At 69.7% G+C, this 57092-nt stretch carries 58 protein-coding genes (2 of these 58 cut by a window edge); 52 read left to right on the top strand and 6 right to left on the bottom strand.

Annotated elements, in window-relative coordinates; translation table 11 throughout:
• Together pdxY and ACT53O_RS07460 are read right to left on the bottom strand one after the other, a co-directional pair.
• A protein-coding gene (gene pdxY / locus ACT53O_RS07455; protein WP_112931531.1) for a pyridoxal kinase PdxY crosses the window boundary here: on the bottom strand, window positions 1-335 show its start. Its footprint begins 517 nt before the window's first position; 335 of the gene's 852 nt are visible here — the first part of the coding sequence; it begins with the start codon at window positions 333-335; its stop codon lies off the left edge, out of view.
• Between the two features lie 7 nt (window positions 336-342).
• A complete protein-coding gene (locus ACT53O_RS07460; RefSeq protein ID WP_112932876.1) occupies window positions 343-1701 on the bottom strand; it encodes an aminotransferase class I/II-fold pyridoxal phosphate-dependent enzyme in 1359 nt (452 codons plus the stop codon).
• A gap of 71 nt (window positions 1702-1772) precedes the next feature.
• On the opposite strand from ACT53O_RS07460, the gene pdxS reads away from it, so the two are divergent.
• The 11 genes from pdxS (at window position 1773) to ACT53O_RS07515 (ending at window position 12585) form a co-directional block, all read left to right on the top strand.
• The gene (pdxS, locus tag ACT53O_RS07465; RefSeq protein ID WP_204359881.1) at window positions 1773-2696 is read left to right on the top strand and encodes a pyridoxal 5'-phosphate synthase lyase subunit PdxS; all 924 of its coding nucleotides are present in this window, start codon (window positions 1773-1775) and stop codon (window positions 2694-2696) included.
• Window positions 2690-3292 carry a pyridoxal 5'-phosphate synthase glutaminase subunit PdxT gene (pdxT, locus tag ACT53O_RS07470; RefSeq protein ID WP_112931533.1) on the top strand — a complete coding sequence of 201 codons (603 nt, stop codon included), beginning with the start codon at window positions 2690-2692 and terminating at the stop codon, window positions 3290-3292. Before pdxS ends, pdxT begins: the two co-directional genes overlap by 7 nt.
• Before the next feature lie 41 nt (window positions 3293-3333).
• On the top strand, window positions 3334-3867 hold the full coding sequence (locus ACT53O_RS07475; protein ID WP_294982091.1) for a DUF1697 domain-containing protein: 534 nt from the start codon (window positions 3334-3336) through the stop codon (window positions 3865-3867).
• A 34-nt stretch (window positions 3868-3901) separates the two neighbouring features.
• Entirely contained in the window at window positions 3902-4660 is a 759-nt protein-coding gene (locus tag ACT53O_RS07480; protein ID WP_036315793.1) for a YebC/PmpR family DNA-binding transcriptional regulator, read from the top strand.
• Window positions 4661-4709: 49 nt separating this feature from the next.
• Window positions 4710-5279, top strand: a complete 570-nt coding sequence (ruvC, locus tag ACT53O_RS07485; protein WP_295820093.1) for a crossover junction endodeoxyribonuclease RuvC — start codon at window positions 4710-4712, stop codon at window positions 5277-5279.
• 64 nt (window positions 5280-5343) lie between these two features.
• Window positions 5344-5967 carry a Holliday junction branch migration protein RuvA gene (gene ruvA, locus ACT53O_RS07490; protein WP_295820096.1) on the top strand — a complete coding sequence of 208 codons (624 nt, stop codon included), beginning with the start codon at window positions 5344-5346 and terminating at the stop codon, window positions 5965-5967.
• On the top strand, window positions 5960-6991 hold the full coding sequence (gene ruvB, locus ACT53O_RS07495) for a Holliday junction branch migration DNA helicase RuvB (protein WP_039415983.1): 1032 nt from the start codon (window positions 5960-5962) through the stop codon (window positions 6989-6991). The genes ruvA and ruvB overlap by 8 nt, the downstream gene beginning before the upstream one ends.
• A 65-nt stretch (window positions 6992-7056) precedes the next feature.
• Entirely contained in the window at window positions 7057-7488 is a 432-nt protein-coding gene (locus ACT53O_RS07500) for a preprotein translocase subunit YajC (RefSeq protein WP_036314691.1), read from the top strand.
• A gap of 35 nt (window positions 7489-7523) precedes the next feature.
• The gene (secD, locus tag ACT53O_RS07505) at window positions 7524-9263 is read left to right on the top strand and encodes a protein translocase subunit SecD (RefSeq protein ID WP_112931538.1); all 1740 of its coding nucleotides are present in this window, start codon (window positions 7524-7526) and stop codon (window positions 9261-9263) included.
• Window positions 9263-10252: a protein translocase subunit SecF gene (gene secF / locus ACT53O_RS07510; RefSeq protein WP_039415986.1), complete on the top strand. Its 990-nt coding sequence runs from the start codon at window positions 9263-9265 to the stop codon at window positions 10250-10252. The genes secD and secF overlap by 1 nt, the downstream gene beginning before the upstream one ends.
• A gap of 59 nt (window positions 10253-10311) precedes the next feature.
• Window positions 10312-12585, top strand: a complete 2274-nt coding sequence (locus ACT53O_RS07515; RefSeq protein WP_476151676.1) for a RelA/SpoT family protein — start codon at window positions 10312-10314, stop codon at window positions 12583-12585.
• Here the strand turns inward: ACT53O_RS07515 and ACT53O_RS07520 are convergent.
• The 3 genes from ACT53O_RS07520 to ACT53O_RS07530 all read right to left on the bottom strand — a co-directional run bounded on the left by ACT53O_RS07520 (window position 12564) and on the right by ACT53O_RS07530 (window position 15088).
• Window positions 12564-13121 (bottom strand): SAM-dependent methyltransferase, encoded by a 558-nt coding sequence (locus ACT53O_RS07520; protein ID WP_036315114.1) that lies wholly within the window; start codon window positions 13119-13121, stop codon window positions 12564-12566. The two genes, ACT53O_RS07515 and ACT53O_RS07520, sit on opposite strands and share 22 nt — an antisense overlap.
• Before the next feature lie 93 nt (window positions 13122-13214).
• Window positions 13215-14669, bottom strand: coding sequence for a DUF349 domain-containing protein (locus ACT53O_RS07525; RefSeq protein WP_476151677.1), 1455 nt, complete (start codon window positions 14667-14669; stop codon window positions 13215-13217).
• Between the two features lie 116 nt (window positions 14670-14785).
• Window positions 14786-15088 carry a hypothetical protein gene (locus tag ACT53O_RS07530; RefSeq protein WP_036315111.1) on the bottom strand — a complete coding sequence of 101 codons (303 nt, stop codon included), beginning with the start codon at window positions 15086-15088 and terminating at the stop codon, window positions 14786-14788.
• A gap of 188 nt (window positions 15089-15276) precedes the next feature.
• Between ACT53O_RS07530 and ACT53O_RS07535 the strand changes: the two genes are divergently transcribed.
• The 32 genes from ACT53O_RS07535 to ACT53O_RS07690 all read left to right on the top strand — a co-directional run bounded on the left by ACT53O_RS07535 (window position 15277) and on the right by ACT53O_RS07690 (window position 49926).
• Window positions 15277-16557, top strand: a complete 1281-nt coding sequence (locus ACT53O_RS07535) for a replication-associated recombination protein A (protein WP_112932878.1) — start codon at window positions 15277-15279, stop codon at window positions 16555-16557.
• Window positions 16558-16612: 55 nt separating this feature from the next.
• Window positions 16613-18121 (top strand): tetratricopeptide repeat protein, encoded by a 1509-nt coding sequence (locus ACT53O_RS07540; protein WP_476151678.1) that lies wholly within the window; start codon window positions 16613-16615, stop codon window positions 18119-18121.
• Between the two features lie 25 nt (window positions 18122-18146).
• Window positions 18147-18881, top strand: a complete 735-nt coding sequence (locus ACT53O_RS07545) for a DUF1361 domain-containing protein (RefSeq protein ID WP_112931546.1) — start codon at window positions 18147-18149, stop codon at window positions 18879-18881.
• A 153-nt stretch (window positions 18882-19034) separates the two neighbouring features.
• Window positions 19035-19664 (top strand): 30S ribosomal protein S4, encoded by a 630-nt coding sequence (gene rpsD / locus ACT53O_RS07550; RefSeq protein WP_039415992.1) that lies wholly within the window; start codon window positions 19035-19037, stop codon window positions 19662-19664.
• Between the two features lie 154 nt (window positions 19665-19818).
• Entirely contained in the window at window positions 19819-20100 is a 282-nt protein-coding gene (locus ACT53O_RS07555; protein ID WP_039415993.1) for a hypothetical protein, read from the top strand.
• Between the two features lie 70 nt (window positions 20101-20170).
• Window positions 20171-22834 (top strand): alanine--tRNA ligase, encoded by a 2664-nt coding sequence (gene alaS, locus ACT53O_RS07560; protein ID WP_347417054.1) that lies wholly within the window; start codon window positions 20171-20173, stop codon window positions 22832-22834.
• Entirely contained in the window at window positions 22831-23304 is a 474-nt protein-coding gene (ruvX, locus tag ACT53O_RS07565; protein WP_112931551.1) for a Holliday junction resolvase RuvX, read from the top strand. The genes alaS and ruvX overlap by 4 nt, the downstream gene beginning before the upstream one ends.
• A complete protein-coding gene (gene mltG / locus ACT53O_RS07570) occupies window positions 23304-24752 on the top strand; it encodes an endolytic transglycosylase MltG (RefSeq protein ID WP_476151679.1) in 1449 nt (482 codons plus the stop codon). The genes ruvX and mltG overlap by 1 nt, the downstream gene beginning before the upstream one ends.
• Window positions 24733-25590, top strand: coding sequence for a shikimate dehydrogenase family protein (locus ACT53O_RS07575; protein WP_476151680.1), 858 nt, complete (start codon window positions 24733-24735; stop codon window positions 25588-25590). The genes mltG and ACT53O_RS07575 overlap by 20 nt, the downstream gene beginning before the upstream one ends.
• Window positions 25591-25594: 4 nt before the next feature.
• Window positions 25595-26806, top strand: coding sequence for a chorismate synthase (gene aroC / locus ACT53O_RS07580; RefSeq protein ID WP_039415998.1), 1212 nt, complete (start codon window positions 25595-25597; stop codon window positions 26804-26806).
• On the top strand, window positions 26803-27342 hold the full coding sequence (locus tag ACT53O_RS07585) for a shikimate kinase (protein ID WP_135949223.1): 540 nt from the start codon (window positions 26803-26805) through the stop codon (window positions 27340-27342). The genes aroC and ACT53O_RS07585 overlap by 4 nt, the downstream gene beginning before the upstream one ends.
• Entirely contained in the window at window positions 27339-28421 is a 1083-nt protein-coding gene (gene aroB, locus ACT53O_RS07590) for a 3-dehydroquinate synthase (protein WP_039416000.1), read from the top strand. The genes ACT53O_RS07585 and aroB overlap by 4 nt, the downstream gene beginning before the upstream one ends.
• The gene (locus ACT53O_RS07595) at window positions 28418-28960 is read left to right on the top strand and encodes a GNAT family N-acetyltransferase (RefSeq protein WP_476151681.1); all 543 of its coding nucleotides are present in this window, start codon (window positions 28418-28420) and stop codon (window positions 28958-28960) included. Before aroB ends, ACT53O_RS07595 begins: the two co-directional genes overlap by 4 nt.
• Window positions 28957-29415 (top strand): type II 3-dehydroquinate dehydratase, encoded by a 459-nt coding sequence (gene aroQ, locus ACT53O_RS07600; protein WP_036318126.1) that lies wholly within the window; start codon window positions 28957-28959, stop codon window positions 29413-29415. The genes ACT53O_RS07595 and aroQ overlap by 4 nt, the downstream gene beginning before the upstream one ends.
• A gap of 96 nt (window positions 29416-29511) precedes the next feature.
• The gene (gene efp, locus ACT53O_RS07605) at window positions 29512-30072 is read left to right on the top strand and encodes an elongation factor P (protein WP_036283795.1); all 561 of its coding nucleotides are present in this window, start codon (window positions 29512-29514) and stop codon (window positions 30070-30072) included.
• 18 nt (window positions 30073-30090) lie between these two features.
• Window positions 30091-30501 (top strand): transcription antitermination factor NusB, encoded by a 411-nt coding sequence (gene nusB, locus ACT53O_RS07610; protein WP_036291068.1) that lies wholly within the window; start codon window positions 30091-30093, stop codon window positions 30499-30501.
• Between the two features lie 40 nt (window positions 30502-30541).
• On the top strand, window positions 30542-31828 hold the full coding sequence (locus ACT53O_RS07615) for an alpha/beta hydrolase (RefSeq protein WP_476151682.1): 1287 nt from the start codon (window positions 30542-30544) through the stop codon (window positions 31826-31828).
• Between the two features lie 70 nt (window positions 31829-31898).
• Complete coding sequence (locus ACT53O_RS07620) at window positions 31899-33464, top strand: Rieske 2Fe-2S domain-containing protein (RefSeq protein WP_476151683.1); 1566 nt, start codon at window positions 31899-31901, stop codon at window positions 33462-33464.
• 131 nt (window positions 33465-33595) lie between these two features.
• The gene (locus tag ACT53O_RS07625) at window positions 33596-33997 is read left to right on the top strand and encodes a hypothetical protein (RefSeq protein ID WP_476151684.1); all 402 of its coding nucleotides are present in this window, start codon (window positions 33596-33598) and stop codon (window positions 33995-33997) included.
• A gap of 82 nt (window positions 33998-34079) precedes the next feature.
• On the top strand, window positions 34080-34619 hold the full coding sequence (gene pyrR, locus ACT53O_RS07630) for a bifunctional pyr operon transcriptional regulator/uracil phosphoribosyltransferase PyrR (protein WP_294943561.1): 540 nt from the start codon (window positions 34080-34082) through the stop codon (window positions 34617-34619).
• Window positions 34616-35596 carry an aspartate carbamoyltransferase catalytic subunit gene (locus ACT53O_RS07635; protein ID WP_294943559.1) on the top strand — a complete coding sequence of 327 codons (981 nt, stop codon included), beginning with the start codon at window positions 34616-34618 and terminating at the stop codon, window positions 35594-35596. The genes pyrR and ACT53O_RS07635 overlap by 4 nt, the downstream gene beginning before the upstream one ends.
• Window positions 35593-36924 carry a dihydroorotase gene (locus ACT53O_RS07640; RefSeq protein WP_476151685.1) on the top strand — a complete coding sequence of 444 codons (1332 nt, stop codon included), beginning with the start codon at window positions 35593-35595 and terminating at the stop codon, window positions 36922-36924. The genes ACT53O_RS07635 and ACT53O_RS07640 overlap by 4 nt, the downstream gene beginning before the upstream one ends.
• A complete protein-coding gene (locus ACT53O_RS07645) occupies window positions 36921-37469 on the top strand; it encodes a PH-like domain-containing protein (RefSeq protein WP_476151686.1) in 549 nt (182 codons plus the stop codon). The genes ACT53O_RS07640 and ACT53O_RS07645 overlap by 4 nt, the downstream gene beginning before the upstream one ends.
• On the top strand, window positions 37466-38734 hold the full coding sequence (gene carA, locus ACT53O_RS07650; RefSeq protein WP_476151687.1) for a glutamine-hydrolyzing carbamoyl-phosphate synthase small subunit: 1269 nt from the start codon (window positions 37466-37468) through the stop codon (window positions 38732-38734). The genes ACT53O_RS07645 and carA overlap by 4 nt, the downstream gene beginning before the upstream one ends.
• Entirely contained in the window at window positions 38734-42048 is a 3315-nt protein-coding gene (carB, locus tag ACT53O_RS07655) for a carbamoyl-phosphate synthase large subunit (RefSeq protein ID WP_476151688.1), read from the top strand. The genes carA and carB overlap by 1 nt, the downstream gene beginning before the upstream one ends.
• A complete protein-coding gene (pyrF, locus tag ACT53O_RS07660; protein WP_476151689.1) occupies window positions 42045-42896 on the top strand; it encodes an orotidine-5'-phosphate decarboxylase in 852 nt (283 codons plus the stop codon). The genes carB and pyrF overlap by 4 nt, the downstream gene beginning before the upstream one ends.
• Window positions 42889-43785 carry a guanylate kinase gene (gene gmk, locus ACT53O_RS07665; protein WP_347417066.1) on the top strand — a complete coding sequence of 299 codons (897 nt, stop codon included), beginning with the start codon at window positions 42889-42891 and terminating at the stop codon, window positions 43783-43785. The genes pyrF and gmk overlap by 8 nt, the downstream gene beginning before the upstream one ends.
• Window positions 43786-44005: 220 nt before the next feature.
• The gene (gene rpoZ, locus ACT53O_RS07670) at window positions 44006-44260 is read left to right on the top strand and encodes a DNA-directed RNA polymerase subunit omega (protein WP_005055218.1); all 255 of its coding nucleotides are present in this window, start codon (window positions 44006-44008) and stop codon (window positions 44258-44260) included.
• A 118-nt stretch (window positions 44261-44378) separates the two neighbouring features.
• Window positions 44379-45572 (top strand): methionine adenosyltransferase, encoded by a 1194-nt coding sequence (metK, locus tag ACT53O_RS07675; RefSeq protein WP_433721011.1) that lies wholly within the window; start codon window positions 44379-44381, stop codon window positions 45570-45572.
• 9 nt (window positions 45573-45581) lie between these two features.
• Window positions 45582-47588, top strand: a complete 2007-nt coding sequence (locus tag ACT53O_RS07680) for a primosomal protein N' family DNA-binding protein (RefSeq protein ID WP_476151690.1) — start codon at window positions 45582-45584, stop codon at window positions 47586-47588.
• 41 nt (window positions 47589-47629) lie between these two features.
• Window positions 47630-48571, top strand: coding sequence for a methionyl-tRNA formyltransferase (locus ACT53O_RS07685; protein WP_476151691.1), 942 nt, complete (start codon window positions 47630-47632; stop codon window positions 48569-48571).
• Complete coding sequence (locus ACT53O_RS07690) at window positions 48568-49926, top strand: RsmB/NOP family class I SAM-dependent RNA methyltransferase (RefSeq protein WP_476151692.1); 1359 nt, start codon at window positions 48568-48570, stop codon at window positions 49924-49926. The genes ACT53O_RS07685 and ACT53O_RS07690 overlap by 4 nt, the downstream gene beginning before the upstream one ends.
• 15 nt (window positions 49927-49941) lie before the next feature.
• On the opposite strand, the gene ACT53O_RS07695 is transcribed toward ACT53O_RS07690, so the two are convergent.
• Entirely contained in the window at window positions 49942-51231 is a 1290-nt protein-coding gene (locus ACT53O_RS07695; protein ID WP_476151693.1) for a hypothetical protein, read from the bottom strand.
• A gap of 120 nt (window positions 51232-51351) precedes the next feature.
• On the opposite strand from ACT53O_RS07695, the gene rpe reads away from it, so the two are divergent.
• The 9 genes in view from rpe to trpB are tightly spaced (at most 58 nt apart) and all read left to right on the top strand, a layout consistent with a single transcriptional unit that may run on beyond the window.
• Window positions 51352-52014, top strand: coding sequence for a ribulose-phosphate 3-epimerase (gene rpe, locus ACT53O_RS07700; protein WP_279631863.1), 663 nt, complete (start codon window positions 51352-51354; stop codon window positions 52012-52014).
• Between the two features lie 58 nt (window positions 52015-52072).
• Window positions 52073-52336 (top strand): phosphoribosyl-ATP diphosphatase, encoded by a 264-nt coding sequence (locus ACT53O_RS07705; RefSeq protein WP_005055234.1) that lies wholly within the window; start codon window positions 52073-52075, stop codon window positions 52334-52336.
• A gap of 46 nt (window positions 52337-52382) precedes the next feature.
• Window positions 52383-53225, top strand: a complete 843-nt coding sequence (gene hisG, locus ACT53O_RS07710) for an ATP phosphoribosyltransferase (protein ID WP_476151694.1) — start codon at window positions 52383-52385, stop codon at window positions 53223-53225.
• 1 nt (window position 53226) lies between these two features.
• Window positions 53227-53991 carry an imidazole glycerol phosphate synthase subunit HisF gene (hisF, locus tag ACT53O_RS07715; RefSeq protein ID WP_036314928.1) on the top strand — a complete coding sequence of 255 codons (765 nt, stop codon included), beginning with the start codon at window positions 53227-53229 and terminating at the stop codon, window positions 53989-53991.
• Window positions 53988-54371 carry a phosphoribosyl-AMP cyclohydrolase gene (gene hisI / locus ACT53O_RS07720; protein WP_112931571.1) on the top strand — a complete coding sequence of 128 codons (384 nt, stop codon included), beginning with the start codon at window positions 53988-53990 and terminating at the stop codon, window positions 54369-54371. The genes hisF and hisI overlap by 4 nt, the downstream gene beginning before the upstream one ends.
• Window positions 54368-54982: a Trp biosynthesis-associated membrane protein gene (locus ACT53O_RS07725; RefSeq protein ID WP_112931572.1), complete on the top strand. Its 615-nt coding sequence runs from the start codon at window positions 54368-54370 to the stop codon at window positions 54980-54982. Before hisI ends, ACT53O_RS07725 begins: the two co-directional genes overlap by 4 nt.
• A 37-nt stretch (window positions 54983-55019) precedes the next feature.
• Window positions 55020-55250 (top strand): DUF6704 family protein, encoded by a 231-nt coding sequence (locus ACT53O_RS07730; RefSeq protein ID WP_036289479.1) that lies wholly within the window; start codon window positions 55020-55022, stop codon window positions 55248-55250.
• 1 nt (window position 55251) lies between these two features.
• Entirely contained in the window at window positions 55252-56028 is a 777-nt protein-coding gene (gene trpC / locus ACT53O_RS07735) for an indole-3-glycerol phosphate synthase TrpC (protein WP_135949239.1), read from the top strand.
• Window positions 56025-57092, top strand: partial view of a tryptophan synthase subunit beta gene (trpB, locus tag ACT53O_RS07740; RefSeq protein ID WP_476151695.1) — the 5' portion only. The gene runs 141 nt beyond the window's last position; 1068 of the gene's 1209 nt are visible here — the first part of the coding sequence; its start codon is at window positions 56025-56027; its stop codon lies off the right edge, out of view. The genes trpC and trpB overlap by 4 nt, the downstream gene beginning before the upstream one ends.

A 57092-nucleotide genomic window follows, 5' to 3' on the forward strand; every position in this document is an offset into this window, starting at 1 on the left:
ACCGGGTCACAGGCATAGATCGCCGCGGGGTTGGCCGCTTTGACGCGGGCGACGGCATCGAGGATCACATCGGCGATTCCTTCCCCGCCCTGGTAGCCGCTGAGGACGACGTCGATCTCACCGAAGACACCGCGCTCCTCGATACCCGTGATGACGTCGCGCACATCGACGGGCGCGATGAGCGGACCGCGCCACGCGCCGTAGCCGGTGTGGTTGGAGAAGTTGACCGTGTACACGGGCAGCACCTCGACACCGATGCGCTGCAGCGGAAACACCGCGGCGGAGTTGCCGACGTGACCGTACGCGACGGCGGACTGGATGGAGAGGATCTTCATCGGGCGATCATCCTGCTTTCGAGGTCGCGGCCGCCGCGGGGATCGCCGCGGCCAGGTCAGAGGCCAGACGCTCGAGCTCGGCGTCGGACAGGTCGTGGACGGTGACTCGCAGGTGGCGCGCAGCGCGCTCGTTGTCGAGCACGAACTCGTCGCCGGGACGTGCGAGCCAGCCGCGACGCATGAGCTGCTCGGATGCCGCGCGCGCCGGCACCGGCAGCGGAACCCACAGGCTCAGGCCGTCGCCGGCGACCACCGGAACGCCTGCCGCGGTGAACGCCGCGGCGGCCGTCCGGTTGCGCGCAGCGTAGTGCGCGGCCGCCGCAGCCACCGCCGCGACGGCGTCCGGATCGGTGAGCTGTTCGAGCGCGACGCGCTGGAGCAGGTGGCTGACCCACGTCGCCCCGGGGTTGAGGCGCTCCGCCAGCCGCTCGGCCGTGTCGGGATCGGAGGCGACCACGGCGAGACACATGTCGGGCCCCAGGAACTTCGACACCGACCGGATGAGCGCCCAGCGCCGATGCGATGCGGGGATCACGGAGTGAAAGGGCTGCGCCGACAAGAGCGAGAAGTGATCGTCTTCGATGACGAGGACGTACGGATGATCGGCCAGAAGTGCTCGCAGGGCCGCGGCCCGTTCGGCGCTCAGACTCGCCCCTGTGGGATTCTGGGCGCGAGGGGTGAGCAGCACGGCGCGCACTCCGGCATCCAGCGCCGCCTGCAGCCCGGCGACGGTCATGCCCTCATCGTCGACGGGCACGGCGATGGGCCGGTACCCGCCGAGGCGGACCGTGTTCAGGCTCGCGAGGAAGCACGGATCTTCGAGGGCCACGGCGTCGTCGCGCGTGAGCGTCAGCGCGAGCAGGCGCTCGATCGCGTCGGACGCACCTCCGGTGATCGTCAGCCGCAGCGCACGGTCGTCTCCGACGGCGGTGCGCATCCACTCCTCGGCCCAGGCGGCCAGGTCGCGGTCGATGACGGGCTCCCCGTACAGCACCGGGCGACCCGCGATGCGGCTGAGCGCCGGCCGCAGATCGGGGATGAGTGCCGGGTCAGGGTTCCCTGCCGCGAGGTCGCGCAGCACCGTGCCGTGAGCGAAACCCTCCTGGGCCAGGGGAGCGCGTTCGACGACACGCGTACCGGCGCGACCGCGCGCTTCCACGAGCCCGGCCTGCGTCAGCAGCCGGTAGGCGGACACGACGGTGTTGCGATTCACGCCCAGATCGTCGGCCAGGTTTCGCACCGGGGGCAGTGCGGCGCCCGGCGCCAACTCGCCACGCTCGATTCTCTGTCGCACGCTGTCCGCGATATGGGTCGCGGTGGACCCGACGATGCGCGGCGCCGCGGAGGCATCAGGGGCGGCGTTCACGTCCATCAGTCTATGTGACAGAACATGCTACGTTTTGGCCTAGGCCAATGTCCGCACCGCCCTCCGCGGCGATGACCGACATCCACACCCGAAGGAGAACGCCCGTGTCCACTCCCCTCACCGGATCATCGCGCGTCAAGCGCGGCCTCGCCGAGATGCTCAAGGGCGGCGTCATCATGGACGTCGTCACGCCCGACCAGGCGAAGATCGCCGAGGATGCCGGGGCCGTCGCCGTCATGGCCCTCGAGCGCGTGCCCGCCGATATCCGCGCCCAGGGGGGAGTGTCGCGGATGAGCGATCCGGACATGATCGACGGCATCATCGAGGCCGTGTCGATCCCCGTCATGGCGAAGGCCCGCATCGGGCACTTCGTCGAGGCGCAGGTGCTCCAGGAACTCGGCGTCGACTACATCGACGAGTCTGAGGTGCTCTCACCCGCGGACTACGTGAACCACATCGACAAGTGGAACTTCACCGTCCCGTTCGTCTGCGGGGCGACCAACCTCGGCGAGGCGCTGCGGCGCATCACCGAGGGCGCGGCGATGATCCGCTCCAAGGGCGAGGCGGGCACCGGCGATGTGTCGGAGGCCATGAAGCACATCCGCAAGATCCGCGGCGAGATCGCCGCGCTCGGTGCGCTGTCTCGCGACGAGCTGTATGTCGCCGCCAAGGAGCTCCAGGCCCCCTACGAGCTGGTCGCCGAGATCGCCGAGACCGGAACGCTCCCGGTCGTCCTGTTCGTCGCCGGCGGGGTCGCCACACCCGCCGACGCCGCGATGATGATGCAGCTGGGCGCCGACGGCGTGTTCGTCGGCTCCGGCATCTTCAAGAGCGGCGACCCGGCGGCCCGCGCCGCCGCGATCGTGAAGGCGACCACGTTCTTCGACGACCCGAAGGTCATCGCCGACGTCTCGCGCGGCCTCGGCGAGGCCATGGTCGGCATCAACGTCGCCGACCTGCCGGCCCCGCACCGGCTCGCCGAGCGCGGATGGTGACGTCCGGGATGCCGCGCGTCGGGGTCCTCGCCCTCCAGGGAGACGTTCGCGAGCACGTCCGGAGCCTGGAGGCGCTGGGCGCGGAGGCCGTCGCGGTGCGCCGGCCCGCCGAGCTGGCCACCGTCTCCGGCCTGGTCATCCCGGGGGGCGAGTCCAGCGTGATCGACAAGCTGGCGCGCACGTTCGGCCTGCAGCAGCCGATCCGCGCTGCGATCGCCGATGGGATGCCGGTGTACGGCACGTGTGCAGGGCTCATCCTGCTGGCGGACCGCATCGCCGATGGTATCCGTGGACAGGAGAGCGTCGGCGGGCTCGACATCACCGTGCAGCGAAACGCCTTCGGCTCACAGATCGACTCGTTCGAAACGCAGCTCGAGGTCGCCGGATTCGACACCCCCGTGTCGGCGACGTTCATCCGAGCGCCGCGGGTGGTGCAGACCGGACCGGAGGTCGACGTGCTGGCCTCGCTGCCGGACGGCGCGATCGTCGCCGTGCGCCAGGGTGCACTGCTCGGCACCGCCTTTCATCCCGAGATGGCGGGGGAGACGCGGTTCCACCAGCTGTTACTCGACCTCATCGCCGCGCGCGCGAGCTGAGCGGGTGCCGCGATGTCGGTGCGGCGGGCTAGCGTGGCGACATGACCACCTGGGTGGCGCTCCTTCGCGGAGTCAACGTCAACGGCATCACCATCCGCGGCGCCGATCTCGCCGACCTGATGCGCGCGCTCGGCTTCGGCGAGGTGAAGACGATGCTGGCCAGCGGCAACGTGCGCTTCACCGCCGACGTCGACGTGTCGGACCGCGCGAAGCTGAAGAAGCGGATCGAAGACGCCCTGCGCGAACGATTCGACTATGACGCCTGGATCGTTCTCGTCACCCTGGCCGAGCTGGACGCGACCGTCTCGACGTTCCCCTTCGACGCCGACGACGACGCCCGCCAGCCCTACGTCGTCTTCTGCAGCGAGATGGCGGTGCGCGACGCGCTGGCGGACGCCGCAGCCTCCTTCGACCCGCGGGAGGATCCGACGCAACCGGGGTTCGGCGTCGTCTACTGGAGCCCGCCGAAGGGGCGCACCCTCGACACCGCATTCGGAAAGCTGCTCGGACGCGCCGAGTACAAGCCGACGACCACGACACGAAACCTCCGCACGCTCGTCAAGATCCTCCGCTGAGAAGCAGCGGTGTCGCCTGAGTAAACTGGAGATCATGTCCGGACACTCCAAATGGGCCACGACCAAGCACAAGAAGGCGGTCATCGACTCCCGCCGCGCGAAGTCGTGGGCGAAGCTCATCAAGAACATCGAAGTCGCCGCCAAGCTCGGCGGCCCGGACCTGCAGGGAAACCCGACCCTGTTCGACGCGGTCCTCAAGGCCAAGAAGACTTCGGTCCCGAAGGACAACATCGACCGCGCCATCAAGCGCGGTGCCGGTATCGGCGGCGAGTCGGTCGAGTACTCGTCCATCATGTACGAGGGATACGGCCCCAACGGCGTCGCCCTCATGATCGAGTGTCTGACCGACAACAAGAACCGCGCCGCCGCCGAGGTGCGCACCGCCCTCAGCCGCAACGGCGGAACCCTCGCCGACCCGGGATCGGTCGCCTACAACTTCTCCCGCAAGGGCGTCATCGTCGTCTCCGAAGACAACGCGAGCGAGGACGACATCATGCTCGCTGCCCTTGAGGCCGGCGCCGAGGAGATCGAGCCGCACGCGCAGGGCTTCGAAGTCATCACCGAGGCATCCGACCTCGTCGCCGTGCGCTCCGCGCTGACCGAGGCCGGCATCGAGTACGAGTCGGCCGACGTCGAGTTCGTGCCGAACCTCAAGGTCGAGATCGACGCCGAAACGGCCCGCAAGATCTTCCGCCTGATCGACGCGCTCGAAGACAGCGACGACGTGCAGAACGTCTTCAGCAACTTCGACTTGAGCGCCGAGGTGCAGGCCGAACTCGAAGACGACGAGTAAGCCGCGCGTCGAATCGCCGCGTCCGGGCCGCGGCGCTTAGCGTGGGGGAGTGGCATCCGCTCTGCGCGTCCTCGGCATCGACCCGGGCCTGACCCGGTGCGGCGTCGGCGTCGTCGACGTGCGCCCCGACCGGTCGGCGGCACTCGTCCACGTGGGCGTGGTCCGCTCGGGCGCCGAGCTTCCCGTCGCCGAACGTCTCGCCCTCATCGCGCGGGGGCTGCGGGAGGTGCTCGCGACACACCGCCCGGACGTGGTCGCCGTCGAGCGGGTGTTCGCCCAGCAGAACCGCAGCACGGTGATGGGCACCGCGCAGGCCAGCGGCATCGCGCTGCTCCTCGCCGCCGAACACGGCCTGCCCGCCGCCACGCACACCCCCTCCGAGGTCAAGGCGGCGATCACCGGCTACGGCTCCGCCGACAAGCGGCAGGTGCAGACGATGGTCGCGCGCGTGCTGCGCCTGGATGCCCTGCCGCAGCCGGCCGACGCCGCCGATGCCCTCGCCATCGCCCTCTGCCACGGGTGGCGCCGCGACGCCTCCGCGGGCAGCGCCGTCTCGGGCACCCTCACCCCGGCCCAACGGGCGTGGGCGGATGCCGAGAAGAAGGCGGCGCGACACTGACGGCTCCTCGGGCGGCACGCGTGTCGATCGAACAAAAATGCGAACGCATGTCTAGGGTGGTGCCATGATCTCCTCGCTGCGCGGCCGTGTGCTGCATCTGGACGCCGAGTCGGCGATCGTCGAGGTCGGAGGCGTGGGCTTCAGCGTGTCGGTGCCCGCCGCCCTGGCCCGCTCGCTCCACGTCGGCGACGAGACGACGCTGCACACCGCACTCATCGTGCGGGAGGACGCCCTGTCGCTGTTCGGCTTCGCCGACCGCGAAGAACTCACCGTCTTCCATCACTTGCTCAGCGTGTCGGGCGTGGGCCCGAAGTCCGCCCTCGGCGTGCTGTCATCGCTCAGCGTCGATCAGATCGCGCACGCCGTCGCCGACGAGGACGACGCCCCCTTCCGGCGCGTTTCCGGGATCGGCCCCAAGACCGCCAAGCTCATCGTGGTGCAGCTCGCGGGCAAGCTCCACGTGACCGGAGCAGCGAATCGAGCGGCCGCCGGGCCCGCCTCCGGCGACATCGCCGGTCAGGTCGTCGCTGCGCTCACCGCCCTCGGGTGGAACGAGCGCACCAGCGTCGAGGCTGTGACGCTGGTGCTGGATGCCGCGACCGACGCCGATAGCCGGTCGGTGCCGGTGCTGTTGAAGCTCGCCCTCGCCCAGCTGGGGCCCGCCCGTCCGGAGCGCGCCGGTGTCTGAGCCGCACGATCCCGCCCTGGCGCAAGACGAGACCGAGCTCGCTGTCGAGGGCGCGCTGCGACCGGCATCCCTCGCCGAGTTCGTCGGCCAGCAGAAGGTGCGCGGACAGCTCCAGCTGCTGCTCGATGCGGCGCGCATCCAACAGCGTCCGCCGGATCACATCCTGCTGTCCGGGCCGCCCGGGCTCGGAAAGACGACTCTCGCGATGATCGTGGCGCACGAGAGCGAGCGCCCCCTGCGTCTGTCGAGCGGACCGGCCATCCAGCATGCGGGCGATCTCGCCGCGCTGCTGTCGAGCCTGGTGCCCGGTGAGGTGCTCTTCATCGACGAGATCCACCGGATGGCGCGTTCCGCAGAGGAGATGCTGTATCTCGCCATGGAGGATTTCCGCATCGACATCATGGTGGGAAAGGGAGCCGGAGCCACCAGCATCCCGCTCGATCTGGCGCCGTTCACCCTCGTGGGCGCGACCACCAGGTCGGGTCTGCTGCCCAACCCGCTGCGCGATCGCTTCGGATTCACCGCTCACCTGGAGTATTACGAACCCGACGAGCTGGAACAGGTGATCTCGCGCTCGGCAACCGTGCTCGGCGTCGATCTGCCCCGCACGGCCCGCGCCGAGATCGCCCGACGCTCCCGCGGCACACCCCGCATCGCGAACCGCCTCCTGCGGCGGGTGCGCGACTACGTCATCGTGCACGGATCCCGTGCATCGTCGGCGACGGATGCGCACGTCGCGGCTGCGTTGGAGCTCTACGACGTCGACGCGATCGGACTTGATCGCCTCGACCGCGCGGTGCTGGACGCCGTCGTCCGTCGTTTCCGCGGGGGACCGGTCGGTCTCAGCACGCTCGCGGTGACGGTCGGCGAGGAAGCTGAGACGATCGAATCGGTCGTCGAGCCCTATCTCGTGCGCATCGGCTTTCTCGGGCGCACGCCGCGGGGACGGGTGGCCACGCCCGAGGCCTACGCGCACCTGCGCGTGCCCAGGCCGGACGGGGCGCTCAGATTCGATGACCTATAATCACTGAAGGCTTCCTGCCGCCCTCTTCAGCGTCGATCCGGCGCACTCCCGAAAGGTGTATCCGCATGGATTGGATTCTGCTCGTCGCGATGGTGGCGCTGCTCGGCTTCATGTTCTGGAGCTCCCGCAAGCGCGCCGCCAAGATGAAGGCGGAGCAGGAAGCCAAGGCGCGAGCGATGCTCCCCGGCGTCAAGGTCCTGCTGCAGGGCGGCCTGTACGGCGTGCTCGTCTCCTACGACGGTGAGGACCTGTCGAAGGCGGCGACCGTCGAGCTCGCGCCGGGCGTCGCGGTCGAGGTCCACAGCCAGGCCATCCTGCGCGTCGTCGACGAGGAAGACGGCACCGTCACCGAGGACGAGTTCATCGAAGCCGAGGCCGACCAGGCCGAGTACGAGGGCGACGTCGCGAACGGCATCATCTCGTCGGTGAGCGACGACCGCGCCGCCGCGGCCGGCGAGCAGAAGGCCGAGCCCGGCGACGCCAAGCCGCACGCCTGACCTCGCTCCACGTTTTCGAAGAAAGCTGACCCTCCGTGGCCACACCCACCCCGGTGCGCCGTGCCTGGCGCGCACTGACCGGACTCCTCGTCATCACGGCACTGCTGTTCGGAGTGAATGCCCTCGGCGTCTACGTCTTCGGCAAGAGCTCCTGGACGCCTGAGCTCGCGCTCGACCTGCAGGGCGGCACCCAGATCATCCTCGAGGCGAAGACGCCCGACGGCGCCGCACCGACGACCGACCAGATGAACCAGGCCGCGGCCATCATCCGTCAGCGCGTCGATGCGTCGGGTGTCGGCGAAGCCGACATCACGACCCAGGCCGGCAACCAGATCGTGGTTCAGATCCCGGGGCAGGCCGATGAGGAGACGCGCAAGCGCATCGAGTCATCCGCACAGATGCAGCTGCGAGCCGTGCTCGCCACGACAGCGGCGAGCACGTCGTTCGTCGGCCAGGACGGCAACTCCACGCCGTACCCGACGCCCGACCCGTCTCTGGCCGCCACACCCACGGCGTCGCCCACCAACGGCAGCGACCTCAGCTGGATCACCCCCGCGCTGCAAGCGAAGTTCCTCGCCTACGACTGCACCAACAAGGACAACGACCCGGCGAACAGCCCCGCAGATCAGCCGCTGATCGCGTGCGACCCGACGGGCACGGCAAAGTACCTTCTCGGTCCCGTCGAGCTCGACGGCTCGTCCATCAGCGATGCCACGAGCGGCATGAACACTCAGAACGGTCAGTGGGTCGTCAACATCGTGTTCGACGATCAGGGCACAAAGATCTTCGGCGAGGTCAGCCAGCGGCTCTACGCGTTCACCCAGGCGGGCAAGACCCCGCAGAACCAGTTCGCCTTCGTTCTGGACGGAGCGGTCATCTCGGCGCCGTCCATGAACGGTGTGATCCTCGACGGCAAGCCGCAGATCAGCGGCTCCTTCAACCAGGAGAGCGCCAAGACGCTGGCCGACCAGCTCAAGTACGGCGCCCTGCCGCTCAGCTTCGGCATCGTGAGCGACAACGCCATCTCGGCGACGCTGGGCTCACAGCAGCTGCAGATCGGCCTGATCGCCGGCCTGATCGGTCTGGCGCTCGTGGCGCTGTACTCGCTGATCGTGTACCGCGCGCTCGGTTTCGTCATCATCGCCTCTCTCGGCGTGATGGGTGTGCTCACCTACATCACACTGTGCATCCTGGCCTGGCGCATGGGCTTCCGCCTGTCGCTGGCCGGCGTCGCAGGTCTGATCGTCACGATCGGTTTCACCGCCGACTCGTTCATCGTGTACTTCGAGCGCATCCGCGATGAGCTGCGTGACGGCAAGTCGATCACGGGCGCCGTCGAAGACGGCTGGGGCCGAGCGAAGCGCACGATCTACATCTCGAAGTCGATCAACATCCTCGCGGCCGTCGTGCTGTACATCCTGGCGGACGCGACCGTGAAGGGATTCGCCTTCACCCTGGGTCTTACGACCTTGATCGACATCCTGATCTTCATCCTGTTCACCCATCCGGTTCTCCAACTGCTGGCGCGTACCCGCTTCTTCGGCGGAGGACACCCGCTCTCCGGGCTCGATCCCGATGCGCTCGGTGCCGTCTATCGAGGGCGCGCGCAATTCCGCACCCCAGTCCTGGACGGAGCGAAGGGCTCCGCTGCTCGACGTACGGGCCGTTCACGCGGTGAGGCGGAGCGCCGCCAGACGATCGCGGAGCGCAAGCAAGCGGAACTGGCCGCCAAGAACACCGGCAGACCGAACTCGGCGACGGAGGGAGACGACTGATGCGCTCTATGAACGAGTTCGGAAACGACCTCTACACGGGCAAGACCTCCTTCCCCTTCGTCGGACGTCGCCGACTGTGGTTCATCATCGCCGCAGCCCTGGTCATCGCGGCCGCCCTCGTGCCGCTGTTTCGGCCGATCCAGTTCTCGATCGAGTTCACCGGCGGGTCGCAGTTCACCGTGAACCAGGTCGCGAATCCCGATCAGACCGCCGCCACGGCGGCCGTGCAGTCCGTGGTTCCCGGTGCGACGACGAAGGTCACGACCATCGGTTCGGACGCGCTTCGCATCCAGACCGACCAGATGACCAACACGGAGACCCAGGCCGTCACCACCGCCTTGGCGCAGAAGTTCGCCGTGCAGGAGTCCGACGTCAGCTCGTCCTTCATCGGACCGAGCTGGGGTCAGGATGTCACCCGCCAGTCGCTGTGGGGGCTCGCGATCTTCCTCGCGCTCACGTTCGTGATCCTCGCCATCTACTTCCGCACCTGGAAGATGTCGGTCGCGGCGATCATCGGACTGATCGATGTTCTGGTCGTCACGGTCGGCGTCTACGCCCTCTTCGGCTTCGAGATCTCGCCCGCAGCCGTCATCGGCTTCCTCACGATCCTGTCGTACTCGCTGTACGACACGACGGTCGTCTTCGACAAGATCCGCGAGAATACCCGCGAAGACGGCGAGAAGTCGGGGCGCACTTTCGGCGAGTCGGTCAACCTCGCGGTGAACCAGACGCTGATCCGATCGATCAACACGACGGTGGTCGCCGCGCTTCCGACGGGAGCGATCCTGTTCATCGGAGCGCTGTGGCTCGGCGCGCAGACGCTGACCGACATCTCCCTGTCGATCTTCGTCGGAACGATCGTCGCCGCATACTCGACGCTGTTCGTCGCGGCGCCGCTGTACTCGCTGCTGCGTGAGAACGAGTCGGACCTCAAGGCGCGCGATGCGCGCGTTCTCGCTGCACGCGAGCGCGCCCGCGTCGACGCATGAGCAGGGCACGGTCCGGCCGGGCGTAGGATTGACGGATCATTCAAGGCGGAGGTGAGCGGATGGCCGAGACGGTTCCCACGTCTGCCGGAAACGTCGCGCCCCCGCCCAGTTCCACTCTGCGCCGCCTGGTGCCTCGCATCTTCTCGCGTGCGCCGTCACGCAACGGCGTCGAACAGCTGATCCGCACGGTCCGCACGCACCACCCGAAGGGTGACGTCGCGATCATCGAGCGCGCCTATCAGGTGGCGGCTCGGGCGCATGCCAGCCAGAAGCGGCAGAGCGGCGAGCCCTACATCACCCACCCGCTGGCCGTCGCGCAGATCCTCGCCGATCTCGGCCTCGGTCCGCGCGCCATCGCCGCCGCCCTCCTGCATGACACCGTCGAAGACACCGACTACCGTCTCGACGAGCTGACGGCGGATTTCGGCGACGAGGTCGCCATGCTCGTCGACGGCGTCACCAAGCTCGACAAGGTCAAGTACGGAGACGCCGCGCAGGCGGAGACCGTCCGCAAGATGATCGTCGCGATGTCCAAGGACATCCGGGTGCTGATCATCAAGCTGGCCGACCGGCTGCACAATGCACGCACCTGGGGCTTCGTGCCGCCGGAGAAGGCGACGAAGAAGGCGACCGAGACGCTCGAGATCTACGCGCCGCTGGCTCACCGGCTCGGCATCCAGGCGGTCAAGAGCGAGCTAGAGGATCTGTCCTTCGCCGTCCTGCACCCGAAGCTGTACGCCGAGATCGACAGCCTCGTGAAGCAGCGCACGCCTCAGCGCGAAGAGTACGTCCACAAGGTGATCGAGGCCGTCGAGGCCGACCTGCGTGACCTCCGCATCCGGGGGCGCGTCATGGGCCGGCCCAAGCAGCTGTACTCGGTCTACCAGAAGATGGTCGTGCGCGGCCGCGAGTTCGACGACATCTACGACCTCATCGGCATCCGCGTGCTCGTCGGGACCGTGCGCGACTGCTATGCCGTGCTGGGCTCGATCCATGCGCGGTGGACGCCGATTCCGGGTCGCTTCAAGGATTACATCGCCACCCCGAAGTTCAACCTCTACCAATCGCTGCACACGACCGTGATCGGCCCCGGCGGACGCACTGTCGAGATCCAGATCCGCACCAACGAGATGCACCAGCAGGCGGAGTACGGCGTCGCCGCGCACTGGAAGTACAAGGAGCGGATGGCGGGCGGGAAGTCCGACACGAAGGCCGTCGACACCGACATGGCCTGGATCGCGCACATCTCCGACTGGCAGGCGGAGACGGCCGATCCGGGGGAGTTCCTCGACTCGCTGCGCTTCGAGATCGGCGCGAAGGAGGTCTACGTCTTCACCCCGAAGGGGAGGGTCATCGGTCTTCCCGCGGGGGGCACACCGGTGGACTTCGCGTATGCGGTGCACACCGAAGTCGGTCACCGCACGATGGGCGCGAAGGTCAACGGTCGACTCGTGCCGCTGGAGTCGGAGCTGCATTCCGGCGATGTCGTCGAGGTCTTCACGTCGAAGAACCCGGATGCCGGGCCGAGCCAGGACTGGCTGAGCTTCGTCAAGAGCACGCGGGCGCGCAACAAGATCCGCGGATGGTTCACGAAGGAGCGCCGCGAAGAAGCGGTGGAGCAGGGTAAGGACGCCATCGCGCGGGCCATGCGCCGGCAGAACCTGCCGCTGCAGCGACTGATGAACCAGGACTCGTTCACCGAGGTCGCCCATCAGCTGCGCTACGAGGACGTCACGGCTCTGTACGCCGCCGTCGGCGAGGGGCACGTATCGACGCAGTCGGTGATCGAGAAGGTCACAGCGCTGGTCAGCTCTGAGGAGGACACCTCCACGGGCCCGATCGAGATCCCGCACATCGGACGCTCGAAGGCGCCCCGCGGCGGCGACTCTGGTGTCCTGGTGCGCGGCGCCCCCGACATCCTGGTCAAGCTCGCCAAGTGCTGCACGCCGGTGCCGGGCGACGACATCGTCGGGTTCGTCACGCGGGGCAGCGGCGTGTCGGTGCACCGCGCGGACTGTACGAACGTCCGGTCGCTGCAGGATGATCCGGACCGCATGATCGACGTGGCCTGGGCGCCGACGACCAAGAGCGTGTTCCTGGTTCACATCCAGGTCGAGGCACTCGATCGCTCCGGGCTGCTGAGCGACATCACGCGAGTGCTGAGCGAGCACCACGTCAACATCCTCTCGGCGTCGGTGCAGACCACCAACGACCGCCTCGCGCTCAGCCGCTACGTGTTCGAGATGGGCGACATCGTGCATCTCGACCGGGTACTCAACGCCGTCCGCCGCATCGACGCCGTGTACGACGTCTACCGGGTGACCTCTTCCTGAGCGCACGTGCGCAGCACGGCGATGGCCGCGCGCTTGTGGTGCAGCGGTGGGCCGTCGGCCAGGACCTGCGCGGCCGTCGAGGCAAGACCCGGAGACCAGCGGAGAACAGCGGCGATCTCCGCCGCCGTGTCGACGCCGCCGCACTGATCCCGCACGAGATCAGCGAGCGTCCGGGCCGGTGTGGTCACGGCGACACCCGAGATCGCCATCACGTCCTCGCCGCGCAGCGCGACGTCGCGATAGACCAGTCGGTTGTCGACCACGGAATGGATCCGCCGCGCTGAGAACCGCTGGACGTCATGGCGCACCGGCGGCTCCGCCAGCGCACCGTGCACCCAGGCCGCCGATCGTCGCGTCAGCGCGAGCGCTGCCGACATCAGCGGACGCAGCGATCCCGCGCGCAGTTCCCGTGTCTCCACGGCATCCGTCGGCATGTAGGCCTCGCCGACCTCGACGAGGTCGCCGTCCAATCGAGCCGCGCTCAGCTCAGCCGTCGACAGCCGATCTCCGGCGAAGTAGAGGAAGGGCCAGCCCATGAGGGCAGTCTCCCCGTCGCGCGCGGTGCGCGGACGGGGAGACGGCGATCTGTGGACAGATTCGGACGGGGCCCGGCCGGGGAGGACGTGTCCTCAGCCGCCGAGGGCCTTCAGCCAGCCCTTGCGTGCCTCGAGCGCCTCGGTGGCCTTCGCGATGGCTCCCGCATTCTTCGACGCCTTGGCCTTCTCCAGGTCGGCTTCCAGGCCGGCGATGGCATCACGCAGCTGCTGCGTCATGTCGTTCTGACGGGCCTTGGTCTCGGGGTTGTTGCTCTTCCAGTCGGCATCCTCACGCGCCTTGACGCCCTGCTCGATCTTGCGCAGCTCGTCGTCGAGCCCACGCTCGGCTTCGCGCGGGAAGATACGACCGATCTCGTCCCAGCGACGCTGAATGCCGGTCAGCAGCGTCCGGGCCTTCACCAGGTCCTTCTCCTGCGGCACGGCTGCAGCCTCAGCGAGCAGCGCGCGCTTTGCCTCGATCTTCTCTCGCGACGCCTCGGCATCCGCCTGCTCACGGTCGCTACGTGCGGCGTACAGCGCATCGCCGGCCGCCTTGAAGCGTGCCCACAGCGCGTCGTCGGCCTTCTTACCGGCGCGACCCGCGCTCTTCCACTCGTCCAGCAGCGTGCGGTAGGCGCCGATGCCGTCCTCGCCCTTGCTGGCGAGCGCCTCGGCGCGCTCGACGAGGCGTGCCTTCGCGTCGCGAGCGGCGCGGTGCTGTTCGTCCATGCCCGAGTAGAACTCGCGGCGGTGCTTGTCGAGTGTGGCGCGCGCATCGCGGAAACGCTTCCACAGCTGCTGACCCGTGCTCTTAGGCAGACGCGGCCCGGTGGCCTGGTGGGCCTGCCACTGTGCGAACAGCTCGCCGATCTCGGCGGTCGTCTGCTTCCACTGGATCGACTTGGGGTCGCGGGCGGCCAGGGCTTCGATCCGCTCGACGAGCGCCGTCCGCTCTGCGATGGCGGCGTCGATCGCCTCGCGCTGGGCCTGGGCTTCTTCCGCCGACGCCTCGCTGAGGGCGGCATCCAGCGCGCTCAGCCGCGCCTCCAGTGCGGCGAGGTCGCCCACGGCGGCGGCACCGACGACGCGCTCACGCACGGTCGCCAGCGTCGTGCGCAGGTCCGATGCCGATGCCCCACCGTTGCGGTGACGAACCTCGAGCAAAGTGACCTCACCGGCGAGATCGACGTACTTGCGCTCGAAATACGCGAGAGCCTCGGCGGGCGTGCCATCGGGGTACTGACCCACGACACGCCAGTCGTCGCCCTCGCGGACCGAGACGGTACCGTCGTCGTCCACGCGACCGAACGAATCGGGCGGAGACGCCGGAAGCGGGGCGACCGCGGCGCGTCGCGCGGGCGGGCGGGGAACCGGCATCGCCCGAGGCGCCGGAGTCGGAGCCGGCGCGGCCGGAGCCGGCGCGGCGTCCGCAGCCGTCGCCTCGTCGACGAGGGGCGCGGCCTCTTCGGCGGCAACGGTGGCGGTGTCCTCGACAGGGACCTGTTCGGCAGGCTCGTGGTCGGGCTGGGAAGGGGAGACGTCAGTCACGGATAGCACCTCGTCGCGGCGCACGCCGCATGGGGGTTCGGTCGGCATAAGCCTATACGGGCACGCCCGTCATCCGCGGAGCGCCCACCCCGGACGCTCGCCGAGGGCCAGGACGGTCAGGGAGCGGTCGTCGGCGTCGGGGTCGGGGCGGGGATCTCGGATGAGCCGGGCAGCTCGACCGGAGTCGGAGCGGGTGTGCCGGCGTCTGTCGGTGCGGGTGTGGGAGCGCCCGGACCCGCCGTGTAGTACGCGACCTGCCCGCCGACCACCGCGAGGATGAGGAGTCCTCCGGCGACGCCGGCGATGACGTTGTCGCGGCGCCGGCGCGCGATGAGGCTCGCGTGGAACTCCTGGCGTGCCCGATAGACGCGTGCGCGTTCTTTCTCGTCGCGCGATTGCTTCTTGCCCGCCGCAGCCACCCGGACCTCCTTCGTCGTCGCGCACCACGACCGCGGTCATCCGGGCCGCGCGGCGCTCTGGGAAGACTACGTCCCGGCGAGCGCTGTCGACAAACGCGGTCGACCCCGACGTCGGCGGGCACGGATAGCCTGGTTCGGTGGCATCGGCATCCGCTCTCTTCCAGGGTCAGACCCCGCTGGCCGTGCGGATGCGACCGACCTCGCTGGAGGAGGTGGCCGGTCAGGGGCATCTGCTGCGACCCGGATCTCCCTTGGTCGCCCTCGCCGACCCTGCGGGCGCCGCGAAGACGGCCGTCTCGGTGATCCTGTGGGGGCCGCCCGGCACCGGCAAGACGACGCTCGCGCAGGCGATCGCGCGCACGTCCGGACGTCGGTTCGTGGAGCTCTCGGCGGTCACCGCCGGGGTGAAGGACGTGCGCGAGGTGATGCAGGAGGCGATGACCCAGCGCGACCTGTACGGCATCTCGACGATCCTCTTCCTCGACGAGATTCACCGCTTCACCAAGGCGCAGCAGGACGCGCTGCTGCCGGGTGTGGAGAACGGCTGGGTGATCCTGATCGCGGCGACCACCGAGAATCCGTCCTTCTCGGTCATCTCTCCCTTGCTCTCGCGCTCGCTGCTGCTGACGCTCAAGCCGCTCACCGACGACGACCTCGGCCTGCTGCTCGATCGCGCGGTGTCCGACGCGCGCGGCTTGGACGGCGCCGTGGTGCTGGATGCCGAGGCGCGCACGGCGCTCGTTCAGCTGGCCTCCGGCGACGCACGCCGCGCGCTCACCTCGCTCGAAGCGGCGGCAGCGATGGTCGCCGACGCCGATCCAGACGGCGACGAACGCCCGGCCGTGACAGCGGCCCACGTGGCCCAGGCCGTCGATCGTGCACTGCTGCGCTACGACCGCCAAGGGGACGAACACTACGACGTCATCAGCGCGTTCATCAAGTCGATCCGCGGCTCCGACGTCGATGCTGCCATGCACTATCTGGCGCGGATGATCGAGGCGGGGGAGGATCCGCGCTTCATCGCCCGGCGTCTGGTGATCTCGGCATCCGAAGACGTCGGCCTCGCCGATCCGCAGGCGCTCGTCATCGCGGTCGCCGCCGCCGATGCGGTCGCCTTCATCGGCATGCCGGAGGGCCGGATCCCGCTGGCGGAGGCGACCGCCTACCTCGCGACGACCGCCAAGTCGAACGCGGCCTACCTCGCGATCGACAAGGCGATCGCCGACGTACGCGCCGGCGGCTTCGGACGTGTGCCCACTCACCTCCGCGACGCGCACTACCCGGGCGCGAAGCGGCTCGGTCACGGCAAGGGCTACGTCTACCCCCACGATCTCGAGGTGGGCGTCGCCACGCAGCAGTACCTGCCGGACGAGCTGCGGGGCCGCCACTACTACGAGCCGACCGGACGCGGACTCGAACGCGACATCGCGGCGCGCGTCGAAAAGATCCGCAAGATCCTGGGCGACTGAGCGCGTCCGAGGGCGCCGATGAGGGCGCGCCGCCGGCCGGTGCGAGGATCGACGTATGGACGCCGAGAGCGCGCAGCCCTGGGAGCTGCTCACCGAGACCGAGGCCTACGACGGTTACACGCGTGTACGCAGGGACACCTACCGTCTCCCGGACGGCTCGGTCTCCGAATGGGACGTGCTCGAGCAGGGCGACACCGTCGCGGTCGTGGCTCTCACCGACGCGGGTGATGTGCTCCTGTTCGAGCAGTACCGCGTCGGTCCGCGCGCGCTGGTGCGTGAGCTCCCCGGCGGCCTGATCGACGCGGGGGAGGACGCCCTGACGGCGGCGGCGCGCGAGCTGCTCGAGGAGACGGGTCATCGCGCCGCGGCGCTGTTCCACGCCGGGAGCGAGTGGTCGGGTGCCAACTCCACCCGACGCAAGAACGTCGTCGTTGCCGCAGGATGCCGTCGCGTGGCCGACCCGCGATGGGAAGAAGGCGAGACAGGCGTCGTCCGCACGATCGGAATCGGAGAGCTGATCCCGCACCTGCTGGCGGGCGACGTGAGCGACGCGGGTGAAGCCTCGCGCGGGCTGCTCGTGTTCGCGAGGTCGTCCCTCACCGACCCGGTGCTGCGACGTGCGCAGCAATGGATACGCGCGGCCCTGGGCAGCATGCTGCGACCGGAACCGGTGGCAGCGCCCGTCGACGAGTTCACACTGTTCTGGGATCGCCTCGATGCGGACGACCCCGCGGCGGCGCGCGCAGAGCTGGGTCGACTGCTCGACGCGCGCGGACTGGACGACGCCCGCGCCGCATTCGAGCGGGCGTCACTGCACGACGCACTCGGGGAGGAAGATGCGGCGATCCCGCTGTATCGGCAGGCCCTGGAGCGGGGGCTGGGCGCGCCCCAGCGCACCGAGGCGATCATCCAGCTGGCGAGCTCGCTGCGCAACGTCGGCGACACCTCTTCCGCAATGGCGCTGCTGCGCACCATCGGCGACGACGACCCGCTGGTCAGCTCTGCGCGCGCCTTCCTCGCCCTCGCATTGCATGACGACGAGAAGCCGACCGCAGCGGTGCGCACGGCTCTGCAGACGCTCGCGCCGACGCTGCCGCAGTATCGCCGAGCCGTCGACGCGTACGCCGGCGAGCTGGCGAGCCTCGCCCGCATCCGCGCGATCGCCGTCGGCCTGCTGGTCACGGACGGGCACGTGCTGCTCGAGTCCTACCCGCAGACCGACGAGCACGGAGAGTTCCTCCGCGCCCCCGGTGGGGGCATCGAGTTCGGCGAGACAGCGGAGCGCGCCGTCGTCCGGGAGTTCGCCGAGGAGCTGGCGGCCGAGCTCGACGATGTCGTGCTCGAAGCGGTGACCGAGAACATCTTCGACGGCGCCAGCGGTCGAGGTCACGAGATCGTCTACGTCTTCCGCGTGCAGTCGCCGCAGTTGGCCGCGCTGCCCCGGGACCAACGGCTGGCGGTGCGCGACAGCGACACGACGGTCGGCTGGTACGAGATCGCGGCACTGTCGGCGGCTGACGCACCCGCCGTGTATCCGGCGGGCGTGCTCGACCTGCTGCGCTGAGAGTCGAGTGTGAGAGGCTGACACGATGCCAGCTCTGCTCATCGGCGTCATCGCCGTCACGCTGCTCAACCTGTACGCGGGCGTCCTGATCGTGCTGCGTGCGCGGGTCTACGGCGTGAAGCTGTACCGGCCGATGCTGCTGAACATCGGGCTCTCCTTCCTTCCGGTTCTGCTCGCCGTGGTCCTCGGCGCGGGACTTCTGCTGCTGACCCCGGTGATCGGCCTGGCGACCGAGGAGATCGCCGGCGCGGGAGCGGTCGCCGTATGGGCCTACCTGATCGTCGCCACGATGCTGTGGCTCGTGTTCTTCCCCAACTCGGTGTACCTGATCACCGAACTCAACTTCAGCCATCGGGCAGAAACCACGCCGGTACCGCTGTGGTACGACATCGTCCAGACGCTGGCGCTCACTCTCTCCGGCATCGCGAACGCCGTCCTCAGTCTGGCGGTCGTGCAGACCATGGGCCTCGCTCTCATCGATCGCCCCGATGGACGCATCCCCGCCGTCAGTTGGGTCTTCGCGGCGAGCGTGATCGTGCTCGGCGCGGTCGGCGTGTACCTCGGGCGCTACCTGCGATTCAACAGCTGGGACATCCGTCATCCGGGCTCGATGATCCGAAAGCTGGGCACCCACCTGCGTCAGCGCGGAAAGGCCCTGGAAGCGTTCGGTTTCGTCCTCACTCACTCACTGCTGATCGGCATCCTCTACGTCCCGCTGTTCGCGCTCGGCTGGTCCGCGTTGCGTGCGGGGGCCCTCTGATACAGTGGAGTGGCTCGAAACCGGTTTTCGGGCATCCCCTCTCTTCTTCACCGACCTTCCGGCATGCCCCGGCGTGCAGTCCGGACAGGGCGAGGAGAGGCGATACGCCCGCGAGGCGCGACAGTCGCGTCCGCGTAACGAAAGGAACACTTCGTGGCTACGAAGTCCCAGGACCGCCGCAAGGTGCGTCTGTCGCGCGCCCTCGGCGTCGCGCTGACCCCGAAGGCAGCCAAGTACCTCGAGAAGCGCCCGTACGCCCCCGGCGAGCACGGTCGCACCAAGCGCAAGCAGGACAGCGACTTCGCCGTCCGTCTGCGCGAGAAGCAGCGTCTGCGCGAGCAGTACGGCATCCGCGAGAAGCAGATGCGCAACACCTTCAACGAGGCCCGTCGCCAGGACGGCCTGACCGGTGAGAACCTCGTCGAGCTGCTCGAGATGCGCCTCGACGCCCTCGTGCTGCGTGCCGGCTTCGCCCGCACCACGGCGCAGGCGCGCCAGCTCGTCGTGCACCGCCACATCCTCGTGGACGGCCAGCTCGTCGACCGCCCGTCGTTCCGCGTCAAGCCCGGTCAGCTCATCCACGTCAAGCCCAAGAGCGAGTCGCTGGAGCCCTTCCAGGTCGCCGCTCTCGGTGGCCACGCCGAGGTTCTGCCCCCGGTTCCGGGCTACCTCGAGGTCGAGCTCGACAAGCTGCAGGCCAAGCTCGTGCGTCGTCCGAAGCGTGCGGAGGTCCCCGTCACGGGTGACGTCCAGCTCGTCGTCGAGTACTACGCCGCGCGCTGACGTGCGCTGACACGTTTCGACTCGCTGCGCCTGCTCAACGACCGGGTGTGGTGGATCGACCGTGTGTCGTCCGAAGGGCGTCGGGGTTCTCCCCGGCGCCCTTCGGCGTTCCCGCAGACCCATCGAGACGGGCCGTGCACCTAACATGGAACGCATGAAGAAGGTGCTGTGGTTCGTCGTGGGTCTCGCGGGAGGCTTCGTCGCCGCCCACTTCGTGAACAAGGACCCGCGCGGCCACGAGGTTCTCGCCGAGGTCGATGCGCGCATCACCGAGTTCACCGAGCGCATCGGCGAGGCGTACCGCGCCCAGGAGGCGAAGATCGACGGCATCGCCGAGAACGTCAAGGATGCCGCCGCCCACGCCGTCGACGCGGCCACGGACACGGTCTCCCGCGCCGCGGATGCCGTGTCCGACGCCGCCACGAACGCCGACTGACCACACACCCGCACCGTCCCGTACGGGACCGTCCGTCCCGCACGCCCGTGCTCTGCCGAGGAACCCACAGATGAAGACCGCCGAGATCGCCCAGCGCTACCTGGACTACTTCGAGAAGAACGGGCACACGATCGTGCCCTCGGCATCCCTGGTCACCGACGACCCGGCACTGCTGTTCACCGTCGCCGGAATGGTGCCGTTCATCCCCTACCTGTCCGGTGACGTGCCGGCCCCCTACGCTCGCGCGGCCGACAATCAGAAGTGCATCCGCACCAACGACATCGAAGAGGTCGGCAAGACCCCGCGGCACGGCACCTTCTTCCAGATGCTCGGCAACTGGTCGTTCGGCGACTACTTCAAGGAAGGCGCCATCCGCTACGCCTGGGAGCTGCTGACCACATCCGAGGACGACGGTGGACTGGGCTTCGACCCGAAGGACCTGTGGGTCACGGTCTACGAGGAGGACGACGAAGCGCACGATCTGTGGTTGCGTCTCACCGATCTTCCCGAGGAGCGCATCCAGCGTCTGGGTAAGGACACGAACTACTGGTCCACGGGACTGCCCGGCCCGGCCGGCCCGTGCTCGGAGATCTTCTTCGACCGCGGTCCCGCGTACGGCATCGACGGGGGACCGGCGACCGACGACGACCGCTACGTCGAGATCTGGAACCTCGTGTTCATGCAGTACGAGATCACGGACGTGCGCAGCAAGTACGACTTCACGATCGTCGGCGAACTGCCGAACAAGAACATCGACACCGGCATGGGCCTGGAGCGCATCGCGTTCCTCAAGCAGGGCGTCGACAACATGTACGAGACCGACCAGGTGCGCCCCGTGCTCGACGCCGCCGTGGCGCTGTCGGGAAAGTCGTACGGCGCCGACCACGACGACGACGTGCGCTTCCGCGTCGTCGCCGACCACGTGCGTTCCTCGCTCATGCTGCTGAGCGACGGCGTGACGCCGGCGAACGAGGGCCGCGGCTACATCCTCCGCCGCCTCATGCGCCGCGTGATTCGCTCCATGCGTCTTCTGGGCGTGGACGGACCGACCTTCGCGACCTTGTTCGCGGCGTCACGCGACGCGATGAAGGACGCCTACCCGATCGTCGGCGCCGACTACGACCGTCTCGTGACCTACGCCCTCGCGGAAGAGGCCACGTTCCTGCGCACTCTCGCCGCCGGCTCGGAGAACCTCGACGCCTCGATCGCGGCGGCCAAGGACGCAGGCGGCACCACGATCGGCGGCGCAGAGGCGTTCCTGCTCCATGACACCTACGGCTTCCCCATCGACCTCACGATGGAGATCGTCGAGGAGGCGGGGCTCACCGTCGACCGCGATGCGTTCGACACCCTGATGCATGAGCAACGCGCTCGTGCGAAGGCCGACGCGCGCTCGCGCAAGCGCCAACTGGCCGATACCAGCGTCTACCGCGACTTCCGCGCGAAGGGCGAGACCGTCTTCACCGGCTACACCGATTGGGAGACCGAGTCGACCGTCCTCGGACTCCTCGTCGACGGTGCCCCCGCACAGCGGGCGGTGCAGGGGCAGATCGCGGAGGTGATCCTCGCCGAGACCTCGCTGTACGCCGAGAGCGGCGGACAGGTCGCCGACAAGGGTGTGATCGTGGGTCCCGGCTACGAACTCGAGGTCCTGGACGTGCAGCGCCCGGTGCCGGGGCTGGTCAGTCACACGGTCGAGGTGACCTCGGGCGAGGTCGGCGTGGGCCAGCCCGCGACGAGCGTCGTGGATGCCGTCAACCGCCGCGCGGCACAGCAGGCGCACTCGGCGACCCACCTCGTGCACGCGGCCCTGCGCGACACGCTCGGAAAGTCGGCCACGCAGGCCGGATCGCTCAACCGCGCCGGCTACATGCGGTTCGACTTCTCCTGGGGTCAGACACTGTCGGAGGCGACCAAGACGGAGATCGAGGAGATCGCGAACAACGCCGTGCGCGACAATCTGCAGGTGAGCACGCGCGTCCTCCCTCTCGACGAGGCCAAGGCCGCCGGCGCGATGGCGCTGTTCGGCGAGAAGTACGGCGACACGGTGCGCATGGTCGACATCGGCGGCCCCTGGTCGCGCGAGCTGTGCGGCGGCACACATGTGAGCTCCAGTGCGGAGATCGGCCTCATCAACCTCGTCGGGGAGTCGTCCGTGGGCGCGTCCACGCGACGCGTGGAAGCTCTCGTCGGTCTGGACGCCTTCCGGGAGCTCGCTGCCGAGCGTGCCATCGTCTCGCAGTTGTCGACCTCGCTGAAGACACCCAAAGACCAGCTCGCGAGCCGCGTCGCCGATCTCGCCGCGAGCCTGAAGGCCGCTGAGAAGCGCATCGCCCAGTTCGAGGCCAAAGCTCTGGAGAGCCGGCTGCCGGAACTGGCCGGGTCGGCGCAGGCGACCGGCGCGTTCCGCCTCGTCGCCCAGTCGCTGGGTGTCGCGGCGTCGGCGGACGATGTGCGCACGTTGGCCCTGCAGGTGCGCGAGCGCGTGGGCGCCGGTGCCGTCATCGCGCTCGGCGCCGTCGTCGGCGGCCGGCCCATCGTCATCGTCGCCACCGACGACGCAGCCCGCGCGGCGGGTGCCAAGGCAGGCGTGCTCGCCAAGAGCGCCGCCGCAGCGCTCGGCGGCGGCGGCGGCGGGCGTGACGATGTCGCGCAGGGCGGCGGCACCGACGCGGATGCCCTCCCGCGGGCGCTCGCAGCAGTGACGCGTGCGCTGGAGACCCCCGGAGCGTGAGCGGCTTCCGGCCGGGAGTTCGCCTCGGGATCGACGTCGGCAAGGCGCGCATCGGGGTGGCACGGTGCGATCGCGACGGCCTGCTTGCCGTCCCCGTGGAGACGGTGCCCCGAACGGATGCCGCAGCGGCGCACATCGCGCGCCTCGCCGACGAGTACTCCGCCATGGAGCTGCTCGTCGGCCTGCCGATCAGCCTGTCGGGCGGCGAGACCGCCTCCACCGATGATGCACGTGCGTTCGCGAGCGAGGTGCGCGCGGCATCCGGGGTGGAGGTGCGCCTCGTCGATGAACGCCTCAGCACGGTGAGCGCGCACGCGGCGCTGCGTGATGCCGGACGCTCCCAGCGTTCGTCTCGTAGGATTGTCGACCAAGTCGCCGCCGTCGTCCTGCTGCAGCAGGCGATCGACGTCGAGAAGAGCACCGGCGCCCCCGCCGGTGTCGCCGTGCCCGACCCGCAGGAGCCCGCCTGATGCCTGACACCCCGCCGAACGACGACGAGTTCGCGGACCTGTTCAGCAAGCTGCCGACCCCGCGCGAGCAGGCGCCGGCATCGGGCGAAGGGGCCCCCGTCCCGCCGTCGCGCCGCGCCGCGAGGGAGGCTGCGGCTGCAGCGAACGCCGCCCCCGAGACGACCCCGTCGGACACGAGCACACCGACCGCGGCGCCGGCCTCCGCGCGCGCGGGCGACGAAGCTGCCGAACCGCGCCCTGCGGCCGCGGCACCGGAGTCACCGGTCGCCCACGCTGCACCCGCGCATCAGCAGCTCGATGCGCTCTTCAGCGCAGAAGCGCACTCCGACCGCGGGCACGGCAACCGGCACGATCGCGATCGCCGGAAGAGTCGCATCGCGGGCTGGGTGATCTTCGGCGTGATCCTGGCGATCCTGGGTGGCTTCGTGGGTGGCGGCTTCTATGTCTGGAACACCTACGAAGACAAGATTCGAGCCTTCATGGGCTGGGAAGAGCCCAAGGACTACGAGGACGGCATCGCCGAGGGTGACGCCACCGTGACGATCGTCACCGGAGACACCGGATCGACGATCTCGACCTCACTCTTCCAGGCCGGAGTCACAAAGACCGACACCGCCTTCTACGACTATCTGATCAAGACCGGACAGAACCCGGACTTCCAACCGGGCGTGTATGCGCTGAAGCAGAAGATGTCGTCCGAAGCGGCTCTCAAGGCTCTCGAAGACCCCACCAGTCGACGCGAGAACACGGCGCAGCTGCCCGAGGGTCTGACGATGAATTCGACCCTGACGCGACTCGCCGACGGCACCGGCATCCCGCTCGCCGACCTGCAGGCGGCCGTCGCCGATCCCTCGCAGTACGGTGTCAGCGCCACCACGCTCGAGGGCTGGCTGTTCCCGGCGACGTACACGTTCGATCCGGGAACGACGGCGCAGCAGGTGATCAAGACCCTGGTCGATCGCACGGTGACCTCTCTCGACAAGGCCGGCGTGCCGAGCGACCAGCGCGAGCGCATCCTGACCGTCGCGTCGATCATCCAGCGCGAGGCACGGTTCACGGCCGACTTCTACAAGGTGTCCCGTGTGATCGAGAATCGCCTCGACCCCAACAACGAGGAGACCCACGGTCTGCTGCAGATGGACTCGACGGCGCAGTACGGCTACAACGAGATCAACAAGGGCACGGCCAGCTCCTCGGCGGAGGCCCTCGCCAACGACAACCCGTGGAACACATACCTGCACCCGGGTCTGCCGATCGGGCCCATCGCCAACCCCGGCGACCTGGCCATCGATGCGGCGATGCACCCGGCCGACGGTCCGTGGCTGTACTTCGTGACGGTCAACCTGGACACCGGGGAGACGATCTTCAGCACCACGTATGCCGAGCACGAGAAGGCCGTCGCGCAGTGGCAGCAGTGGTGTGCCGCCAATGACAGTGCCGACTGCTGAGGTCCCGGTCGGGTCGCTGCTGGAGGTGTGGGGCGACCCGATCGCTCACAGCCTCTCGCCGCAGATCCACGCCGCTGCATACGCCGCGCTGGGCTGGGACTGGACCTACGGACGGCGGCGCGTCGCCGCGGCCGACTTCGCGGGGGAGGTGGGCCGGCTCGCCCCGGCATTTCGAGGGCTCTCGCTCACCTTTCCGCTGAAAGCCGAGGCCTTCGCGGCCGCCGCGGCCCGTGATCGCACGGCCGAGCTCACCGGCGCCGTCAATACGCTCGTCCGCGTGGGCGGGCAGTGGCGCGGCTTCAACACGGATGTCGGCGGAATCGTCGGCGACGTGCGAGCCCACGGACTCGACACGATCGAGACCGCACGCATCATCGGCGCGGGGGCGACCGCGACGTCTGCGCTCGTCGCTCTCGCGCAGCTCGGCGCCCACACGGTCGATGTGGTCGCGCGACGGCCCGACGCCGCGCACGCCCTCGCCCAGCTGGGGGAGCGCCTGTCGGTGGCCGTCTCGATCGCGCCGCTCGAAACGGTCCGGCCGGCGCCCGTGGCGCTCACGGTCTCCACCCTGCCCGGCGGGGCCGACCTGCCGGAGGACACCGCACGACGTGTCGCCTCCGGCGGAGGGCTGCTCTACGACGTCGTCTACGGCCACTGGCCGACCCCGCTGGCCACGGCCTGGCAGACGACCGGCGCACCCGCCGTCAACGGACTCGGCATGCTGGTGCGACAGGCCGTCCTGCAGATCCGCGCGTTCCGGACGGGCGACGTCGAGCAGCCGCTGCCCGGCGAGGATGCCGTCGTGGACATCATGGCCCGCGCGCTCGTGGGAGACTAGGCGAATGCTCCGCGTGCTCACGGCCGGCGAATCGCACGGCCCCGAACTCGTCGCCTTCATGGAGGGTCTGCCCGCCGGCGTCCCCGTCTCCCGCGCCGCGATCCAAGCCGATCTCGCGCGTCGCAAGCTCGGCTACGGCCGCGGCTCGCGGATGAAGTTCGAAGAGGACGAACTGACCATCTCCGCCGGCGTCCGGCATGGGCTCAGCATGGGAAGCCCGATCGCGCTGCGCATCGGCAACACCGAGTGGCCCAAGTGGACCGAGGTCATGAGCGCCGAACCGGTCGAGATGACCGAGATGTCGCGCGGGCGCGGTGCTGCCCTCACCCGACCCCGCCCGGGCCACGCCGACCTGGTGGGTATGCAGAAGTACGGCTTCGACGAGGCCCGTCCGATTCTCGAGCGTGCGAGCGCCCGCGAGACGGCGGCGCGTGTGGCTCTGGGTGCGATCGCCCGCTCGTTCCTCGGTGAGCTCGGCATCCGCCTCGTCAGCCACACGCTGTCGATCGGCCCCGTTCACGTGCCCGCAGGCGCTGCCCTTCCGACTCCGGACGACGTCGCCGCGCTCGACGCCGATCCGCTGCGGTGCTTCGATCCCGCGACGTCTGCGGCCATGGTCGCCGAGGTGGATGCCGCGAAGAAGGACGGCGACACCCTGGGCGGCATCGTCGAGGTCCTCGCCTACGGCCTTCCGCCCGGCCTGGGCTCCCATGTGCAGTGGGACCGCCGCCTCGACGGCAAGCTGGCACAGGCACTGATGAGCATCCAGGCCATCAAGGGCGTGGAGGTCGGCGACGGCTTCGAGACCACACGCCGACGGGGTTCGGCGGCTCACGACGAGCTGTTCGCGGCATCCGAGGGCATCACGCGCTCCTCCGACAAGGCCGGCGGCACCGAGGGTGGAATGTCCACCGGGACGGTGCTGCGCGTGCGCGCCGGCATGAAGCCGATCGCGACCGTGCCGCACGCGCTTCGGACCATCGACGTCACGACGGGCGAGGCCGCCACCGCGCACCATCAGCGCTCCGACGTCTGCGCCGTGCCCGCCGCGGGCGTGGTGGCCGAGGCCATGGTCGCGATCGTGCTCGCCGAAGCGGTGCTGGAGAAGTTCGGCGGCGACAGCGTCGCCGAGACGGCTCGTAATCTCCGCAGCTACCTCTCCGCGATCCCCGAGACCCTGCAGACGGCCTCGGACAGCGACGACGCCCTCGGATGACGAGCCCTGCGATCGTCCTCATCGGCCCGATGGGGGCGGGGAAGACGAGCGTCGGCAAGCGCGTGGCCAAACGCCTCGGCCTGCCGTTCACCGACAGCGACGCCGTGATCGTTCGTGAGCACGGCCCGATCGAGACCATCTTCGCCACCCACGGCGAGGAGCACTTCCGCGAGCTGGAGCGCCGGGCCGTGGCCGATGCTCTGCAGGCGGGCGGCATCGTCGCACTCGGCGGGGGAGCGGTGCTGCACCCCGGCACTCAAACCGCGCTCGCCGGTCACCGCGTCGTGCTGCTGACCGTCGCGCCGCACAATGTCGCGGCTCGCATCCGCGGCGGCGCGCGCCCCCTGCTGCAGGAGGGCGACGCCGTGGAGCGCTGGCACGAGATCTACGCTGCGCGCCGCCCCCTCTACGAACGGCTCGCACACGTGAGCTTCGACACGTCCGCCGGTCCTCTGCAAGACACGGTCGATGCCCTCGCGGCGTGGATCGAGGCGGAGCTGCCCAGTGACGATCAGGCGCGAGGAGCACAGGAATGACCGACACCACCGTCATCGGCGTCGCCGGGGACCAGCCCTACGACATCACGATCGGACGAGGCATCCTCGGCATGGTCGGCGACGCTCTGCCTCCCGCCGCACAGAAGGTTCTCATCGTGCACCCGCCGACACTGTCCGCGCAGGCGACCGAGCTGCGCGAGCTGCTGCTCGGGTCGGGGGATCGCCAGGTGCTGCTCGCCGAGGTTCCGGATGCCGAGCAGGGCAAGCGCGTCGAGGTGGCGGCCTTCTGCTGGCAGGTCATGGGCCAGGCCGACTTCACGCGCACCGACGCCGTCGTCGGGTTCGGCGGGGGAGCCGTGACCGACCTGGCGGGCTTCGTCGCGGCGACCTGGCTGCGCGGCGTCGCGGTGGTGCAGGTGCCCACGACGGTGCTCGGCATGGTCGATGCCGCCGTCGGCGGCAAGACCGGCATCAACACGGCGGAGGGCAAGAATCTCGTCGGCGCGTTCTGGCCGCCTCGCGCGGTGATCTGCGACCTGGCTCTGCTCGACACGCTCAGCCGCAACGAGCGGGTGGCCGGGTTCGCCGAAGTCGTCAAGGCCGGCTTCATCTGGTACCCGGAGATCCTCGATCTCATCGAGGCGGATCCCGACGCCGCCGTCGATCCGCAGTCCCCGGCGTTCCGACGCTGTATCGAGCTGGCGATCGAGATGAAAGCGCGCGTCGTCGGCGAGGACCTCCGCGAAGCCGGGCTGCGCGAAGTGCTGAACTACGGGCACACGCTCGGCCACGCGATCGAGCACGCCGAGCGGTATCAGTGGCGCCACGGCGCAGCGATCTCGATCGGCATGCTCTTCGCCGCGGAGCTGTCGCGGCTCGCCGGCCGCCTCTCCGACGACGCGGCCGTGCGGCACCGCCGCATCCTCGAACTGCTCGGACTGCCGACCTCGTACCGCGCGGGCGCGTGGAAGCAGCTGCTGGCCACCATGCAGCGCGACAAGAAGACGCGCGGTGCGATGCTGCGCTTCATCGTCCTCGACGACATCGCGAAGCCGACCGTTCTGCAGGCCCCGGACGAGTCCCTCCTGTTCGCGGCCTATCAAGAAGTCGCCGAGTGAGCGAGCCCGTCGTCCGGCGCGTCCGCGCGGCGGAGTGGCGGGAGATCCGCGACCTCCGCATCGAGGCCGTCGGCGATCCGGCGGTATCCATCGCTTTCCTGTCCACCGTCGAACAGGAGCGTGCGCACGACGAGGTGTTCTGGCGCGAGCGCACCGCGGGCGCGTCGCTGTCCGACGAGGCCGCTCAGTTCATCGCCGACGACGACGGGCGGTGGGTCGGCACGGTGACCGTCCTCCTCCGGGCGGCGGGCACCGCCGATCATCTGGGTCGACCCGTGACCGAGGCGCGCGCAGACATCGTGGGCGTCTACGTGGCGCCGTCGCACCGGGGTACGGGACTGCTCGGGCGCCTCGTCGATGTGGCCGGGGCATGGGCCCGGGATCGTGGGGCCGACGAGCTGACGCTCGATGTGCACGCCGAGAACCATCGCGCGCAGGGTGCCTATCGCAAAGTCGGCTTCGTCGCGACGGGGGAGAGGCTCACGAGCGTCATCGGTCCCGAGCTCGTGATGGTGCGCGCCGGTAGGGTGAGCGCGTGACGACCCCTCGACGCCTCCTGCTGGTGAACGGCCCCAACCTCAACCTGCTCGGCATCCGCGAGCCTGACGTCTACGGGCACGACACCCTCGCCGACGTGGAGCGGATCGTCCAGGATGCCGCCGCTGCGCGCGGCTTCGACGTCGAGGCGGTCCAGAGCAATCACGAGGGTGTGCTGATCGACGCGATCCACGAGGCGCGCACCACCTGCGCCGGGATCGTGATCAACCCGGGAGGTCTCACCCACACCTCCGTCGTGCTCCGCGATGCGCTGTCGGGGGTGTCGCTGCCGGTGGCTGAAGTGCACATCTCCAACGTGTACGAGCGTGAGAGCTTCCGCCACCACTCGTACGTGGCGGACGTTGCCGTCGTGCACGTGATCGGCGAGGGCGTCGCCGGCTACGCACGTGCCACGGCGCTGCTGATCGATGTCATCGTCGGCGCCGCCGAAGGCTGAGCCCCGGACGCCCGCGCGGCCGTGGGCTAAGATCGACTGTCGGCCGCGCGCCACCGCGTGCGCCCCCTCGAACTCACGAACGGAAACTCCACACTCATGGCATCGACCGCAGACATCAAGAACGGCGTCGTCCTCAGCATCGACGGACAGCTCTGGAGCGTCGTGGAGTTCCAGCACGTCAAGCCCGGCAAGGGCGGTGCGTTCGTGCGCACCAAGCTGAAGAACGTCATGACCGGCAAGGTTGTCGACAAGACGTTCAACGCGGGCGCCAAGGTCGAGATCGAGAACGTCGACCGCCGTGACTTCACCTACCTCTACAACGACGGCGAGGGCTTCGTCTTCATGGACGTGGCCGACTACGACCAGATCACGGTCGGCGCCGCAACGGTGGGCGATGCCGCGAACTTCCTGCTGGAGAACCAGCAGGTGCAGATCGCCCTCAACAACGGCAACCCGCTCTACATCGAGCTGCCGGCCTCCGTCGTGCTGGAGATCACCTACACCGAGCCGGGTCTGCAGGGCGACCGCTCGTCGGCGGGAACCAAGCCCGCCACCGTGGAGACCGGCTACGAGATCCAGGTTCCGCTGTTCCTGGAGACCGGCACGAAGGTCAAGGTCGACACCCGCACGGGCGACTACCTCGGCCGCGTCAACTGACGACCGGTCTTCGAAGCGATGAGCGCACGGTCCAAGGCGCGCAAGCGCGCCCTCGACATCCTCTTCCAATCCGACGTCCGTGGCGATGAGCTCGCGGTGACCCTCGCCGCGGAAGCGAAGCGGGCGGCGAACGAGCCCGCTCGCGAAGCCTCGTGGCTGTACGCGCGCGAGATCGTCGACGGTGTCATCGACAACCGCGACGACATCGACGAGCAGATCGTCACCCACGCGCGCGACTGGAAGATCGAGCGGATGCCGGCGGTCGACCGGGCGATCCTGCGCCTGGCGGTGTGGGAGCTGATGTTCAACGACGAGGTGCCGGCCGCGGTGGTGATCGACGAGGCGGTGGAACTCGCGAAGGAGTTCTCGACCGACGACTCGGGTTCGTTCGTGCACGGCGTGCTGGGCCGGATCGCGCGCACCGCCTGAGCGGTGCGCCAAGACCATCGCACCCCGAGAGACACCACGAGTGGCCTCCTTCCTCGAACTCCGTATCGATGAGCCCTGGCTCATCGGGGTCGTCGGCGCGCTCAGCGTCGGATTGATCGTCTTCCTCCTCATCCGCCGACGCGTCGAGCGCTGGCCGTTGTGGGCCGCACTGTCGATGACGGTCGGCGCGAGCGCGGCCATCGCTTTCGCGCTGTACGCACGCAAGACGAACCTGTTCGGCATGCCACTGCCGTGGCAGGCGGTCGTCTGGGGTGCGGGCGGTTTGGCAGCCGTCGGGCTGGCCGTCGCGAACCTCGTGGGGGCTCCGTGGCGGCGGCGAGTGGTCGCTGTCCTCGCCATCCCGATCTTCCTGATCGAGGCGACGCTGGGGATCAATGCGTACTACGGGCTCACACCCACCGTTGCAAGCTTCTTCCACATTCAGATCAACCGACCGATCACGCTGCAGACGGGAACGAGCGGCCCCGACGGCGACGTGAACCTCTACCGCACGTGGCAGCCTCCGGCGGATATGCCCGCCACGGGTGAGCAGGGAACGATCGAGATCCCCGCGACGCAGTCAGGTTTCGCTGCCCGCACCGCCGGCATTTACAAACCTCCAGCCGCCCGCACGGCCCATCCGCCGCGCCTGCCGCTGGTCATCCTGATGATGGGCCAGCCGGGAGACCCGGATCCGCAGTACATCGCAAAGGTCCTCGACGCCCAAGCCCAGAAGAACAAGGGTCTCGCACCATACGTGCTCGTCGTCGATCAGCTCGGAGACCCGAGCCGCGATCCCGCCTGCGCAGACTCGGCGATGTACGGCAACGTCGAAACGTACGTGACGCGCGACGTGGTCGCTTTCGCTCGTACACTCCCCGTGCAGCAGAGCCCCGGCCAGTGGACCATCGCCGGCTATTCGAATGGGGGCGGGTGCGCCTTCAAGTACGCCGCCGAGCACCCCGACGTCTGGGGAAATCTGCTGTCCGTCAGTGGCGAGATCGATCCCGGATCGGAGCACCCCGATGAGACCGTCGCAGACGTCTTCGGCGGCTCGATCGCGGCGTACGACGCCGCCAAGCCGACGAGCATCCTCAGCTCTCACGCGGGGGGGTATCCCAACGAGTGGGCATTGTTCACTGCTGGTCAGAACGACCCCGCTTACATCGATCAGGCCCGCCGCGGGGCCGCAGCGGCTGCGAAGGCAGGGTGGAACGTCGACAGCTACGTCGTCCCGGGTGCCGGTCACGTCGTCGACGCGCTCGAGGGTGGACTCGCCGAGGGCTTCGCCCGTCTCTCCCCCCGTCTGGGGCTGTCCGCGCCGTAGAGCGGCATCGCCTGAGCGGCGCTGACGACTCCCGCGCGTAGACTCGGGAGCTGTTCGACCAGGAGGACGCATGCGCATCACAGGCCTCGGCCACGCCGGAATGTTCATCGAGACGACGGGCGGCAGCATCCTGTGCGACCCGGTGATGGGCCCGAGCTTCTTCGGATCGTGGTTCCCGTTCCCCGACAACCGGGGCCTGGATTGGGAGCGTTTCGGCAAGGCGGACTTCCTCTACATCTCGCACCGTCACCGCGATCACTTCGATCCGACACTGCTGGAACGGTACGTGCCGAATGACATCCGGGTCCTGCTACCCGAGTACCCGACCGACGACCTCGAAGTGGACCTGCGCCGCCTCGGCTACGACAACATCGTCTTCACGCAGGCGGGCCAGACGCTCGAGTACCCCGGCGGGCTGAAGATCATGGTGACGCCGCTGCGTGCGCCGAGCGACGGCCCGATCGGCGACTCGTCGCTGAGCGTCGACGACGGCACCGCGAGCATCCTCAACCAGAACGACTCGCACCCGCTCGACCTCGAGCGCCTGCTCTCGTTCTCCAAGCCCGACGCGTACTTCACGCAGGTCTCCGGCGCGATCTGGTGGCCCATGGTCTACGACCTGCCGCAGGACTCGAAGCAGCACTTCGCGAAGCTGAAGCGCGACGCTCAGAACAAGCGCGCGATGTACTACATCGAGAAGGTGGATGCCGAGCACGTCTTCCCCATGGCAGGCCCGCCCATGTTCCTGCGCGACGATCTGTTCCGCTTCAACGGCTGGGGCGTGGAAGACGACTCGATCTTCACCGATCAGCGCCAGTTCCTCACCCACATGCGCGCCGAGCGTCCGGATCAGAAGGGCTACGAGTTCGTCCCCGGCACGCAGGTCGACCTCAACGGCGGCACGATCGAGATCACGCAGACTCTCTACACGCCCGAAGAGATCGACCGCGTCTTCGAGGACAAGTGGGCGTACCTCGCCGAGCAGCGCGACAGCCGTCAGGCGGAGGTCCTCGCCGAGATCGAGACGCGGGCCGAGCCGATGGCACCTGCGGAGATGCTCGCTGCGCTGCAGGAGTGGTGGGAGCCGCTGCTGCGTCGCGCCCGCACGATCCGCACCGGCGTCGGCGGCAACGTCCGCTTCCGCATCGGCGAGCTCGACATGGTCGTCGATTTCCCGAAAGCGAAAGTGCGCGAGTACGCGGGGGAGGAGTGCATCTACTGGTACACGATCCCCGCCGATCTTGTCTCGACGAACATCCGTGATCATGAGATCGACTGGTCGAACTCGATCTTCCTGTCGATGCAGTTCGCCGTCGGCCGCAGCGGCAAGTTCAACGAGTTCCTCACCACGTTCCTGAAGTGCCTGTCCCGCGACCGCATCGAGTACGTCGAGAACTGGTACGCGGAGCAGTCGGATCAGACCGAGGACGCCGAGATCGGCGAGTGGACGGTGCAGCGGCGCTGCCCCCACCTGCGCGCCGACCTCACCAAGACCGGCAAGATCGAGGACGGCGTGCTCACCTGCGCGCTCCACGACTGGAAGTGGGACCTGGAGAGCGGGCAGTGCCTGACCGCACCGGGCCATCCGATTCGGGCGTCGCGCATCATCGAGACGGCATCCGCGCAGACGACGTAGTCCTTCGCCGACACGCGCATCACGTCTCCAGCGACACCGCACGCCGCGCGCGCGTGCTCTCATCCACTTCGCACGCCTGTCCTAGAGTGAGCGTGAACAGCACACCCGCGGTGCGCGAGGGGAACCGTGACATGAGAATCGACCCGCTGCATCTCGTCGACGTGCTCGTCTACCTGGTGATCCTCAACCTCACCGCGCAGTTCGTCCCGAGCGTCATCTCGGAGAGCTTTGCCGTCTCGCTGGCGACGGCGATCATGCTGAAGCTCGTCCTCGAGGTCGTGCTGCGCGTCAAGAAGGCGGTCGTGGCGCGCCTGCGTGCAGCCTCGACGACCGCGCGGCGTCTGACCTCGGTCGTGATGCTCGTGCTGATCCTGCCCGGCAGCAAGTTCGTCGTGCTGTGGCTGGAGGACGCGCTGTTCGGCGACGCCGTGTCACTCGGCGGGTTCTGGCCGGTGACGCTGCTCGTGCTCACTCTCACCGCCGCCCGCGCCGGTGTGCGACGGGCGGTCGCACCGGGGCGATCCACAACCTGAGATGCCGCACGGGTCGGGTAGAGTGGAGCCGAACCACAGCAACCTTTAACACCGTCCAGAGAGGCGGAGAAGGGAGCGGCGGATGAGCACCGGTAACACGCGTACCGTGATGCAGACAGCCGACATCGCCCGCGCACTGACTCGGATCTCCCACGAGATCCTGGAGTCCAACAAGGGGGCCGATGATCTCGTCCTCCTCGGCATCCCGACTCGGGGGGTGACCCTCGCCGGACGCATCGGTGCCCTCCTCGGCGACATCTCGGGTATCTCCGTGCCGGTCGGAGCCCTGGACGTGACGATGTACCGGGACGACTTGCACCGCAATCCCACGCGGACTCCGCGTCCGACGCAGATCCCGGCCGGGGGCGTGGACGGCAAGACCGTCGTCCTGGTCGACGATGTGCTCTTCTCGGGGCGCAGCATCAGGGCCGCCCTCGACGCACTCGGCGACATCGGACGCCCGGCCGCCGTGCGGCTCGCGATCCTCGTCGACCGCGGGCACCGCGAACTGCCGATCCGGCCCGACTTCGTCGGCAAGAACCTCCCGAGCGCCCGCAGCGAGCGCGTCAACGTGCACCTGGCCGACGTCGACGGCATCGAAGAGGTGACGATCGCGTCATGAGGCACCTGCTCGACACCCGCACCCTCGCTCGCGAGGACGCCCTGCGCATCCTGGACGTCGCCGAAGACATGCGCGACACCCAGTCGCGCGAGATCAAGAAGCTGCCCACGCTGCGCGGCAAGACGATCGTCAACCTCTTCTTCGAAGACTCCACTCGCACCCGCATATCCTTCGAGGCAGCGGCCAAGCGCCTGTCGGCCGACGTGATCAACTTCTCCGCCAAGGGCTCCAGCGTGAGCAAGGGCGAGTCGCTGCAGGACACCGCCCAGACACTGCAGGCGATGGGGGCGGATGCCGTGGTCATCCGTCACGGCGCCTCCGGTGCTCCGCAGACGCTCGCGACCAGCGGCTGGATCACCGCCGGCGTCGTCAACGCCGGAGACGGCACCCACGAGCACCCGACACAGGCGCTCCTGGACGCGTTCACCATCCGCAAGCGCCGCTTCGGCGACGACAGCCGAGGCCGCGACCTTGCCGGTGTGCACGTGGCCATCGTGGGGGACATCCTGCACTCGCGCGTCGCCCGCTCCAACGTGTGGCTGCTGCACACGCTCGGGGCCCAGGTCACCCTCGTGGCGCCCCCGACGCTGGTTCCACAGGACGTGTCGCGATGGCCGGCTCGCGTCGTCTACGACCTCGACGAGGCACTGGCGGCACGCCCCGACGCGGTCATGATGCTGCGAATCCAGCTGGAACGCATGAGCGCGGCGTATTTCCCGACTGAACGGGAGTATTCCCGTCGATGGGGACTGGACGCGAGGCGTCTGGCCACTCTGGCGGACGGTAGCATTGTGATGCACCCAGGCCCCATGAACCGGGGCTTGGAGATCTCCGCCGACGCCGCCGATTCCCCACGATCGACCGTGCTCGAGCAGGTCGCGAACGGCGTGTCGGTGCGGATGGCGGTGCTGTACCTGGTGCTGGCCGGAGAACGTTCCGGCGAGCGCGACACGAACGCAGAGGAGCACACCCCGTGACGGTTCGACACCCCTCGGCGCGCCCGACGATCATCCGCGGGGCCCGTGTGGGCGACGAGGCGGCGACGGATCTCCTTCTCGAAGACGGCCTGATCAGTCAGGTCGGCAGCGGCCTGAGCCGCGCCGGCGCCGACATCGTGGATGCCGACGGCCTGATCGCCCTGCCGGGCCTGGTCGATCTGCACGTGCACCTGCGCGAGCCCGGCTACGAGGCGTCGGAGACGGTGCTGACCGGCTCGCGCGCCGCGGCCGCCGGTGGCTTCACGACCGTCTTCGCCATGCCGAACACCTCGCCCGTCGCCGACACCGCGGGCGTCGTCGAGCAGGAGCTCGCCCTCGGCGAAGCGGCCGGCTACGTGCACGTGCAGCCGATCGGCGCCGTGACCGTCGGCCAGAAGGGCGAGCGGCTTGCGGAGCTCGGTGCGATGGCGTCCTCGCGGGCCCGCGTGCGCGTCTTCAGCGACGACGGCTTCTGCGTCTTCGACCCGCTCATCATGCGTCGCGCACTCGAATACGTGAAGGCATTCGACGGCGTCGTCGCCCAGCACGCGCAGGACCCCCGCTTGACCGAGGGCGCCCAGATGAACGAGGGCTCCGTGTCGGCCGAGCTCGGCCTGACCGGATGGCCGGCGGTCGCCGAGGAGTCGATCATCGCCCGTGACGTCCTTCTCGCCGAGCACGTGGGCTCGCGCCTGCACGTGTGCCACCTCTCGACGGCCGGTTCGGTCGACATCATCCGCTGGGCCAAGAAGCGCGGGGTGAACGTGACCGCCGAAGTCACCCCCCACCACCTGCTGCTGACCGAGGAGCTCGTGCGCGGCTATGACGCCCGCTACAAGGTCAATCCGCCGCTGCGGCGCGACGAGGACGTGCAAGCGGTGCGCGAAGGCCTCGCGGACGGCACGATCGACGTCGTCGCGACCGACCACGCGCCGCATCCGGCGGAGGCGAAGTCGTGCGAGTGGCAGGCGGCGGCCAACGGCATGGTCGGACTGGAATCCGCCCTGCGCGTCGTGCACCAGGCGATGGTACAGACGGGGATGCTGTCCTGGGACGACGTGGCCCGCGTGATGTCGGCCGCCCCAGCGCGCATCGGACGGCTCGAGGATGCCGGCACGCCGCTGGCCGTCGGCGCCCCGGCATCCCTCACGCTGTACGACCCCGCCCCGGTGCGGACGTTCGGCCGCGACGACCTGAGGGGACGGAGCATCAACTCGCCCTACCTCGGACGGGAGCTTCCCGGCGAGGTGCGTTGGACGTTCTTCCGCGGAGCCGCGACGGTCACCGACGGCGTCGTGGCCCCGACCATGGGGGAGGAGCGCGCATGAACCGCGAAGGTGCCCTTCTCGTCATGATCGCCGTCGCGGTCGCCCTCCTGGCGCTCGGGGCATTCGCGTGGCGACGACGATCGCGGCGGGATGCCGGGATCGTCGCGCCCTTCGGCGAGGCGCCGGAAGCCGCCGCCGTCCAGACCGTGTCGAGCGGCTTCTATGTCGCCACGACCCGGCACGACGACGCGCTCGAACGGCTCGCGATCCGCGGGCTGGGCTTCCGCTCTCGCGTCGATGTCACGGTCACCGACCGGGGCGTGGCGCTCGACCTCGTGGGCCAGCCGCGGATGTTCGTCGCCACCGATCGCATCGTCTCGGTCGGACTGGCCACGACGGCCATCGACCGCGTCGTCGAGCCGGGCGGTCTCGTCCGCCTCTCGTGGCGCGCCGAGCGCACCGACGGAACGTCCGAAACGGTCGACAGCTACCTCCGCCCGCAGGACCAGTCCGCTCAGGCACTGGCCGCTGCGATCACCGCCATCCTGCCGCCCGCCACCGCGACAGATCAGACCTCCACACCTTCGACGGGAAACGCCGCATGACCTTCTTGCCCGACCCCGCCGTCCTCGTCCTCGAAGACGGTTCACGCCACCCCGGACGCGCGTACGGCGCGCGGGGCACCACTCTCGGCGAGGTGGTCTTCTCCACCGGGATGACCGGATACCAGGAGACCCTCACCGACCCCTCCTACGCGGGACAGATCGTCCTGCAGACCGCGCCGCACATCGGCAACACCGGCATGAACGGCGAAGACCCCGAGTCGCGCCGCATCTGGGTCGCCGGCTACATCGTGCGCGACCCCTCGCGTGTCGTGTCCAACTGGCGCGCCGACGAGTCGCTCGACGACGCGCTCGTGCGCGACGGCATCGTCGGCATCGCCGGCGTCGACACCCGCGCGGTCACGCGCGTACTGCGGTCGTCGGGTTCCATGCGCGGCGGCGTGTTCTCCGGAGAGGCCGCGACGCTCGACCCCGAAGAGCAGCTGCGCATCGTGCGGGAGGCACCGCAGATGGCGGGACAGAACCTGTCGGCTGAGGTGTCGGTCCGCGAGGTCGAGGTCACGCCCGCAGCAGAGAATGTCGAACGCCTCGGCGCACTCGCGGTCCTCGATCTCGGTGTCAAGCGCGCGACCGTGCTGAACCTCGCGGCCCGCGGGTTCGACGTGCACGTGCTGCCGCAGTCGGTCACGATCGACGAGATCCGCGCGATCGATCCGGTGGCGGTGTTCTACTCGAACGGTCCGGGTGACCCGGCGGCATCCGACGACCACGTCACGCTGCTGCGCAACGTGCTCGACGACGGCCTGCCCTTCTTCGGCATCTGCTTCGGCAACCAGCTGCTCGGGCGCGCGCTCGGCTTCGGCACCTACAAGCTGCCGTTTGGACACCGTGGCATCAACCAGCCGGTGCTCGACAAGCAGACCGGCCGGGTGGAGATCACCGCCCACAACCACGGCTTCGCCGTCGATGCGCCGCTGGAGGGCGAGACCCTCAGCCCGAACGGCTACGGCCGCGTCGAGGTGAGCCACGTCGGGCTCAACGACAACGTCGTGGAGGGGCTGCGCGCACTGGACATCCCGGCGTTCAGCGTGCAGTACCACCCCGAGGCCGCCGGCGGCCCGCACGACGCCAACTACCTCTTCGACCGCTTCGCCGACATGGTGCGGTCGCACCGCGCCGCGGCATCCAGCCATGTCCCACTTTCTGCTGCCTCCGCAGGCTCCGGAGAGCACCAATCGGGACATCAAGGGACAGAAGTGGGACACGCACAGCAAGAAGTGGGACACGAAGGAGAGGGCAAGAACTGATGCCCAAGCGCGACGACATCAAGAGCGTCCTCGTCATCGGCTCCGGCCCGATCGTGATCGGCCAAGCCTGTGAATTCGACTACTCGGGAACCCAGGCCTGCCGCGTGCTGCGCGAGGAGGGCGTGCGCGTCATCCTCGTGAACTCGAACCCGGCCACGATCATGACCGATCCCGACTTCGCGGACGCGACCTACATCGAACCCATCACGCCCGCCGTGATCGAAACGATCATCCAGAAGGAGAAGCCGGACGCGATCCTGCCGACCCTCGGCGGACAGACGGCCCTCAACGCGGCGATGGCCCTTCACGAGCAGGGGATCCTCGAAAAGTACGACGTCGAGCTCATCGGCGCCAAGGTCGACGCCATCCGCAAGGGTGAGGACCGTCAGATCTTCAAGCAGCTCGTGCTGGATGCCGGTGCCGATGTCGCCCGCAGCGTCATCTGTCACACGATGGACGACCTGCTCGCCGGCGCCGCGGAGCTCGGCTACCCCCTCGTCGTGCGGCCCTCGTTCACGATGGGCGGCCTCGGCTCGGGCTTCGCCTACGACGAGCAGGACCTCCGCCGCATCGGCGGTGCGGGCCTGCGCGACTCGCCGACCACCGAGGTGCTGCTGGAGGAGTCGATCCTCGGGTGGAAGGAGTACGAGCTCGAACTCATGCGCGACATGGCCGACAACACGGTCGTCGTGTGCTCCATCGAGAACGTCGACCCCGTCGGCGTGCACACCGGCGACTCCATCACGGTGGCGCCCGCACTGACCCTCACCGACCGCGAGTACCAGAAGCTGCGCGACATCGGCATCGACATCATCCGCGCCGTGGGCGTGGACACCGGTGGCTGCAACATCCAGTTCGCCGTCGACCCGGCATCCGGTCGCATCATCGTCATCGAGATGAACCCGCGCGTCTCGCGCTCGTCGGCCCTCGCCTCCAAGGCGACCGGTTTCCCGATCGCCAAGCTCGCGGCCAAGCTCGCCATCGGATACCGCCTCGACGAGGTGCCCAACGACATCACGAAGGCGACGCCGGCCAGCTTCGAGCCGACGCTCGACTACGTCGTCGTCAAGGTGCCGCGCTTCAACTTCGAGAAGTTCCCCAACGCCGACGCGACCCTCACGACCACCATGAAGTCGGTCGGCGAGGCCATGGCGATCGGGCGCAACTACACGACCGCGCTGCAGAAGGCGCTGCGCTCGCTCGAGAAGCGCGGATCGAGCTTCCACTGGGGCGAGGAGGCGCGATCGGTGGAGGAGCTTCTCGAGATCGCGAAGACGCCCACCGACGGCCGCATCGTCACGCTGCAGCAGGCGATGCGCAAGGGCGCGAGCGTCGAGCAGGCGTTCGAGGCCACGAAGATCGACCCGTGGTTCCTCGACCAGATGGCGCTCGTCAACGAGGTCGCCGCGTTCGTGCAGGCGGCGCCCGAGCTCGATGCCGCGACGCTTCGCCTCGCGAAGGAGCACGGCTTCAGTGACGCCCAGCTCGCGCAGCTGCGCGGTGTCAGTGAGGCCGAGATCCGCGGCGTGCGTTACGGCCTCGGCATCCGTCCGGTCTACAAGACGGTCGACACCTGCGCGGGGGAGTTCCCGGCGCTCACGCCGTACCACTACTCCAGCTACGACCACGAGACCGAGGTCACGCCCAGCGAGCGCACGAAGGTCGTCATCATCGGATCGGGCCCGAACCGCATCGGCCAGGGCGTCGAGTTCGACTACTCGTGCGTGCACGCCTCGTTCGCCCTGTCGGATGCCGGCTACGAGACGATCATGGTCAACTGCAATCCCGAAACCGTCTCGACCGACTACGACACGAGCGACCGGCTCTACTTCGAGCCGCTGACGCTCGAGGACGTGCTCGAGGTGCTGCACGCCGAGGCCCAGTCCGGAACGATCTTGGGCGTCGTGTGCCAGCTCGGCGGCCAGACACCGCTGGGGCTGGCGAAGGGCATCGAGGAGGCCGGGTACACGATCCTCGGCACCTCGCCGGCCGCGATCGACATCGCGGAGGAGCGGGAGCTGTTCTCCCAGCTGCTCGACCGCGCCGGTCTGGTCGCCCCGCGCCACGACACCGCTGTCGACGAGGCCGGCGCCGTCGCGATCGCCGAGGAGATCGGCTACCCCGTGCTCGTGCGCCCCAGCTTCGTGCTCGGCGGTCGCGGCATGGAGATCGTCTACGACACCGAGAGCCTGCGCGACTACTTCGTCCGCACCGCCGGCGAGGTCATCATCGAGGAGGGCAAACCGCTGCTGGTCGACCGCTTCCTCGACGACGCGATCGAGCTCGATGTCGATGCGCTCTACGACGGACACGAGCTCTACATCGGTGGCGTCATGGAGCATCTCGAGGAAGCCGGCATCCACTCCGGCGACTCGTCGTGCACCCTGCCGCCCATCTCGCTCGGCCGCACCGAGATCGACCGCGTCCGTGCGGCGACCCATGCGATCGCCGAAGGTGTCGGTGTCCGCGGACTGCTGAACGTGCAGTTCGCCGTCTCCGCCGGTGTCCTGTACGTCATCGAGGCGAACCCGCGGGCCTCGCGCACCGTGCCTTTCGTCTCCAAGGCGCTCGGCATTCCGCTCGCCAAGGCCGCCTCCCGCATCATGGCCGGCGCCACCGTGGCCGAGTTGAAGGCCGAAGGACTGCTTCCCCTCGAGGACGGCTCGCGGGTTCCGCTGGATGCGCCCGTCGCCGTCAAGGAGGCCGTGCTGCCGTTCAAGCGCTTCCGGACCGCCGACGGCCACACGGTCGACTCGGTCCTGGGCCCGGAGATGCGCTCCACCGGGGAGGTCATGGGCATCGACCGCGACTTCCCGACCGCGTTCGCGAAGAGTCAGGCCGCGGCCTACGGCGGCATGCCGACGTCGGGAACCGTCTTCCTCTCGGTCGCCGACGACGACAAGCGCGCCGTCATCCTGCCGGCGCACCGCCTGCAGGAGCTCGGCTTCCGCCTCATCGCGACCGAGGGCACCGCCGAGATCCTGGCTCGCAACGGCATCCGTGTCGGCGTGGTGGGCAAGTACTCCGAAACGCAGGAGTCGGGTGAACGCAACGTCGTCGATCTCATCAACGCCGGAGAGATCGACATCGTCGTGAACACGCCCTCCGGAGGCATCGCCCGCGCCGACGGATACGAGATCCGGGCAGCGGCGGTGGCGGCGGACAAAGCCCTGTTCACCACGATGGCCGTCCTCGGCGCCGCCGTCAGCGCGCTGCCGGTGCTGCGCGAGGGGTTCGCGGTGCGCAGCCTCCAGGAGTACGCCCGCGACCGGTCCGACGCCCTGGCCGCCGCCGAGCAGCGGGCGGCCGTGTGAGCTCGTCCGGTTCGCGACGTCCGTTCGGTTCTCGACTTCGGGAAGCCGTCGCCGCGCGCGGACGCCTGTGTGTCGGCATCGACCCCCACGAAGCGCTCCTGCGCGAGTGGGGACTCGGTGTCGACGCCGCCGGCGTCCGCGAGTTCGGACTGCGGACGGTGGATGCCGCGGCATCCACCGTCGCCGTCGTCAAGCCTCAGGTCTCGTTCTTCGAACGGTTCGGATCGGCCGGCTACGCCGCCCTCGAGGAGGTGATGGCGGCGGCCCGCGCCGCGGGTCTGCTCGTGATCGCCGACGCCAAGCGGGGCGACATCGGCACGACCATGGACGCCTACGCGGCCGCCTGGCTCACACCGGGTTCGGCGCTCGAGGCCGATGCGCTCACCGTCAGCCCGTACCTGGGGGTGGGTGCGCTGTCCACCACGTTCTCGTACGCGCTCGCGCACCAGAAGGGGGTGTTCGTGCTCGCCGCCACCAGCAATCCCGAGGCCTCGGCACTGCAGAGCGCCCTTCGTGGCACGCAGACCGTGGCCGCCACCGTGGCCGCCCAGGTCGTCGCCGCCGATGCGACCGGCGCCGGCGAGTGGGCATCGCTCGGGCTCGTCGTCGGTGCGACGGTGGATCTTGCCGCGCGCGGTCTCGGCGCGTTCGAGCGGCCGGTGCCGGTCCTCGCGCCGGGGTTCGGCGCGCAGGGCGCCGAGCCGGCCGACCTCCCGACCATCTTCGGCGATCTCGCCGAAGCGGTCATCGCGAGCGAGAGCCGCAGCATCCTCTCGGCCGGTCCGAAGGACCTCGCCGCACGCATCGCCGAGCGTGCAGACCTGTACCGTGGAGGATCCCATGGCTGATTCCCGCACTCCTCCCGACGTCGACCGCGTCGCGGCATCCCGTCGCGCGGTCGCCGCCCGACGCGAGCGCGCCGCGCTCAAGCACGATGTGGCGATGCGGGTCATCACGCCGCAGGAGCTGCTGCAGCGCGCGCTCGACGCTCCTGACGCACCCGCGGGCGCGATGCGGATCACGGAGTTCCTGACGGCGCTGCCGGCGATCGGCGAGGGCAAGCGCGACCGTGTGCTGGCCGAGCTGGAGATCGCGCCCGTCAAGCGGCTCGGGGGACTCGGCACGCGCCAGCGCGCAGCGCTCACGGCGTGGCTCGACGGCCGGTTCCCTCCCCTCCAGCCCCGCAGCGGCCGCAGCCGGCTCATCGTGCTGGCCGGCCCGACCGCCGTGGGCAAGGGCACCGTCGCCGCCTACATCAAGGACCATCACCCCGAGATCCTGCTGTCGGTGTCGGCGACCACGCGCGCACCGCGCCCGGGAGAGGTCGACGGCGAGCACTACTTCTTCGTGGACGATGACGGTTTCGACGCCCTCATCGCCGACGACGCCCTCCTCGAGCACGCGACGGTCCACAACGCGTTCCGTTACGGCACGCCGCGCGCGCCCATCGAGAAGGCGCTGGCGGAGGGGCGCACGGTGCTCCTGGAGATCGACCTGCAGGGTGCCCGCCAGGTGCGCGCTGCCGCTCCCGATGCCACCCTCGTGTTCCTGACGCCGCCGAGCTGGGACGAGCTGGTCAACCGTCTCGTCGGGCGCGGCACGGAAGGTCCGGAGGAGCGCGCGCGCCGCCTGAAGACGGCGAAGGTCGAGCTGGCCGCGCAAGGCGAGTTCGATTACCGCGTCGTCAACGACGACGTCGCCCGCGCCGCCGCCGAGATCGCCGCCCTCGCCCGCTGAGTCGGCGGGTTCATCCGTCCGCAGCCGCCGCCTCGACCACCCCGAAGCGGCGTGTCGGGACGGATGAACGGCATTCAGCAACGGCGAACATCGATGAGCTCGGCGCGGACGCGGCGCTGATAGAATGAACGGATGCCGCGGCATCCTGCGGCCACGAGTTCTCCCGCGTGGGCGTTCCCCGCGAGTTTTCCCCACCGCCATTCGATCCTGGAGGTTCATCATGGCCGGACGTGACAAGGGCATCATCGACCCGCCCATCGACGCGCTGCTCGACAAGGTCGACTCGAAGTACCAGCTGGTGATCTACGCGTCCAAGCGCGCACGCCAGATCAACGACTACTACTCCGACCTGCACGAGGGCAACCTCTTCGACAACGTCGGCCCGCTCGTCGATTCGAGCGTGGAGGACAAGCCCCTCACGATCGCGCTGCACGAGATCCACGAGGACAAGCTGCGCCTGCGCGCGGCGGAGTGATCCCCGCCTGACATCATGACGCCGTATGGCGTCGGCATGCCCGTGATCCTGACCGCGACGACGTCGTGTCGGAGATCACGGGCATGATTGTCGAGTACCCCATGTGTCTGGAGCCCCGATGAGCGCGTTGCGTCTGTTCACGTCCGAGTCCGTCACCGAGGGCCACCCGGACAAGATCTGCGACCAGATCTCCGACTCCGTCCTCGACGCCCTGCTGACGGTCGATCCCGGCAGTCGCGTCGCGGTGGAGACCCTCGTCACCACCGGCCTCGTCCATGTCGCAGGTGAGGTCCGCACCGACGGCTACGTCGACATCCCCGGCATCGTTCGCCGTGTCGTGAACCGCATCGGCTACACCTCCAGCGAGACCGGGTTCGACGGCGACTCGTGCGGCGTCACGGTCTCGATCGGTGAGCAGTCGGGAGACATCGCCGCCGGTGTCGACAACGCGATCGAGCACCGGGAGGGTGGCTCGGTCGACCCGATCGACGCGCTCGGCGCGGGAGACCAGGGCATCATGTTCGGCTACGCGACGAACGAGACGCCGCAGCTCATGCCGATGGCGATCTGGACGGCCCACCGTCTCGCCGAGCGGCTCACCGAGGCCCGACGCTCCGGCGCGCTGGGGTTCCTCCGCCCCGACGGCAAGACCCAGGTCACGCTCGGCTACGACGGTCACGTGCCCCGCACCGTCGACACGGTCGTCCTCTCGACGCAGCACAACCCCGACATCTCTCTGGCCGCCCTGCGGGCCGCCGTTCAGGCCGAGGTCATCGACCCGATCCTGGCGACGACAGGCCTCGATGTCTCGAACGTGCGCTACGTCATCAACCCCGCGGGCCCGTTCGTGACGGGCGGGCCGAAGGGCGATGCCGGACTGACGGGACGCAAGATCATCATCGACACCTACGGCGGAGCCTCCCGACATGGTGGTGGCGCCTTCAGCGGAAAGGATCCCTCCAAGGTCGACCGCTCCGCCGCGTATGCCATGCGCTGGGTGGCGAAGAACGCGGTCGCCGCTGGCCTCGCCGACCGCCTCGAGGTGCAGGTCGCCTACGCGATCGGGCGCGCGGAACCGGTGGGTCTGTACGTCGAGACCTTCGGCACGGCGCACGTCTCCGACGAGAAGATCACGTCTGCCATCCGCGACGTCTTCGATCTGCGCCCGCAGGCGATCATCGACGACCTCGACCTGCTCCGGCCGATCTACGCCCAGACCGCCGCGTACGGCCATTTCGGTCGCGAACTGCCCGAGTTCACGTGGGAGCGCACCGACCGCGTCGAGGAGCTGCGCGCCGCCTCCGGCCTCTGAGCCGCGTCCGTGATCGTCGTCGCGCGCGTCCTGATCGACTCGCCTCTGCCGCAGCTGGACCGCCTCTTCGACTACGAGGTGCCGCCGGCGCTCGTGGCCGAGGCGGTGCCGGGCGTGCGTGTGCGCGTACCGCTGCGCACCGCCGGCCGCGTCGTGGACGGCTACCTCGTCGACGTGGTCACGGCGGAGGCGCCCGAGAGGCCGCTCTCGGAGGTCGATGCGATCGTCTCTCCGGTTCCCGTCCTCACGCCCGAGCTGTACGCGCTGGCACGGCGCGCCGCCGACCGCGCGGCGGGCTCGGCCAGCGACATCCTGCGGCTCGTCATCCCCAAGCGGATGGTGCGGGCCGAGAAAGCGTGGCTGGCGGCGCAGGCACCGGCATCCGCCGACGAGATCGCCCCCTCAGCGACCCCAGTGTCGGGGGATGCCGAGGACTGGGCCGACACCGTGCTGGCGCCCTACCCGGGGTTGGCCGACGCGGTCGCGGCGGGGGAGCGGCTGGCTATCGACGCTCCACCGCACCCCAGCGCATCACTGACCGTCGGAGCCTGGGCGGAACTGCTCGCCGCCATCGCCGTCCGTCAGCTGGCGGCCGGTCGCAGCACGGTGATCGTGGTGCCCGATCACCGCGACGAGGAGCAGGTGCTCGCCGTGCTGGGCGTGTGGCTGTCCGACGATGCGGTGGTCCGCGACGATGCCCGGCGCTCCGGACCCGAGCGGTACGCGGGCTATCTCCGGCTGCGCACGCCGCGCCCGTGCATCGTCGTCGGCAACCGGTCGACCGTGTACGCACCGGCGCACGACACCGCCTGCGTGATCGTCTGGGACGATGGCGACCCGCTGCTCGCCGAGCCGCTCAGCCCCGGCGTCCACGCCCGCGACGCCGCCCTGATCCGTCAGGAGCTGGAAGGCTCGTCGCTGGTGTTCGCGGGTCACACCCGCACGACCGACATCGAGCGACTGGTGCAGCTGGGGTGGGTGCGGCAGCTGGCGGCGGCACGGCGCACGAGTCCGACGGTGGTGCTCTCGGCGACACGGGAGGGCGAGTCGCACGGAGCCCGCGTGCCCTCGAGCGCCTTCGCCGCCGCTCGAGACGGGCTGCGCGAGGGACCCGTGCTCGTGCAGGTGGCGCGGCCCGGGTACGCCCCGGTGCTCGTGTGCGCCGAGTGTCGCACGCCCGCGCGCTGCCGCCACTGCACGGGCCCGCTGCGCGCCCGCCGCCCCGGAGCGACACCGGACTGCGGGTGGTGCGGCAGATCGGACCCCACGTGGACATGCGTGCAGTGCGGCGCGGCGAAGCTCCGGATGGCATCGTCGGGCAGCGAGCGCACCGCCGACGAGCTCGGTCGAGCCTTCCCAAACACGCGGGTCATCGTCGCCGACGGTGCGCATCCCGTCACCGAGGTGGACGCGAGACCCGCCCTGATCATCGCGACGCGCGGCGCCGAACCGCACGCTCGCGGCGGCTACCGGGCCGTCATCCTCCTCGACGGCGATCGCATGCTGCTCGCCGAGCAGTTGCGCATCGGTGAGTCGGCTCTGCGCTGGTGGTCGAACGCGGCGGCCCTCGCGGCACCCGGCGCACCCGTGCACCTGGTCGGCGTCGCAGGTCCCGTCGCACGCGCGCTCGCGACCTGGACGCAAGCCGCCTACGCCCGTGCCGAGCTGGCCGACCGTGGGCCTCTCGCGATGCCGCCGGTGGTGCGTGTCGCCGCCGTCGAGGGCACACCCGCCGCCGTCGAGGCCGCCCTGAAGGAGCTGCGGGTCGCGGTGCCCGCCCTGGGCGCGACCGCCGGCGCCGTCCTCGGCCCGGTGCCGCTTCCGGACGATCTGGTGCGCGCCCTGGTCCGCTTCGATTACGCGCACGGCAGGAACGTCGCCGACAGCCTCCGTGCCTCTGTCGTCGCCGAGGCCCTTCGCGGCCGACGGGCTGCTCGACGCAGCCCGGGCCGGAGCGGCTCGGGCAATCGCACTACACTGCGGGTGCGGCTCGACGTCCCCGAACTGGATCTCTGACCTCGCCCCGCCACCATCGCCTTCGTCATCCGAGGAACCCCATGCGCATCGTCTTCGCCGGCACGCCGGCGCCCGCCGTCCCGTCCCTGCGGGCGATCGCGGCATCCGCTCACGAGCTCGTCGGCGTCGTGACCCGATCCGACGCCGCTCTCGGCCGCAAGCGCGTGCTGACGCCGTCTCCGGTCGCCGAGGCCGCCGACAGCCTCGGCGTTCCGGTCATCAAGGCCGATCGTCTGGATGCCGAGGCCACCGCAGCGATCGACGTACTCGCTCCGGATCTCGGCGTCATCGTCGCCTACGGCGGCCTCGTACGCGAACCCCTGCTGTCGCTGCCGCGACACGGCTGGATCAACCTGCACTTCTCGTTGTTGCCGCACTGGCGCGGCGCCGCCCCCGTGCAGCACGCGCTGATCGCCGGCGAGCGCACCACGGGCGCGAGCGTCTTCCAGCTGGTCGCCGCGCTCGACGCCGGAGACGTGTTCGGCGACGTTCGTTACGACGTGCCGCGCGGCGCGACGGCGGGCGACGTTCTCGCGGAGCTCGCGGATGTCGGCGCCGAGCTGCTGGTGCGCGTGACCGACGAGATCGCGGCGGGGACGGCCCGGGCGGTGCCGCAGGTCGGCACGCCCACGCTCGCCCCGAAGCTGTCGATCGCCGACGGGGCGCTCGACCTCACCGAGAACGCAGAGATCGTGCTCGACCGCTTCCGCGGCACCACTCCCGAGCCCGGAGCTCACGTGGGCTTCGCCAGCGGCCGCCTCAAGATCCTCGCCGCCCATCGCGGGCCCGACACCGACCTGCCGCCGGGGACGCTGAGCCTCTCGGGACGCGACGTGCTGCTGACCGCGGGGGAGGGCACGACCGTCGTGCTGAAGACCGTGCAGCCGTCCGGCAAGGGGGCGATGGCAGCGGGCGACTGGTGGCGCGGGCTGCGCATCGACGATCCCCGTGTCGATCTGCCCAGCGAGCGGGCGACCTCATGAGCGCGTCACCGCGCTGGGTCGCGTACGACGTGCTGCGGGCTGTGGACGAGACCGACGCCTACGCCAACCTGCTGCTGCCGCGAGCGCTCGCGCGGGCGGGACTGACCGGGACGGATGCCGGCTTGGCGACCGAGCTGACCTACGGGACCCTTCGCCGGCTCGGCACGTATGACGCGATCATCGCGGATGCCGCGCGGCGCCCCGTCGCCGACATCGATCCCGCCGTGCGCGACGCCTTGCGTCTGGGCGTCCATCAGCTCGTCGCGATGCGAACACCCGCGCACGCCGCCGTCAACGAAACCGTCCGGCAGGTCCGCAAGGCCGCCGGCGCACCGGCAGCCGGCTTCGCCAACGCCGTGCTGCGCCGCGTCAGTGAGCGGACGCCGCAGGAGTGGGATGAGCATCTCGCCGCCGCCGCGCGCTCCGACGACGAGCGACTCGCCGTTCGCTACGCCCACCCCGTCTGGGTGATCCGCGCGTTCCGCCGGGCGCTGGCCGCCGAGGGGCGGGGGGACGAGCTGGAAGCGCTGCTCGCGGCCGACAACGCCGCGCCCGTCGTCACGCTCGCCGCACTGCCGGGCCTCGCCGATCGCCCCGCCGAGGCGACGCCGACGCCCTACTCGCCGCTCGGCTTCTTCTCCGGCGGCGGCGACCCGGGTGCCCTCGTCGCGGCATCCGGCGGCCGCGTCCGCGTGCAGGACGAGGGCTCGCAGCTGGCGGCACTCGCGCTCGCGCGCGTGCAGCCGGTCACGGCCGGCGAGCGCTGGCTGGATCTGTGCGCCGCCCCGGGCGGCAAGACCGCGGTCCTCGCCGCCGAAGCTCTCGCCCACGGCGCCACGTTGGAGGCCAACGAGCTCTCCCCGGCGCGGGCGGGCCTGGTGCGCGACTCGGTCGCCGCGGTCCCGCTGCCGGTGCCCGTCTCGGAGGAGGACGGCCGCACGCGCGCCGCACACGGGCGCTACGACCGCATCCTGGTCGACGCGCCGTGCACCGGTCTCGGAGCCCTCCGACGCCGCCCCGAAGCCCGCTGGCGCAAGCAGCCCGCCGATGTGCCACAGCTGGCCTCGCTGCAGTCAGAGCTTCTGTCGGCCGCGCTCGCGGCGTTGCGTCCCGGCGGCGTCGTCGCGTATGTCACCTGCTCGCCGCACCTGGCCGAGACGGCGGCGATCGTCGCCGATGCCCTGCGCACGCACGGCGATGGCGTCGAGGAGCTCGACGCGCGCGCGACCGTGGCTGCGATCTCCGAGCACCCGATCGACCTCGCCGCCCCGGCGGACGGATCGGGCCGCGCCCAGCTGTGGCCGCACCGCCACGGCACAGACGCCATGTCGATCTCGCTGCTGCGCCGCCGCTGAGCCCCGCCCCGGTGCTCAGTCCCAGCGCACGACGGGCGGCGTCACCGTGAGATCGACCAGTGCAGACCCCAGCGACGGCAGGAACAGGAACGAGCAGCCGGTGCGGCGCTGGCCGTTGACGTCACAGTCCGCGGTGACCTCGACGCCGCCCAGATACGGCGTACGCACCTGACCCGGATCGCCGTACATCGCCTCGGGCTTCAGGTTCGCGAGCTTCGCCTGCGTCTCGGCGCGGAGGCTGCGGGTGATGGTCCCGTCGATGATCTTCGTGCCGTCGCTCAGGTTCTCCGGAATGTCGATGCCGCATCCCGCGGTGAGGTTCTTCGACGCGATGCACGTATCGACCGCGCTGCGGACGGCGGTCTGGAACAGGCTCGTCCCGGCGTCGCTGAGCTCGACGGTGGTGTCGAACCGCAGCGAGAAGTCGTTCGGGTCGGCCGCGATGAGGGTCGTCGTTCCCGACAGTGTGTAGTTGGGGTTGTCGATCTCGACCGTGACGGTTCCCGGGAACACGGTGATCGAGTCGCTGTCGACCGGCACGCCGTTGACCGTCGCGTTGAGGCCGCGGAAGCTGCCGCCCAGGTAGATGTCGACCGTGCCGTGCGCCAGCTTCCACGTGCCGTCATCCTCGTAGTCGACGACGTCGAACTGGCCGCTCGCCGGCTTTCCGCCGATCGTGTAGTCGACGCGCACGGGGATCGAGTATCCCTTGTCGCCGCCCTTCGGCACCGACACGACGACGTTCTCGATCGCACCCTTCGCGGATGCGGCGGCGAGCGCGTCATCCGACAGGAGCGCGCCCTGACGCGGCTTCGAGTCGAGCATCGCGAGCGCCGCCTCGCTGTCGCCGGCGGCGAGCGCATTCAGGTAATCAGACACGACCCTCTCGGGGGCGGTGCTGGCCGTCGTCGCCGCGCGCACCGCGAACGCCACGCCCAGAGCGATGGCCAGCAGCACCACTATTCCGCCGGCGATGATGCCGATCAGCGCCCCGGTGGGAAGCTTCTTTCGCGGCGGTACCGGCGCCTGTCCGTCTGCGGGAAGCGGCTGCGGGGCGGGCTGCGGGACCGGAGCGCCGTACGGTACCGGGCCGCCGGCCTGCCGCGGAGGTGTGAACGCCGCGACGTACGGCCCTGCCGCCGCGTGCTCCGTGGGTGCCGGCGTGACGACGGTGGCCTCGGCAGCCGCCTCCGTCGCGCGCGGCACCCACTGGGCCGCCGCGGCATCCCACCGCAATGCGCCCGCGACCCATTCGCCACGCTGGGCGTCCCACATCGGCGCCTGACCGTCACCGTTCCCGCTCATCGTCCGCCCTTTCGTCGGTCACCCCGCCGCGCACCCCTCGGCGCGAACCACCCCCGTGGTTCTCCAGAGACCCTACTGACGGCGGGCCGAACACGCGGGCAGGGTGTGGATAATGGGGCCGTGGCACGAATCAACCCCAGCATCCTGGCCGCCGACTTCGTCAACATGCAGGCGGAGTTGGCGCGCATCGCGACCGCCGACTTCGTGCATGTGGACGTCATGGACAATCACTTCGTGCCGAACCTGACGTTCGGTCCGCAGATGGTCGAGCGCATCCAGGCGACGAGCCCCGTGCCGCTGGACGTCCACCTCATGATCTCGGATGCCGACCGGTGGGCGCCCGGGTACGCCGAGCTTGGCGCGGCATCCGTCACCTTCCATCTCGAAGCGGCGACCGACCCGGTGACTCTGGCCCGCAGGATCCGCGCGATCGGGTCGCGAGCCGGCGTCGCCGTCAAACCCGCGACACCGGTCGAAGGCCTGTACGACGTGCTCGACGAGTTCGACCAGATCCTCGTGATGACCGTCGAGCCGGGCTTCGGCGGCCAGTCCTTCATGGCCGATCAGATGCCCAAGCTCGCCCGTCTGCATGAGGAGGCCCGCCGGCGCGGTTCGCAGGTGTGGTTGCAGGTCGACGGCGGCATCTCCGAGTCGACGATCGCCCAGGCTGCCGAGGCCGGGGCCGATACCTTCGTCGCAGGATCCGCGGTCTTCGGCGCCGACGAGCCCGACCGGGCCATCGCCGCGCTGCGGCGCCTCGCCACCGAGCATCACCGCCGCTGAGCACCGCCGCCCGCGGCTGGCGGCGCGCGGGCGCGCCGAGGACCGGTAGCCTGAGAGGGTGAAGACGTTCGACGCCCTGTTCGCGGAGCTGACGACGACCGCCGAGACCCGTCCCGAAGGCTCCGGCACGGTCGCGCAGCTCGATCGCGGCGTGCACGCCATCGGCAAGAAGATCGTCGAAGAGGCCGCGGAAGTCTGGATGGCCGCGGAGTACCAGTCCGACGACGAGACCGCCGAAGAGATCTCGCAGCTGCTGTACCACCTTCAGGTGCTGATGCTCGCCAAGGGCCTCACGCTGCAGGACGTCTACCGACATCTCTGAGCGCGCTCCCGCCCCCGCTCCTCCCGACACCGAAAGCTCTTCACCCATGCTGCGCATCGCTGTGCCGAACAAGGGGTCGCTCGCCGACACCGCCGCCGAGATGCTCGCGGAAGCCGGATACACCGGACGCCGCGACCCCAAGGACCTCCACGTCATCGACCCCGTCAACGAGGTCGAGTTCTTCTACCTGCGCCCGAAGGACATCGCGACCTATGTCGGTTCCGGCGCACTGGACGTCGGCATCACCGGCCGCGACCTGCTGCTGGACGCACGGATGCCGGGTGCCCGCGAGATCGAGAAGCTGGGCTTCGGCGGCTCGACCTTCCGTTTCGCCGGCCCTCCCGGGCGCTTCACGCAGGTGAGCGACCTCGAGGGTCTGCGGGTCGCGACGGCGTACCCGGGGCTGGTCGACGGCTTCCTCGACGAGCAGGGAGTCGCGGTCGACCTGGTGCCGTTGGACGGCGCGGTCGAGTCGGCGGTGCAGCTGAGCGTCGCCGATGCCGTCGCCGACGTGGTCTCGACGGGAACGACGCTGCGCCAAGCCGGGTTGGAGATCTTCGGCCCCGTGCTGCTGGAGTCGGAGGCCGTGCTGATCGGAGCCCCGTCCGAGGCCGAGGGCACCGAGACGCTCCTGCGGCGCCTGCGGGGCGTGATGGTGGCCCGACGCTACGTCCTGATCGACTACGACCTCCCGGCGTCGCTGGTCGACGAGGCGGTCGCGATCGCTCCCGGTATCGAGTCGCCCACGATTTCGCCGCTTCGCGATCCCGAATGGGTCGCCGTGCGGGTGATGAGCCCCCGCAAGACGGTCAACCAGGTGATGGACGCGCTGTACGCGATCGGCGCGCGCGCGATCCTGGTGACCGCGATCCACAACGCGAGGCTCTGACATGTCGCTCGCACGACGGGTCATCCCCTGTCTGGACGTGGCCGCCGGCCGCGTCGTCAAGGGCGTGAACTTCGAGAACCTGCGCGACATGGGCGATCCGGTCGAGCTGGCCGCCCTGTACTTCGCTCAGGGTGCCGACGAGCTGACCTTCCTCGACGTGACCGCGACGGTGGACGACCGATCGACGACCTACGACGTCGTGCGCCGCACCGCCGAGGAGGTCTTCATCCCCTTGACCGTCGGCGGCGGCGTGCGCAGCGCCGACGACGTGGCCCGCCTGCTCGCGGTCGGCGCCGACAAGGTCGGCGTCAACTCCGCCGCCATCGCACGCCCCGAGCTGCTCGGCGAGATCGCCGATCGCTTCGGTGCGCAGGTGCTGGTGCTGTCGCTCGACGTGAAACGCGCGCCCGGCACCCGCTCCGGTTTCGTCGTCACGACCCACGGCGGTCGGACCGCGACCAGCCTCGACGCGCTCGAGTGGGCACGAGAGGCGATCGACCGGGGAGCGGGGGAGCTGCTGGTCAACTCGATCGACGCCGACGGCACCAAGGACGGGTTCGACCTCGAGCTCGTCGGCCTCATGCGCGAGCTGTCCTCCGTGCCCGTCATCGCCTCCGGCGGTGCCGGGACTGTCGACCACTTCGCCCCGGCCGTGCACGCGGGCGCCGACGCGGTCCTCGCGGCATCCGTCTTCCACTCCGGGCAGCTGACCATCGGCGACGTCAAGGACGCGCTGACGGCGGACGGGATCGAGGTGCGCCGATGAGCGCCGTCGACGACGCTCGCATCGACCGCGTCCGCTTCAACGCGGACGGGCTCGTCCCGGCGATCATCCAGCAGCACGACACGGGCGACGTGCTCATGCTGGGCTGGATGGACGCCGAAGCCCTCCGCCGCACGCTCACCGAGGGACGGGTGACGTTCTGGTCGCGCTCCCGCCAGGAGTACTGGCGCAAGGGCGACACGTCGGGTCACGCGCAGTACGTGCGCGGCGCCCGGCTGGACTGCGACGGCGACACCCTGCTGATCGCCGTCGAGCAGATCGGTGCCGCCTGCCACACCGGCGATCACACCTGCTTCGACGCCGACGACCTCTCTCCCGTCGTCGCCTTCGCACCGCTCGATCACGGCGGCGACCCGTCGTGACGGCACGCGCACGCAGTTACGCGGTCCTCTCGATCATCGCCGGCGGCGCCCTCGCGATCATCTCGTCGACCCAGACGTGGCTGGACGTCGCCTTGGATGCCGGTGCCACCGCATCCCTCACCGTCGCCGGCGCGAAGGGGTTCACCCTGCTCGCTCCGCTCAGCCTGGCGGCGCTCGCGCTGGGCCTCGCCCTCACGGTGGTCGGACGCGTACTGCGTTACGCGTTCGGAGCGGTTGCGGTCATCATCGGCGGCACGCTGCTGATCGGTGCGGGACGCATCGCGATCGAACACCCCGTGGATGCCGTCTCGGCCGCGGTGACGACGGCCACCGGCCTGTCGGGAACGGACGCGATCGACGGGCTGGTCGCCTCGATCACGTCGACGCCCTGGCCGTGGCTCACGGTGGTCGCGGGCGCACTGGTCGCCGTGGGCGGCGTCCTGACGCTCGCCACGTCGCACCGCTGGCGCGGCAGTGGACGCCGGTATCGCACCGACAACCCGAGCCCGTCGGCGGCGGGATCGGCCACGGGTGCGGCCGCGTCGCGCCCGCACGACGCGATCGACTCCTGGGACGACCTGTCGCACGGCGACGATCCCACCGCCCGCTAGACTGGCGGGGAACCCCCGAATGAGACCGAGGAGCACCATGAGCAACAGCATCGACGACCCCGGCCACGGACACTCGCCCGCCGCCTGGACGGCTGTGGTCATCATGCTGCTGGCCGTCACGCTCGGCACGGTCTTCTACTGGTTCGACATGCCGGCGCTCGTCTGGGCCTCCGCCGGGCTGCTCGTCGTGGGCGCGCTCGTCGGCTGGGGCATGGCGAAGGCCGGCTACGGCGCCAAGGGTCCGAAGTACGCCCCGAAGCAGCACTGACATGCTCGATGGCCTGACGGCCGGCGCGGTGGAGGATGCCCGGTCGCGGGAGGACGCACGTCCGCTCCGCGACGTCGAGCGCGACGCTCTCGCGCAGGCGCCCGCTCTCGATGCCCGCGCCGCTCTCGCACCCGCCGAGCGCGTGAAGATCATCGCGGAGGTCAAACGCGCCAGTCCGTCACGCGGCGACCTCGCGGCCATTCCCGACCCGGCCCTGCAGGCGTCGCTGTACGAGAAAGGCGGCGCCTCGGCGATCTCGGTGCTCACCGAGCAGCGGAAGTTCAAGGGTTCCCTTGCCGACCTCGAGGCCGTCAAGCAGCGAGTCGCGCTGCCGGTGCTGCGCAAAGACTTCATCGCGACGCCCTACCAGGTTCTGGAGGCGCGGGCTTCCGGGGCCGACCTGGTGCTGCTGATCGTCGCCGCGCTCGAACAGCCCCTGCTGCGGCAGCTGCACGAGCTGGTCCTGCAACTGGGCATGACGCCTCTCGTCGAGACGCACTCACGCGAGGAGCTGGACCGCGCCGGCGACCTCGGCGCCACGCTCATCGGCGTCAACGCCCGCAACCTCTCCACGTTCGAGCTGGACCGCGACCTGTTCGGCTCGCTCGCGGAGCATTTCCCCGCGGACGCGATCAAGATCGCCGAGTCGGCGGTGCTTGCGCCCGCCGACGTCGCGCACTATCGGGCCGACGGCGCCGATGTCGTGCTCGTCGGCGAAGCGCTCGTCACCAACGACCCCGTGACCACCCTGCACGCTTTCCTGGAGGCCGGATCATGAGCCTGCGCGACCAGCACGGACCCTTCTTCGGCGACTTCGGGGGGCGGTACATGCCCGAGTCGCTCATCGCCGCCATCGACGAGCTGACGGCAGAGTACGAGGCGGCCAAGGCCGACCCTGCCTTCGCCGCCGAATTCGAAAGCCTGCTGCACTCCTATGCGGGCCGGCCGTCGGCTCTCACCGAAGTGCCCCGCTTCGCCGAGCATGCCGGAGGCGCGCGCATCTTCTTGAAGCGCGAGGATCTGAACCACACCGGCTCGCACAAGATCAACAACGTCATCGGTCAGGCGCTGCTGACGAAGCGACTCGGCAAGAAGCGCGTGATCGCCGAGACCGGCGCCGGTCAGCACGGCGTCGCAACCGCGACCGCAGCGGCCCTGTTCGGTTTCGAATGCACCGTCTACATGGGCGAGGTGGACACCCAGCGCCAAGCGCTCAACGTCGCCCGCATGCGGCTGCTGGGCGCGGAGGTCGTGCCCGTCACGACGGGATCGCGCACCCTGAAGGACGCGATCAACGAGGCGTACCGCGACTGGGTCGCGTCCGTCGAGACGACGAACTACATCTTCGGCACGGCCGCAGGCCCGCACCCCTTCCCGGCGATGGTGCGCGACTTCCAGAAGATCATCTCCGAGGAAGCCCGCGCGCAGCTGCTCGCCGAGACGGGACGCCTGCCCGACGCGGTCGTCGCCTGCGTCGGCGGCGGCTCGAACGCGATCGGCATGTTCGACGCGTTCCTCGACGACGAGACGGTCAAGCTCTACGGCGTCGAGGCGGCCGGCGACGGTGTCGACACGCCCAAGCACGCGGCGTCCATCGAGCGCGGGCGCCCCGGCATCCTCCACGGGGCCAAGACGTTCGTCCTGCAGGACGAGGACGGCCAGACCGTCGAGTCCCACTCGATCTCCGCCGGACTGGACTATCCCGGTGTCGGTCCCGAGCACGCCTGGCTCGCCGACATCGGCCGCGCCCAGTACATTCCGGCGACGGATGCCGAGGCGATGGACGCGCTGCGCCTGCTGTCGCAGACGGAGGGCATCATCCCGGCGATCGAGTCCGCACAC

The organism is Microbacterium sp. DMC48, assembly GCF_056313825.1.

Bases quoted from the DNA above. Each gene is read 5' to 3' on its own strand.
- ACT53O_RS07540 (WP_476151678.1), top strand. From the start codon at position 16,613: ATGGACGCCGAGAGCGCGCAGCCCTGGGAGCTGCTCACCGAGACCGAG.
- pdxS (WP_204359881.1), top strand. From the start codon at position 1,773: ATGACCGACATCCACACCCGAAGGAGAACGCCCGTGTCCACTCCCCTC.
- carB (WP_476151688.1), top strand. From the start codon at position 38,734: ATGCCCAAGCGCGACGACATCAAGAGCGTCCTCGTCATCGGCTCCGGC.
- ACT53O_RS07515 (WP_476151676.1), top strand. From the start codon at position 10,312: ATGGCCGAGACGGTTCCCACGTCTGCCGGAAACGTCGCGCCCCCGCCC.
- mltG (WP_476151679.1), top strand. From the start codon at position 23,304: ATGCCTGACACCCCGCCGAACGACGACGAGTTCGCGGACCTGTTCAGC.
- ACT53O_RS07690 (WP_476151692.1), top strand. From the start codon at position 48,568: ATGAGCGCGTCACCGCGCTGGGTCGCGTACGACGTGCTGCGGGCTGTG.
- ACT53O_RS07685 (WP_476151691.1), top strand. From the start codon at position 47,630: ATGCGCATCGTCTTCGCCGGCACGCCGGCGCCCGCCGTCCCGTCCCTG.
- ACT53O_RS07620 (WP_476151683.1), top strand. From the start codon at position 31,899: ATGCGCATCACAGGCCTCGGCCACGCCGGAATGTTCATCGAGACGACG.
- carA (WP_476151687.1), top strand. From the start codon at position 37,466: ATGACCTTCTTGCCCGACCCCGCCGTCCTCGTCCTCGAAGACGGTTCA.
- hisF (WP_036314928.1), top strand. From the start codon at position 53,227: ATGTCGCTCGCACGACGGGTCATCCCCTGTCTGGACGTGGCCGCCGGC.
- metK (WP_433721011.1), top strand. From the start codon at position 44,379: ATGAGCGCGTTGCGTCTGTTCACGTCCGAGTCCGTCACCGAGGGCCAC.
- trpC (WP_135949239.1), top strand. From the start codon at position 55,252: ATGCTCGATGGCCTGACGGCCGGCGCGGTGGAGGATGCCCGGTCGCGG.
- ACT53O_RS07475 (WP_294982091.1), top strand. From the start codon at position 3,334: ATGACCACCTGGGTGGCGCTCCTTCGCGGAGTCAACGTCAACGGCATC.
- aroB (WP_039416000.1), top strand. From the start codon at position 27,339: ATGACCGACACCACCGTCATCGGCGTCGCCGGGGACCAGCCCTACGAC.
- hisI (WP_112931571.1), top strand. From the start codon at position 53,988: ATGAGCGCCGTCGACGACGCTCGCATCGACCGCGTCCGCTTCAACGCG.
- ACT53O_RS07555 (WP_039415993.1), top strand. From the start codon at position 19,819: ATGAAGAAGGTGCTGTGGTTCGTCGTGGGTCTCGCGGGAGGCTTCGTC.
- rpoZ (WP_005055218.1), top strand. From the start codon at position 44,006: ATGGCCGGACGTGACAAGGGCATCATCGACCCGCCCATCGACGCGCTG.
- ACT53O_RS07520 (WP_036315114.1), bottom strand. From the start codon at position 13,121: ATGGGCTGGCCCTTCCTCTACTTCGCCGGAGATCGGCTGTCGACGGCT.
- ACT53O_RS07545 (WP_112931546.1), top strand. From the start codon at position 18,147: ATGCCAGCTCTGCTCATCGGCGTCATCGCCGTCACGCTGCTCAACCTG.
- hisG (WP_476151694.1), top strand. From the start codon at position 52,383: ATGCTGCGCATCGCTGTGCCGAACAAGGGGTCGCTCGCCGACACCGCC.
- ACT53O_RS07575 (WP_476151680.1), top strand. From the start codon at position 24,733: ATGACAGTGCCGACTGCTGAGGTCCCGGTCGGGTCGCTGCTGGAGGTG.
- ACT53O_RS07585 (WP_135949223.1), top strand. From the start codon at position 26,803: ATGACGAGCCCTGCGATCGTCCTCATCGGCCCGATGGGGGCGGGGAAG.
- ACT53O_RS07645 (WP_476151686.1), top strand. From the start codon at position 36,921: ATGAACCGCGAAGGTGCCCTTCTCGTCATGATCGCCGTCGCGGTCGCC.
- nusB (WP_036291068.1), top strand. From the start codon at position 30,091: ATGAGCGCACGGTCCAAGGCGCGCAAGCGCGCCCTCGACATCCTCTTC.
- ACT53O_RS07730 (WP_036289479.1), top strand. From the start codon at position 55,020: ATGAGCAACAGCATCGACGACCCCGGCCACGGACACTCGCCCGCCGCC.
- secF (WP_039415986.1), top strand. From the start codon at position 9,263: ATGCGCTCTATGAACGAGTTCGGAAACGACCTCTACACGGGCAAGACC.
- aroC (WP_039415998.1), top strand. From the start codon at position 25,595: ATGCTCCGCGTGCTCACGGCCGGCGAATCGCACGGCCCCGAACTCGTC.
- pdxT (WP_112931533.1), top strand. From the start codon at position 2,690: ATGGTGACGTCCGGGATGCCGCGCGTCGGGGTCCTCGCCCTCCAGGGA.
- alaS (WP_347417054.1), top strand. From the start codon at position 20,171: ATGAAGACCGCCGAGATCGCCCAGCGCTACCTGGACTACTTCGAGAAG.
- ruvA (WP_295820096.1), top strand. From the start codon at position 5,344: ATGATCTCCTCGCTGCGCGGCCGTGTGCTGCATCTGGACGCCGAGTCG.
- ACT53O_RS07535 (WP_112932878.1), top strand. From the start codon at position 15,277: ATGCGACCGACCTCGCTGGAGGAGGTGGCCGGTCAGGGGCATCTGCTG.
- efp (WP_036283795.1), top strand. From the start codon at position 29,512: ATGGCATCGACCGCAGACATCAAGAACGGCGTCGTCCTCAGCATCGAC.
- gmk (WP_347417066.1), top strand. From the start codon at position 42,889: ATGGCTGATTCCCGCACTCCTCCCGACGTCGACCGCGTCGCGGCATCC.
- ACT53O_RS07635 (WP_294943559.1), top strand. From the start codon at position 34,616: ATGAGGCACCTGCTCGACACCCGCACCCTCGCTCGCGAGGACGCCCTG.
- ACT53O_RS07500 (WP_036314691.1), top strand. From the start codon at position 7,057: ATGGATTGGATTCTGCTCGTCGCGATGGTGGCGCTGCTCGGCTTCATG.
- pyrR (WP_294943561.1), top strand. From the start codon at position 34,080: ATGAGCACCGGTAACACGCGTACCGTGATGCAGACAGCCGACATCGCC.
- ACT53O_RS07480 (WP_036315793.1), top strand. From the start codon at position 3,902: ATGTCCGGACACTCCAAATGGGCCACGACCAAGCACAAGAAGGCGGTC.
- ACT53O_RS07625 (WP_476151684.1), top strand. From the start codon at position 33,596: ATGAGAATCGACCCGCTGCATCTCGTCGACGTGCTCGTCTACCTGGTG.
- ACT53O_RS07695 (WP_476151693.1), bottom strand. From the start codon at position 51,231: ATGAGCGGGAACGGTGACGGTCAGGCGCCGATGTGGGACGCCCAGCGT.